Source organism: Pseudoalteromonas sp. CH_XMU1449-3 (assembly GCF_037027245.1).
Taxonomy (GTDB): Bacteria; Pseudomonadota; Gammaproteobacteria; order Enterobacterales; family Alteromonadaceae; genus Pseudoalteromonas; species Pseudoalteromonas shioyasakiensis.
The window spans coordinates 461,371-516,738 of record NZ_JAYMDY010000002.1; the positions used below are offsets into that span (position 1 = coordinate 461,371).

Consider the following 55,368-nt stretch of genomic DNA (forward strand, 5'->3'; position numbering starts at 1 on the left):
TGTTCGGTAAAAGTATATACGGTACTCGAGGCGGCCCTATTTCCCCGCAAGACTGGGGAGTGACCACTCATAATAATGAGAGTATTTTTATTCATATTCTCAACTGGCAAGCAGATACATTAAGTATAGAACTTGCAACCCCTATCAAGTCTGCAACTAATTTAAAAACCTCAGAACCAGTTAACTTTAAACAACTTGAGAGCGCAATTACACTAGAAAGTTTGAAGTTTGAAGTTTGATAATGAAGAGTACGTTCAAGTTATCAAGTTAAAGCTAAAATGATCAACGTCTAAAAGCAGTCAAAAAACTAATTTTAAAATTAAAGATGACTGTCCACATAAAATATATTTAACACTGACTGGGCTTAAAAAAGAGAGTCGCTGCCTCAGAAAATTTAACAGTGACTGTCCTTGTAAAATTCAGTGACTGTCCTTGTAAAATTTAGGTATTAAAAAAGCGCCTTTAGGCGCTTTTTTCTGTGGTTAAAGAATTTGATTCTCTTTCCAGGCTTGTTCTTTTGCCATGCGCTTTTTACGCTTGTCACATGGGTCGTCGCAGTCGCAGGCTTTGTCGATACCAACAGCGCCTAGGCCACCACAACTACTGGCCATAGATTTCTTTTGCACAATCATGCCGACAGCCATCGCTGCCACAATTAAAATGAGTAGACCAAATGTAAGAAGAAAAAGTGACATTGCTTTGCCCCTATCGTCAGCAATTAAATCGAGCCCAACTAATTAGGCTGCATGTATTATATACCCAAACCACCTCAAGGTGCGAGTTTCAGTTGGAATTAAAAGCGATTTAGGCAAGGCATTGATTGCAAGCAATAGTGGTTCTATTGTTAAAATCAATAACGCAGTATAAATCGCTTTTAAACCAACCCTTTGGGCGCTTCACAGGCGCTTACTCTCATCGTTGTTACTTCTTAAAAGGGACTGCCATTGTTGCAAAGTAACGCCTTGATATTAAGCACCTGTGAAGCGCTGAATTCTGCATCTTGAGATGGCTTGGGTATGCACTGCTTCTTGCCCTGCTACAAATATGGTTTAAATGCAGGGCTTGAATAAGTTACTAAGCCATTGCCTGACTTACCAATTAAGTACACCGGCAAATCGTGCTCTTCGGCGTATTTCTGCGCCTTTTCCATGCCCATCACTGTGATTGCCGTCGCTAAGCCATCTGCAGTCATCGCTGATGGGTGTAAAACAGTAACTGATACCAAATCATGACGGCTCGGCATACCTGTTACAGGGTCAATTAAGTGGCTATAGGTAACACCATCCATTTCGTAAAAAATTCGGTAATCACCTGATGTCGCAATACCATTAGTGCCCGGCTCAATTACTTTATGCACTTTACGCACGCCAGGCTCAGCATCAGGCTGTTCAATTGCAATTTTCCAGGAGATGTTGTTTGGCTTAATACCCGACACACGAAGCTCACCACCTATCTCAACCATATAATTAGTGAAACCATGGCTTTCTATCACTTGTGCTACTTTATCAATACCATAGCCTTTTGCTGTAGCAGAAAACGACAGCTCTAAGCCATCAATTGTTTTCATCAGACCAGCATCTGTAAGTTCAAGCTTATCAACACCAATTTTGGCAACCATTGCAGCCAAGTCTTCATCGCTTGGGCGTTTAGTCGGCTTTTTATCTGGACCAAAGCCCCACAAGTCAATAAGTGGCCCCATAGTCACATCTAACGTTTTTGTTGATTCGCCAAGGCGAATTGATTCAGCTACCACGTTTCTAAAATCAGCGCTTATTGGCATTACCTGCCCTGCTGGTAACTGGTTGAACTGGTTAATTTCTGAATCAGGAATGTAAGTCGACATAGATTGGTTTACATCTTTAAGTACTTGCTTAATTTCAGGATGTAAATCAACATCTGCAACCTTTGAAGACTCTGCAAACACCTTAATATGATAAGTGGTGCCCATCGTCTTACCTTCAAAATAAAGCTCTTCAGCCTTATCAGCTTGGCTGCAGCCAGCCATGAGTAAAGTCATAGTTAATAGAAAAAAGGCCATCAAGCCTTGGCGATAAAACACTCTATTCATAGCATTCACCTTTTAGATACCACAGGGTTCGGTATAGAAATAAAAAAGCCTCGTAACACTATGTGCTACGAGGCCTGTATTCTAACCAAAACTTATTGTTTTGTGTATGGTGTTAGCCACCGAAGTCATCTAATAAGATGTTTTCGTCTTCTACACCAAGATCTTTAAGCATGTTGATAACAGCCGCGTTCATCATTGGAGGACCACACATGTAGAACTCACAATCTTCTGGCGCTTCATGATCTTTCAAGTAGTTTTCATAAAGTACGTTATGGATGAAGCCTGTGTAACCTTCCCAATTATCTTCTGGTTGTGGATCAGACAGTGCTGTGTGCCATACAAAGTTATCGTTTTCTGCTGCTAAGCCATCGAAATCTTCTACGTAGAACATTTCACGCTTAGAACGCGCACCATACCAGAAGCTCATCTTACGCTTAGATTTTAAACGCTTAAGTTGGTCAAAGATATGTGAACGCATTGGTGCCATACCTGCACCACCACCTACGAATACCATTTCTGCATCAGTGTCTTTCGCGAAGAACTCACCGAATGGGCCAGAGATAGTTACTTTATCACCTTCTTTTAATGACCAAATGTACGAAGACATTTTACCACATGGAAGGCTTAGGTCTCTTGGCGGCGGCGTAGCGATACGCACGTTAAGCATGATGATGCCTTCTTCTTCTGGATAGTTAGCCATTGAGTATGCACGAATTGTTTCGTCGTCTACTTTAGACTCCAGATCGAAGAAACCGAAGTGGTTCCAGTCGCCACGATACTCTTCTGGAATATCGAAATCAGCGTATTTAACGTGGTGAGCAGGTGCTTCAATTTGAATATAACCACCGGCACGGAAAGGTACTGACTCGCCATCAGGAATTTGTAACTTAAGTTCCTTGATGAACGTTGCCTTGTTATCGTTAGAGATAACAGTACAGTCCCACTTCTTAACACCGAAAATTGACTCTTCAAGTTCAATTTCCATGTCGTTCTTAACATTTACCTGACACGCTAAACGGCAGCCTTCACGAGCTTCACCTTTAGAGATGTGATCAAGTTCTGTTGGTAAGATATCGCCGCCACCTTCTTTGATGTGTACACGACACTGACCACAAGAGCCACCGCCACCACATGCAGATGAAACGAAGATACCTGAATCAGCTAGCGCGCCTAATAGCTTGCTACCTGCAGATGTTTTAATAGCTTTTTCTGGGTCGCCATTAATTCCGATGATGATATCGCCGCTTGCTACTAATTTAGATTTAGCACCAATGATAACTAAAACTAAAATAACAACGATAGCGATGAAAACACCAACGCCTAAGAAAATCTCATTCATGATTTATCCTCGCTACCTATTAAAGTGAAATACCAGAGAATGACATAAAGCCAAGACCCATAAGACCAACAGTGATGAAAGTAATACCTAAACCACGTAAGCCATCAGGAACGTCTGAGTACTTCATTTTTTCACGGATACCAGCAAGTAAAGTAATTGCTAGTGCCCAGCCCACACCTGAACCGATACCATAAACAACAGACTCGCCGAAGTTATAGTTACGCTCAACCATGAAAGATACCGCACCGAAGATCGCACAGTTAACTGTGATCAGTGGTAAGAAGATACCTAACGCGTTGTAAAGTGCAGGGAAGAACTTATCTAATGCCATTTCAAGAATTTGTACAAGTGCTGCAATAACACCGATGAAAGTCAAGAAACGTAAGAAGCTAAGGTCTGCTTCTGGGTAGCCAAGCCACTCTAATGCACCAGGTGCAAGAACAGCGTGATAAACCAAGTTATTTACAGGTACTGAGATACCTAGTACCACGATAACTGCCACACCTAGGCCAATTGACGTTGTTACTTTCTTTGATACAGCAAGGAAAGTACACATACCTAGGAAGAAGGCTAAAGCTAAGTTTTCAATGAAAACCGCTTTTACAAATAAACTAATATAATGTTCCACTGCTCGCCCCTTACGCTTTTGCTTCTACTTGGTCTTTCTTGAAGGTACGAAGTACCCAGATGAATAAACCAATAATGAAGAATGCACTCGGTGGTAAAATCAATAGACCCATTGGTTGATACCAGCCACCATTTTGTACTAATGGAATAATATCAACACCGAATAGTGAACCTTTACCGAATAACTCACGGATGAAACCAACAGTTAGTAGTACTACTGAGTAGCCTAAACCGTTACCGATACCATCTAAGAAAGACATTAACGGTGGTGACTTCATTGCGTATGCTTCAGCACGACCCATTACGATACAGTTTGTAATGATTAGACCAACGAATACTGAAAGCTCTTTAGCTGTTGCATAAGAGAATGCTTGCAGTACTTGGTCAACAACGATTACAAGTGATGCGATGATCGTCATTTGCACGATGATACGTACAGATGATGGGATGTGGTTACGAATTGACGAAATAAACAAGCTAGAAAACGCAGTTACTAGTGTCAATGCGATTGACATGATTAGTGCATTTTTTAAGCTTGATGTTACCGCTAGCGCAGAACAAATACCTAGTACTTGTAATGCGATCGGGTTATTTGCGAATACCGGGCCAAATAGGACCGACTTCATTTCTTTAGTATCAGCCATTATTTCAACGCTCCTTCACGTACTTTCGCAAGGAATGGACCAAAGCCATGCTCGCCAGTCCAGAAGTCAACTGTGTGATCAACACCGTTTGAAGTTAATGTTGCACCAGAAAGACCATCGATTTGATGTTCGTTCTTCGCACCGCTCTTCATGATATTGATTGGTAACTCTTTACCTTGCCATTTAGCAGTCCATTGTGGATTTTGAATTTCACCACCTAGACCTGGCGTTTCGTTGTGCTTGAAGAAGTTGATGTTTTTAACTGTTTCACCATCGCTTTCAAGCGCTAAGAAGCCGTACATTACACCCCAAAGGCCGTAACCTTGGATTGGTAGAATGATTGCGTCTGTAGAACCATCAGGTTTCTTCGAAATATATACAGGTGAATTTTTTGTCATACGCTGGATACCAGCGATGTCTTTAATTCCTTCTGCTTTCAACGCAAAGCTACGAGCCTGGTCGAATTTTGTTTTCTCGAAGTCAAATGAGTTAGGATCAGCACCTTCAACAAACTCACCTGTGTTCATGTCTACAACACGTGCTTCAATTTTTGAGTTAAAGGTATCTGACACAGTACCTGATACTTCAATGCCTGCAGCCGCTAAGATATTACGTTGAATATCTTGTGTTTTGTTAGCTTGCTGTAAAGGACGAAGCTGAACTGAAGCAAACGATACGATGATTGCACACACTAAACATAGTGCAACAACAACGGTTAGCGTTTTGCCGATTGATTCGTTATTACTAGACATTACGTGCCAACCTCCGCTTGATATTAGCTTGCACTACAAAGTGATCGAATAATGGTGCAAATAAGTTAGCAAATAAGATTGCTAGCATCATACCTTCTGGGAATGCCGGGTTAACAACACGGATCATTACAACCATAAAGCCGATTAACGCACCGTAAGCGAACTTACCTTTGTCTGTGAATGATGCAGATACAGGGTCTGTTGCCATGAAGAACATACCAAATGCAAAACCACCAAGAACTAAGTGCCAGTGCCAAGGCATTGCAAATACAGCGTTAGTTTCTGAACCAATTGTATTTAGTAAGAATGCCGTTGCAACCATACCTAGGAATACACCTAGTACGATACGCCATGAAGCGATACGCACGTAAATTAGGAATAAACCACCGATTAATAGTGCTAGTGTTGACGTCTCACCCATAGAACCTTGAATGAAACCGTAGAACGCATTCCACCATAGCTCCATGTTGCTGTAATCAAGTGAACCAACAACAGCTTGGCCAAGCATAGTTGCACCAGAGAATGAATCTACTGCTGTCCATACTGTGTCACCTGAAATTTGCGCTGGGTATGCGAAGAATAAGAACGCACGACCGGCAAGAGCAGGGTTAAGGAAGTTACGACCTGTACCACCAAAGATTTCTTTAGCGATTACAACACCAAACGTAATACCTAATGCAACTTGCCATAAAGGAATCGTCGCAGGCAGGATTAGTGCGAATAATACAGATGTTACAAAGAAACCTTCATTTACTTCGTGCTTACGCACTGAAGCAAATAGTACTTCCCAGAAACCACCCACAGCAAACGTTACTGCGTATATTGGTAGGAAGAAGCAGGCACCGTAAAACATTTTCGCGCCCCAACCAGAATCAGCAGTTAATTCACCACCGAATAATTGGAACAGACCAACTTGCCATGTGTTTGCTAGTTCAAAACCTTGCGCTAAAGCACCAGCGGCCTGATGACCGATGTTGAACATACCAAAGAACATTGCAGGGAACGTCGCCATCCACACTAAAATCATCATACGTTTTAGGTCGATGTTATCGCGAACGTGTGTTTTGCCTTTATTTACATAACCAGGCGTGTAGAAAATAGTCGCTGCAGCTTCGTAAAGCGCATACCATTTTTCGTGTTTACCACCCGGTTCAAAATGCGGCTCAATATCTTCTAGAAATTTCTTTAAACCCATCTCTCTAGCCTTCCTTCTCGATCGTAGTCAAGCAATCGCGTAGGATTGAACCGTACTCGTATTTACCTGGACAAACGAAGGTACATAATGCTAAATCTTCTTCATCAAGCTCTAGCGCACCTAACGAAATAGCACCATCAAGATCACGTGCGATTAAATCACGTAATAATAGTGTAGGTAGGATGTCTAAAGGCATAACACGCTCATAGCTACCAATTGGAACCATGGCACGCTTCGAACCACCTGTTGAAGTCGTCATGTTAAATAGACGGCTAGGAGCAAGGTGAGATAAGAAGGTACGTGTTACTGAGAACTTGTTAGCACCTGGTGCGATCCAACCGAATAGCTCTTTTTCGCGACCTTCAAGTAATACAGATACTTGAACATGGTAACGACCTAAGAACGCGTGTGGACCTTGAGAAATAGCGCCTGATAATACAGAACCAGAAATTACACGGTTATCACCGTCTTCTAATTCACCAGCAACTAAATCATCTAAAGATGCACCTAGCTGAGTTTTCACTAAGCGTGGGTTTTTAACACGAGGACCTGCAAGAGAAACAACACGGTCTGTGAAGATTTCACCTGTTAGGAATAAATTACCAAACGCGATTACGTCTTGGTAACCTAAGTGCCAAACCTGCTTGCTTGCAGAAACTGGGTCTAAGTTATGAATGTGTGTACCAACAAGACCTGCCGGATGCTTGCCACCAAACTCATGTACTTCTACTTGAGGGATTGATGAACTAGGCACTTGGCTACCAGCTTGTTTACAAACAAATACTTTGCCGTCAGTCAAACGAGATACCACAGCTAAACCTGCTTCAAATGCTGCAGTGTTTTCAGCAATGATTACTGCAGGATCTGCAGCTAGCGGGTTAGTGTCGATAGCCGTTACAAAGATAGAGCTAGGATTTGCATCCAAAGCAGCTACTCTGCTGAATGGGCGAGCACGTAGTGCTGTCCATTGACCTGACTGAACTAGTACTTCTTTAACTTTTTCACGGTCTAAGCCCGAAAGCTCGTCGGCCTTGAAAGAGTCAAAGGTGATTTGCTCACTGCCATTAACTTCAATAACAACAGATTGCAGCACACGTTTAGCACCACGATTGATTTCTTTAACTACCCCAGAAGCTGGTGCAGTAAATAAGACGCCTGGGTTCTTTTTGTCTTCAAAAAGTACCTGGCCTTTTTTGACTTGGTCATCCACGCGAACATGCATGGTTGGACGCATACCAATATATTCTTCACCTAGCACAGCTACACGTTTGACGGCAGAACCATCGTGAATAACTTGCTGAGGTGCGCCCTCTATCGGTAAATCCAGACCTTTTTTTATGTTGATCATACGCACTTGCATTACATTAACGGAAAGAAACTGAAAAATCGTACCAACCACGTCGCCATTTGATATGCTCAAGTTAAACTCTAAGTATCAAAGAATAGCCTGTTTAACACCCCAAACAAGCAACGCAGTAAACTCCTCACATATATTGCCCGAATTTTAACATCAATCAGGGTGACTATGCGAGAGCAAATATGAAATTTATACGACAGATACGGTTATTTAGACTACAAAAACCTTTTGAATAAAATTCAATATAGACCAAAGTGCTATTGATGATGTTTTATTTTCACCCATAAACAAAAAAGTCGCTTAAAAAAGCGACTTTACAAAATCAAGTTTGTTCAGTGATTAATCGATCAGCTGTGAAATCGCAACATCAGGATTCACATCTTGCTCGTAATCTACACTGTCGATACCAAAACCGAATAAACGTAAAAATTCATTGTGGTAACCCACGTAATCCGTTAATTCGTCAATCGTATCTGTATCTACTGTATCCCAAACATGTTGTACACGAGCTTGAACATCATCTTCTAACTCTTTGTAGTTTTGGAATAAATGACCACCTTCGTCAAAACGTGGGGTTTCACCGTAAAGGTTTTCAGTAAATAGTGAGTGAATTTGCTCAATGGTACCTTCGTAAGTCCCGTCTGCTTTCATTACTTTGAATAAAGCAGAGATATATAAAGGCATAATTGGAATTGCCGAGCTTGCTTGTGTCACAACCGCATTTAATGAAGAAACATACGCTTCACCATTTAAGCCTTTTGTAGACTCTTTGATTGCTTGAGTTGCACGGTCAAGATCTTCTTTCGCTTTACCAATTGTCGCATGACCGTAAATTGGCCATGTTAATTCTTTACCGATGTAAGTGTAAGCAGTCGTTTTGAAGTTATCAGCTAGCACATCCGCTTCTTTTAATGCGTCAATCCACATTTCCCAATCTTCACCGCCCATTACTTTAATTGTATTGTCGATGTCTTCTTGACTTGCTGCTTCAACCGTTACTTCATCAATCACACGCTTTGAAGTGTTTAGGTTCTTCGTTGTGATATCTGAGCCAATAGGCTTAAGTGTTGATGAGTAAGTTTCGCCTGTATTTGGATCAGTACGACGAGGTGACGCTAGGCTGTAGATAACTAAATCAATTTTACCTAGATCAGCTTTGATAGTATCAATTGCTTTTTGCTTGATTTCGTTAGAAAACGCATCGCCATTGATATTTTTAGACCATAAACCTGCTTCTTCAGCGGCTGTTTGGAATGCAGCAGTGTTGTACCAACCTGCAGAACCTGTTTTACGTTCGCTACCTTCTTTTTCAAAGAAAATACCTAACGTTTTAGCACCGCCACCAAATGCAGCTGTGATACGTGATGCTAGGCCGTAACCTGTAGACGCACCAATCACTAATACATTCTTAGGTGCATTGCTCAGTGGTCCTTGCGCTTTCACATAATTAATTTGTTCTTGTACGTGCTCAGCACACCCTACTGGGTGCGCGTTAGTGCAGATAAATCCACGAATTTTCGGCTTAATGACCATTGATCATCCTATATCTATCACAATAAAAATTAGCGCTAGTTTAAAGGCTAATAGTTAAAATACAGGTCTGATCAGTAAAACTTTTCAGACCCACTTAAATCTTTCGGGCTTAAAACCCCAAGTAACAAGCAGTTTAGAGTGACTGTCCTTCTAACTTTGAGTGACTGTCCTGCTAACTTTGAGTGACTGTCCTGCTAACTTTGAGTGACTGTCCTGCTAACTTTGAGTGACTGTCCTGCTAACTTTGAGTGACTGTCCTGCTAACTTTAGGTGGCTGTCCTGCTAAATTAGTCGAACTTTGAGCCGCCTAAGCATTTTGGTGATTCAGGTGCCTGTCCATGTTGTTCACTAAACTCTTCGGGAGTAAATGTGTGAATCGCTAATGCATGAATATGGTTTGCTAATTCATCTTTTAATAGCTCATTAATTTGACGGTGACGTGCAAGTAAACGTTTACCTGCAAATTCTTCACTCACAACCACCACTTTAAAATGCGATTCAGTTCCACGGCTATGCATATGGCTTTCATTGACAACATTCAGGTGTTTACATTCGATACCCGCAGCAAGCTTTTGCTCAATTTGTTGTTGCATTGACATGTGTCATAGACCTTTAATAAGAAAATAATTGGCAGCTACTATATCAAGGGCATGACTCATTTTGCCAATGATTTTATATGATTGAACGAAAGGTGAGGTTAATTCGAGGGTGTTTGAGTCTTTGCTGCTTTGGCAAACTATGCTGGTAATCGCGCTGGCTAAAACCATTCATGATTAAACAGCTGCCACTTTGCAGCACAATGCTATGTTGTTCATTATTATGTTTGTGCTTTATTTTAAATATCCGTTCGGCCCCTAGTGATACAGAAGCGATTGTCGGTTGCTCCCCAAGTTCTTTCTCATCGTCACTATGCCAGCCCATACAATCATGACCATCTCGATACAAATTAACTAAAAGCGCATTGAATGGTATCTGCAAAGTTCTTGATAAGCGTACACGCATGGCATCAAGCACCTCTGGCCATGGCTCAACGATTAACTGTGAACCCGAGTAACCATAACTTACGTTCTGATCAGCAATAAAGCATTGCAAACGTGGGATCACATGGCTTTTTCCGTACACTTTTATAGTTGGTTGCTGCCAATTGAGCTGTTGCTGAAGAAAGTAAAATAACTCGAGGCTTTTTTGTGCACTCAATGCATTAGCTTGGTAAGAAAACCCATCTGGTAAATGATTAGGGTTGGCGTTTGGCTGTTGCATGTTAGAATTTACCTATACATTAATACATTCGTAAAATCATGATGACCACCCAAGCACAGCTCGGTGATAACACCTATACCCTAGAACGCTTTCCGTTAGATCAAAAAAATCGCAGTCTTCAAGCGTGGGACTCAGGCGATGAGTACCTTGTCAATTATGTACAAGAGCACTATCCAGATGCAAATTCAATCCTGATACTCAATGACAGTTTTGGCGCTTTAGCCTGTGCCTTTAATACGTTAACAGTTTATTCAGTTAACGACTCGTATATTGGTCATCAAGCTACCCGTTATAATTTACAAGCCAATGAGTTATCAACAGATTCTTCAACGCAACTGGACTCATTAGCTGCGTTACCTAGTCAGGTTGATTTAGTGATATTAAAAGTGCCACGCAATTTAGGCTACCTTCAGCATCAACTTGCCGCAATCAGTGCAGCTTTACCTGCCGACATTGATGTTATTGCAGCTGGAAAAACGAAAGACATTCACAACTCAACTATAAAGGCTTTTAGTCAGTATATCGGTGAAACATCAACCAGCTTAGCGGTTAAAAAGTCCCGCTTAATCATCAGTAAAACCAGCGGCCTTAATAAAGTTGCCCCCTTCCCTGTTAACTGGCCACTTGAAGGAAGTGAGTTTGAAATTCAAAATCATGCCAATGTATTTTCTCGAGACTCATTAGACATTGGCGCGCGCTTTTTCTTTAACTATTTGCCACAAACAAGTAAAGCTCGCAGCATCATTGATTTAGGCTGTGGTAATGGTGTTGTTGGCTTAATGACTTTAAAGCGTTGCCCTAAAGCCCATGTGACCTTCGTTGATGAGTCGTTTATGGCCGTTGAATCAGCTAAATTAAACGTCGCTCACAATCTACCAGAGCAATTAGAGCAGTGTGAGTTTGTCCAAAACGATTGCTTAACCGATTTTCAACCTAACAGTGTTGACCTCGTTTTATGTAATCCGCCATTCCACCAAGCGCAAGCGGTTACTGATCATATTGCTTGGCAAATGTTCAAACAGGCAAAACACACATTAAAGCACGGTGGTGAATTAAGAATTATTGGTAATCGTCATCTAGACTATCATGAAAAGTTAAAACGCATGTTCGGCAATTGTAAGTTGTTAGGGTCTAACAAAAAGTTTGTCGTACTAAGTGCAACAAAGAATAATTAATGGAGCTAACTAAATGAAAAAAATACTTCCTTTATGTGCGGTGCTTGCGCTTGCGGCATGTAGCAACCAACCCAATCAATTAATTTTAAACCCCGTTTATCAAGGCGGCAAAATTTCAAACCTTAGCACTAGCGTTAGTACTAGCGTAATTGATTTACGCGGCGACAACGTGACCCTAAAAATTATTGAATCAGATAAAACTAAAACCCTTGCCAGCCCAGGTATTACTGATTCAGTGAAAAGCGCTCTAGACAGTGCATTAAGCCGTAATGGGGCGAGTATCTCAAACTTGGCGACAACACGCTTTGAATTAGATATTCATAAGCTACAAGCAGTTGTTACTGAAAAGATGATGACTCATACAAGTGACGCAACTATTGAATTAGGCTTAAGAGTAATCAGAAACTCAAGCACTTTCAGCAAGATATACCGTGGAAATGCAAACCTAGAAGGGCCACTCAGCCATGACCGTGCAAAAGTAGAAGGTCAGCTTAATAAGTTGACTGAGCAAATAATTACCCGCATTGTATCTGACCCAGAATTAATCGCCTATTTAGAAGGTTAACTATGAAGCGTATTTTATTACTTAGTTTTATATTGTTTTTTGCTCACAGTTCATTCGCAGCGACTGAGGGTAAATTTATTCAAAAAGATAATATGTTTCCACGCGTAGAAATTGTCACTACGCTTGGCAGTATTGTGGTCGAAATGGATCGTTCACGCGCACCAATAACCGTAAATAACTTTCTAACTTACGTTGCCGACGGTAGCTATCAAGGTAGTGTGTTTCACCGTGTAGAACGTGATGAAGACAACGAACGTGATTTTGTTATTCAAGGCGGTGGTTACGATAAAGACTATGATGGTCTGTACGAAGGTGACCCTATTTTTAATGAAAGTGGCAACGGGTTAAAAAACGATATGTATAGCATCGCAATGGCATATCAAGACCGTAAACCTCACTCAGGTACTCGTCAGTTTTTCTTTAACATGGACGATAACGATCATCTTAATCCTGGTCGCGACTGGGGCTTTGCCGTATTCGGTATGGTCATGGATGGCTATGACACACTAGACAAAATCATGCGTGTCGAAACCGCTTTTAACGAAAAAATAGGTTACAGCTTTGTACCCAAAGATCCTGTTGTTATCTTAAATGTAAAAGTGCTTGACGCTAATCAATAATAAATAGGGGCGCATGCCCCTTAAACTGGCAACACTATGACAAAACCCCTTTCTATTTCAGAGTATTTCTCGTACTTCAAAGATAAACGTTTAATCAATATATTCATCTTTGGTATCAGTAGTGGCTTTCCTTGGGTATTGATTGGCTCTGTCATGTCGGCTTGGCTAAAAGACGAAGGCTTAAGCCGCAGTATGATCGGGCTATTTGGCATCGTGTTTGGTGCGTATAGCATTAACTTTTTATGGTCACCGCTCGTTGACCGTGTAAAGTTACCTGTTTTATTTAACTGGCTAGGCCAGCGCCGTAGCTGGATTTTACTTTGCCAGTCAGTGATTTTTATTGGCACCTTTTCACTTGCTGGGCTCGATATCAAGGCCAACCTCTGGTTTGCTGCCGCGCTGTGTTTAGTTATTGCTATCGCTTCTGCGACTCAAGATATTGCTATTGATGCGTTTCGTATCGACACTTTAGCCGAAAACGAAAGCCACAAAGCCACCGCAGCAGCTGCAATGGCCACTTCAGGTTGGTGGAGCGGTTACGCCCTATTAGGCGCCCTGCCATTTTATATGGCCGACATCCCTTCAATTGATTGGCCACAAGTTTACTTTTTCTTATCTGTGGTAATGCTGCTATTAATGAGCAGCGTATTGTGGGCAAAAGAACCCGAATCAAACCGTGACGCTGTTCAAGCTGAGCTTGAACAAACCTATCAACAAAAGCTGGCTGGTAGTACGCAGACTCGCTTTGCTAAAGTTATTGCATGGCTTGCTGTAACCGTTTTTGACCCTTTCAGAACCTTCTTTGCCCGTAATGGCGTAAAAACAGCATTGGCATTATTGGCCTTTATTTTCTTATTTAAAATCGGTGAAGCCTTTTTAGGGCGAATGTCTATCGTGTTTTATAAAGAAGTGGGCTTTTCAAATAGTGACATAGCGACCTTCTCAAAAGTGGGTACTGCAGTGCTCACCATTGCTTTTACTTTTTTAGGAAGCTTATTCAATCAACGCTATGGCATTGTAAAAGGCTTGTTTATTAGTGGTATTGCGATGGCAGCCTCAAACCTTGCCTTTGCTTGGATTGCGATTGCAGGTCCTAAACTAAGCCTGTACGCGTTTGCTATTATTATTGATGGTTTTACCCAAGCTTGGTCACTCGTTGCCATGGTGGCGTTTATATCAATGTTATGTGATAGAGCATTTAGTGCGACCCACTATGCACTACTTGCTTCATTGGGTAATTTAGGCAGAACCTTACTGTCGAGCTACAGCGGCGTGGTTATTGATGACTGGTTGGGGGGAAACTGGGCGATGTTCTTTGTACTAACTGCATTGATGGTGATCCCATCTCTGGTATTTTTATTCTTAATTCGCCATAAGCTTTATGCGTTAGAAAACAACTATCATCAAAACAATTAACAAATTTGATACGCATGTGATTAGTATGATGAAAATGCAAGGGAGGGGCTTTAAATAGCGCTTCCTTGCACTATTTGTATTACTTTAAAAGCGGCGTTTCGCTTTTAGTAATGAATAATTAAGCGTCTTTAAGTAAGTTAAGACCTTCGTACGGGTCAACTTCTAAAGCATCGCAATAACGCATGAATTCAATTACATCTAAACGACGTTCTTGGTTTTCAATTTTACCAATGAAAGAATGTGGTGTACCTAAAACCTGTGCAAGGCTACGCATTGTGTGACCTTTCTCATGACGCTTAGTTTTAAGCCATTTCGTTAGTTTCGAGTTTTCTTCAGAAGAAACTGTTTTACCCATCATAAAATACATCTCCTACTAGATGATTCAAGTTAATAATTTAAGAGTGAAATTTGCCCGTCTCACTCTTGGACACATTATATACTAATAATTTTCAGTTTGAATGATTAATTATACAAATGTCCACCTTTTAGGTATGGACCGTTTTAGTATACAAGCTTAAGTGTAGCTAAAATTAAAGCATGTGCTCTATAGTTAACTGGTTAACTGTACCAAAAAATTGATCAATTGGAAGTGTAACAAGATGAAAGTATCACTTTAAATTCTGCATATTTATGCTTAAAGTGTATGTAAATACTGAAAAAGGCTAGGAAATGTTTCGTATATTATTTTTGTTGCCAATTGTACTGTGTGTGGCGTGGTACCTGTTTTTAAAACAAAATCGTGTACCAATTAAGCAAGGTAAGAAAGGGTTTGTGTATATTTTAATCGCCTCTGCGTTAGTTTTAGGCTTCTTTTTACTGATGATTAAAGTGACCCAACACTAGGGTCACTCATTTTTAATTAATCAGTAACGAATTTACCGATTACCGACGACGATCTCGCAGCATTAACAAGCAAGGCGTAAGTACCAGTGTTAATACAGTAGCAAATGTTAATCCACCCGCAACAGCCGTGGCCAATTGCACCCACCACTGAGTAGATGGCGCACCAAAATCAATATGACGGTTAAATAAGTCAATATTCACTTGCAGTACCATCGGCATTAATCCCAATATGGTGGTTACGGTAGTTAATAGTACAGGACGTAAACGCTGAGCACCAGTTCGTAAAATCGCATCTTTTGCAGCAAGACCTTGGCTACGTAAAACATTATAGGTATCAATCAATACAATATTGTTATTAACCACAATACCTGCAAGCGAGATAACCCCGATGCCTGACATCACGATACCAAACGGTTGCTGTAATACGATTAAACCTAAGAACACACCCACAGTTGAAAACAGTACAGCACTTAAAATCAAAAATGCCTGATAAAAGCTATTAAATTGCGTTACCAGAATGATCCCCATCACAAACAGGGCAACCACAAAAGCCTGCTCAAGGAAGGCTTCTGATTCATCTTGATCTTCGGTTTCACCACGCACTTTAATTTTCACGCGCGGATCTAACCCTTGCTCCTCTAGTTGCGCTTGTAAACGCGGCAACGCTTTAGCAAGTTGTTCACCCGGTTTCATGTCTGCATTAACGGTAACAACGCGCTGAGAATCAACACGGCGAATTGTATCGACCTTAGGAGCTGCTTGACGCTCAACAAAGTGACTAATTGGCACTTGCCCATGCATAGTTTTTACACGTAATGTTTCAAGACGTCCTAAATCTCGCTTGTCATGAGGAAAGCGTACGCGTATATCAATCTCGTCATCAACATCATCAGGGCGGTATTCACCTAGTTTTAAACCATTGGTAATAAGCTGAACATTCGCCCCTAGCATACTGGCATCCGCACCAAAACGAGCCGCATCCGAACGATTCAATTTAAGTTGCCACTCAATGCCCGGTTTTGAAGCACTGTCATCAACATTTCGAAACGCGCCATCATTTTCGATAGCTTGTCTTACTCGTTTTGCTTCACTGTTAAGCACATCAACAAATCGAGAGCTCAGCTCAATACTTAGCGCTTTACCACCACCGGGGCCGTTTTCATCTTTACGAAGTTCAATTTCGACACCAGCATAACTTGCCGTAATTTCGTTAACTTGACTGATTATATCTTCGGCAGGTGGACGCTCATCCCAGTCTTTGAGATTCATTCTAAACGTGCCTACCTGATCTTTACCGCCAGTACGAGCATACAAGGTTTTAATACCTTCCACTTTTAAAATGCGTGACTCAATGTCTTTCATGATCACGTCTTTTTCAAATATAGATAAGTCACTGTAAGAGCGTACTTTGATATTGACGCCATTTGGCTCAACATCAGGAAAGAACTCAACGCCTAGCTTAGAGACAGCAAATGCAAAGAATACCAAAATAGAAAACACGATTGCAGCAGCTAGGCTCCACCAAGGGCGCTCTGTTGCATAATCAAGCACTCGAATATAACGCCCAAGCATCCCTTTAATTTGTGTTAAGTCACCAGACTCAGCTAACTCTAAATCCTGTTTTTGCTGATCAGAAAGCGGCCTTGATTTTCCTATTAATCCACCAATGGTTGGCACAAAAACCAATGCCATAAGTAATGACGCAGTCAAGGTGGCAATAAGCGTAATCGGCAAGTATTTCATAAACTCGCCCATCATTCCCGGCCAAAATATTAGCGGTGCAAAGGCCGCTAAGGTCGTTGCCGTAGAAGCTATAATAGGCCACGCCATTCGCTCAGCAGCTAGTTTATAAGCAACCTTGCGCGGTTTACCTTCACTCATTGCTCTGTCAGCAAACTCACTGACAACGATTGCACCGTCCACCAGCATACCGACAGCCATGATGAGTGCAAAAAGCACCACGATATTCACCGTTAAACCAAACACAGAGATCACTAAAATCCCGGTTAAGAATGAACCTGGAATGGCAATACCTACTAAGAAGGCGGTGCGCGCGCCAAGTACCGCCACAATAACGATAACCACCAACAATACAGCAGACAGCACATTATTTTGCAGGTCAGAAAGCATCATCTTCACGTCTTTTGACATGTCGCCGGTGTAATCAACTCGTATATGCTCAGGCCAAATTGTCTTGGCCTCATTAACCACTTTTTTAACTTGATCGACCGTATCAATAATATTTTCGCCAGCACGTTTTTTCACTTCCAGCGAAACCGCATGACGGCCATTAATACGTGCGATTGAGGTTGGGTCTTTATATGCTCGGCGAATTTTTGCTACGTCCATAAAACGCACCACCCTATCGCCAACAACTTTCACAGGTTGCTCCATCACATCCTGAATCGTCTCAAATACCGACGGAATTTTTACAGCAAAGCGGCCTTTACCAGTATCAAGGGTACCGGCAGCAACTAAGCGGTTGTTATTTGATAGCAGTTGAATAATGTCATTCGGTTCAAGGCCATAAGAAATCATCGCCAGTGGATCGACCTCAATTTCGACCATATCCTCGCGGTCACCACCTACATCAACTTCTAATACGCTAGAAATGCTTTCTAGCTCATCTTTAAGATTACGGGCAAGGGTTAGCAAACCTCGCTCTGGCGCATAACCTGACAAGGTTAATGTAATTGTTGGCTGCTGATCTTCCATCAAGATTTCATGAACTTCTGGCTCTTCTGATTCAGAAGGCAGCTTTGCCTTGGCTAAACTAACTTTATCTCGTACATCTGCTAAGGCTTCTTTGGGATCCATACCCGCGATAAACTCAAGGGTCACAGAAGCATGCCCTTCACTAGCTACCGCTGACATTTCTTTTACGCCTTCAATTGAGCGAAGCTCAATCTCCATTGGCCTTACTAACAGTCGCTCAGCATCTTCAGGGGAAATACCATCATGAATAATCGACACATAAATAAAAGGAATGGTGACATCAGGATTCGCTTCTTTAGGGATAGTTTGATATGTCACCCATCCCGAGATCAGCAATAAGATGAAAATAGATAAAACTGTACGCGTGTGAGTCAACGACGCTTCGATTAAGTTTTTCATACTTAGTTGCTCGTTGCTTCAGTAAACACAGGCTCAACTTTGTCACCGGCACGCACAAAACCTTGACCAAGGGTAATAACATTCGCTTGCTCGCCTAAACCCCAAAGCCAAACGCCCTGCTCGGTGCTTTTAGCTAGATTTACCGACTTAAACTCTACAATATTGTCGTCATTCACGACTTTTACGCCGATATTACCTTGTTCATCTAGGGCCATAAAAGCCGGGCTTAATAACATGGCTGGCTCAGTTGGCAACTCAATATTAAGCTGAGTCGAAAAACCTGCTTTATATTTCATACCTGGGTTTTCAAACGCCGCTTCGATGCGAAATGTATTGGTGCTGTCATCAGCAACAGAAGCAATATAACGAATTCGACCCGGATAGGTTTTGTCATTTAACACATGAGCAAAGGTAGCTTGCCCAACTTCTAAGCCTTGCACTTCTTTTTGAGTCGCATCGGCTCTGACAATTAACGGGTCTAAATCAGCGAGCTGCAAAATAGGGTCGCCTATGCCAACATAATCACCAATTTCGACTAAACGTTTGTTGATAACGCCATCAAAAGCAGCACGTACTTCAGTGCGCTCTAGCTTTAATTCAAGGCTTACCAAAGTTGCTTTTGCTTGTTGCAACATAGCTTGTGCTTGCATGGTCAATACTTTGTTTTGTAAACCTTGCTGATTAAGTTTAAGCGCGCCTTTGTATTCAGTTTGGTACTGTGCCACTAAGGCTTCTGCTGATGTGATTTGGGCGGCTAAATCAGATTTATCGAGACGTAAAATAACCTGATCTTGTTTTACAAACTGACCTTCTTCAACCAAAATTTCGAGTACTTGCCCTGCTTGCCTAGCGCTAATGTTCGCGATTTTGTCAGGCTCTGACTTTCCATAAAAAGTTAGGTTTTTATTAATATTCTTAGCGACCAAAGGCATCACTTGCACTTTAGGCAAGCGCTCTTGAACTTGCTGATCAGTTTGCTGTGCTTTTTGATCTGCTTTGCTATCCCCAGATAGCATCCACAGTACAATCACCAAAACAATGGCGATAGCTAAAATATAGGGTTTCTTTTCTATTGTTGTAGTTATATTTGGCAACGCAAAATTCCTTCTAATAATGCGTAAAATTTAGCAGAGGCAAGATATTATGAGAAATTAAAGCAATAAAAAAGCCACATAAAGTGGCTTTTTTAAATAATTCGTTAAACGCTGAAGCTGGCTCCGCAACCACAGGTTGTTGTTGCATTCGGGTTATTAACAAAAAAGCGTGCGCCTTCAAGCCCTTCGGTGTAATCCACGGTACCATCAACTAAATATTGAATACTCATAGGGTCGACAACAAGCGTTACACCATTTTTAACAATTTCTAAATCGCCAGGGTTAGCTTTTTCATCAAAAGTAAAACCATATTGGAAACCTGAGCAACCACCACCTGTTACATAAACACGTAGTTTAAGATCTGGATTCTCTTCTTCTTCGATTAACTGTTTAACACGAACAGCTGCTGCATCGCTGAACTTGATTGGCAACTCATCTGACATACCAAAACCCTCAAAACCTATATTGGCCGCAATTATCTAATACCCGAGTGTTTTAATCAAGTATCACCAGAAGAGCATCTCAATTATGGTGAGGGTAACTGGCTAACCCATTCGCCTTGGACTAAAGTTTATTTGTACTACATTTGGGCTGGCATGAGTTTGCACTGAGGGAAGATAATTGTGATAGAGCATTTCAAGCTGCATTTTATAACTGATAATTTAAGCAGTGCGCAGGTCATTCCAGCTGAATACGATTTGCTCCTTGTGTTTGCTTCTATTCTCACAGCCGTATTTGCTTCGTATATCTCTTTTTTATTATCTGCTCGTATAAAACATTCTTATCTAAAAAATGAAAGTCAGATATGGACCATCATGGCTTCGTGTTTTTTAGGTATAGGAATTTGGGGTATGCACTTTGTAGGTATGCTTGCTTATACCTTACCCATCCCTATTGAATACAACATTAGCATTACTTTGATATCAATATTGCCAAGTGTGTTTGCCAGTTACATCGTACTCTCACCAGCACTACAAACCAACAAAGGGCTACTTTTTAGAAGTGTGCTAATGGGTGCTGGAATTGGCTCGATGCATTTTGTTGGCATGATGGCGATGGTGATGCCCGCAAAAATGGCTTATGATCCTTGGTTGTTCTCTTTATCTATTATCGTCGCTATTGTGCTGTCAGGTATTGCATTAAAAATTAATGATTTTCGACTTGCCAAAGGAGTTCATCAAACACGGATGAACTTAGTGGTGGCCTTGATAATGGGCAGTGCAATTTCGGGAATGCATTACATTGGCATGATTTCGATGTCGGTTTTTGAAACTGAATACACCACCTATGTTACAACCCACGACTACTCGACGTTAGCACAACTTATTATTTTTATTCTGGTGGCATTAAGTCTGTTTGTATTGGGTGCTGTTGAACTCAGAGCAAGGAGCTTATTATCAGCAAAACTGAAAGCAGTACTTAATACCGTACAAGATGTGGTAATTAGCTTTAATAATGAAGGAAAAATTGAATTTGCAAACCCGACTGTTATCCATGTTTTTGGCTATCAGCCGCATGATTTAATAGGCAAACATATTCGCACCCTGATCCCTGAAAGATCGTTAGAACTTGATGAAATCCTCAGAGATTCACAACTCAGCAAAAGAACGGCGGGTAAAAGTAGCAGTCGGCTCTTAAAAGGACAACGAGCGAATAAAAAACGTTTTCCTATTACGTTAACCATCAGCTCTATTGGTAAAAAAGAGTCAGGCCCTTATGTGGCGACAATAAAAGATTTGTCTGATATTCGAAACCAAGAGGCCTTTACGCAAACTATTTTCGATAATTTACCCATCATGTTATTTGTAAAAGAAGCAGAGCATCTAACTTTTAGCCATGTGAATAAAGCGGGTGAGCAACTCCTCGGTAAAAATAAAGACCAACTAATCGGTTTAAATGACTTTGATATTTTCAGTAATGAACAGGCAGTCAGTTTCGTGCAAACCGATCGCGATGTATTGAAAAGTGATGACACTCTCACTATAGAGGAAAAGCCAGTTACCATTGATGGTAATACTCATTACTTAAGGACACGGAAGCTCACTATTAAAGACAGTAATGGTAAAGCGCAATATTTATTGGACGTTTCTGAAGATGTAACTGAATTAAAACAAGCAAAAACCGAGCTTGAAAGCTTACACCAACGCATGTCTATGGCTGCAGATGCGGCTCATATTGGTATATGGGAGTGGAATTTTGACACTAATGAACTGATTTGGGATGACTGGATGCATACCTTATTTGAAATTCCAAAATCAGAATTTAAAGGGGACTATTCAGCATGGGCTAATAGCTTACACCCTGATGAATATGAAGACGTGACTAACAAGTTGAAACTCGCAATTTTAAATGGTGAAGAATTCCATGCAGAGTTTCAAATTGTTCTGCCTTCTGGAAAAACCCGCTATATCAATGCTGATGGGCGAATATACGGCAACCGGATGATTGGTGTTAATTTCGATATCACGAAGCGTGTTATAGCAGAGAAGAAAATTAGGCAATTGGCACAAACAGATCATTTAACAGGTTTAGCGAATCGTAGCGCGCTTGAGCGATTCATCAAGCAAGAGTTTGCCCGAGTTGAGCGCACAGGCTCTAAGGTAGGTTGTCTGTATTTTGATCTTGATAAGTTTAAGCCAATCAACGATACCCATGGCCATGCAGTGGGAGATAAAGTACTGATAGAAGTTGCTAAACGCTTACAAGACACCGCTCGAAAAACCGATTGCGTTGCTCGCATTGGTGGTGATGAGTTTGTAGTTATTGTTACCGACATAGAAAACCAAGTACAAATAAACCGTGCATTATCACGATTGATCTGTGCGATTAAGGCGCCAATAAAATCAGAATATGGTGACTTGCATGTAGAAGCGAGTGTTGGCTTTGCCTTATATCCAGATGATGCGCAATCATTTGATGAATTACTTAGCATGGCCGATAAGCGTATGTATGACCAAAAACATCACTGCTTTAGTTGTAATGTTATGAACTGCAAATAAGCAAATTAATAATGCTAAAAAGTCTAATTTAGACGTATACTTATTAAACAATTAATAATGATTCTTTTTCCATGCTTACTCGCTTTTATTATTTTATGGTACTTGTTTTCAGCTCGCTTGCAGCTGCTGATAGCACGTACCAAGAAACATGGAAAATCACCTCTTTAGAAGCCCCGCCATACGCCAGTAGTAAAATGGAAAATGGCGGTGATGCTATTGCTCTATTAAGAGACACGCTTGCCAAAAAATCGATACACCTCGAAGTTGAATATTTACCTTGGCAAGATGCAATAAAAAAAGCCCAGTTAACCGGCTACCTGGGTTATTACCCGGCTTGGCCCTCTGAAATGATACCTGGCTTTATAGCTTCACCCACTATTTTAAATTCTCAATTAGCTGTCATTACCACTCAGTCTAATTCACAAGATTTTGAAAATCTTGAACAGCTTTTTAATGAGAACAAAGTTGGCGTTGTTGAGCCTTATATTTACCCGGGTGTGGTCGAAAAAGTGATTCAATCCTATGCTGGCAGCATTGTGCAAACAGCAAACGATGAAGAGCTATTCCACTTAATGCAAACTAAGCAGATTAATTTTGCGATTACTGCGCCAAAAGTACTTAACTATTTTGCTGAGCAACAAAACCTACCTGAGCCAAAAATAGTAACTCAGTTTACCGACTCCCCATTAGTGATTGGTATACGGAATGACCCTGAAAACCGAGCTAAAATAGCCTTACTTAATGATTTATTTACTGGCGCAAAGCTATCTGCAACAAATTACTCTCGGCCAAAAAAGCTGTTGTTAACCTATATAGATATTCCGCGTGTAGCACCATTTAAAGCGTTAATGAGTGATGTTTATAATGATTTAAATATCAAAGTCCAGATGCAAGCAACACCATCTCGGAGAGGCGTATTGTTATTAAATGCAGGCATCGTTGACGGCGATATAGTGCGCTCACAAAGTAATATGCGTAAATTCGAGAATATTATCGTCGTAGAACCTAGCCTTGGCGTTATTAACTTAGTGCTCCTATGTCGAAAGTCGCTGCCATGCGATAGAGATAATTTATACAACCCTAACAACCTAATTATGAGCTCGATTGGTGATATAGAAATGCTTAATGAGTTTGATATTAAAGCCGAGATCATTCATAACGAAGATTTAAGTCACACGCTTACCATGCTAAAAAAAGGACGTGTCGATTACGCGCTTTATCCTGCGCTCAATAACGATATAACTACCTTTAAAAAAGACTTTTCAGTGGTGGTACTAAGGCAAATGGCTATCAACACGGTTATTCATAAAAAACATGCCCCACTGGTAGATGAAATATCTAAAGCTATTTCAGCTCGCTTGCCTGAATTAACGCAGCAAATTAATAATGGCAGCAAAGATTAGCTAGATTTACCCAAAATGCAGATAAAATTATAAAATCCCAACGACTTAGTTAATTTGATTTGCTAAACTGCGGCTCAAAAGTGCTGTGAGGAAATATGCATGTGGCTTGAGAGACTAAGACGTCGCCTAGCAAAGCCTAAAACATCTGTGCAATTGTGCTTACTTGGTGTAAGTGCAGGGTTAATTGCGGCAGTGTTGATCATACTTTTTCGCCTCACAATCATGTTTTTTCAAAGCTTATTTTTAGATAAGCCTGATGACTTCACCACTTTACCAACCTATGAGCGAATGATACTGCCAGTTGGTGCAGCCCTATTAATTGCCTTATTCGCCGCCCTAACAGGCTTTAAGCATTATCGTCTTGGCATTCCATTTGTAATTCACCGTATAAAAAAACACTATGGTCATATGCCGCTTTATAACACGGTGAACCAATTTGTTGGTGGCGCATTAGCCCTTATTAGTGGTTTTTCGGTCGGTCGAGAAGGCCCCTCTGTACATATGGGTGCAACAGGTGCCAGTTTACTGGCCGATAAATTACATCTTCCGCACAATGCAATGCGTACCCTCACCGGTTGTGGTGTTGCAGCCGGTATTGCTGCCTCATTTAACACCCCACTGGCAGCCGTCATCTTTGTTATGGAGGTGGTACTTAGGGAATATAAAGTGCATATTTTCGTGCCCATTATGCTCGCAGCGGTTACCGGCGCATTAGCCACTCAATTTGTATTTGGTGACGCTTCAGAGCTTGCCCTTATTACCATGAACCCGTTAAGTGGTTGGCATTACCCATTTTTAATCATTTTTGGTATGGCACTTGGCGCTGTTGCCTATGCATTTAACCAAAACTTGATGCTTATAATCCGTACTTTTAAACCACTAAGTATGTTCCCTCGTCTATTACTCGCAGGGTTAATAGCAGGCCTAATTGCATATATGGTTCCTCATGCAATGGGCTCAGGTATGAGTGCTATCACTATTGCTATTGAATCGCCAGATGATGTGCAGTTTTTAACAACCATCTTGATTGCCAAATTACTCGCCACCTTATTTGCCATTGGTTTAGGTATTCCAGGTGGGATCATCGGCCCTGTTATTGGGCTTGGGGTATTAATGGGCACCTTGATGGCCTTTTTCGCACAGTTCATTAGTCCGGGTGTTGATATCACAGGGACTTATAGCATGCTTGGCATGGCGGGGTTATTGGCTGCAACATTACACGCACCACTGGCTGCGCTTACTACAGTTATGGAATTGACCTCAAGCCCCGAGATTATTGTGCCAGCCATGCTGGTGATCTCAACGGCTTATGTTACAGCACTACAGTTTTTTGGTAACCGCTCTATTTTCATGCAACAACTCGATTTCCAAGGGCTTGAGTATCAAATATCGCCTGCTACCGAAGCATTACAAAAAGTAGGTGTGATGGATGAAATGGATGAGCAGTTCAAGCTGCTTTACAGTGACGACAAACAACAAATTAAAGAGTCGCTCGATGCCCTTGATAGCCAAACCCCGCTGATTGTTCATGATGAAGAGAATGGCTATCGTCTTGCGGAATATGATTTAAGCCTTATGTCTGATCAAGAAAGTAATATCAAATATGTCAGCCTTGCCGGCCTTAGTAGCCAAGCAACATTAGCCGATGCTTTTGACTTATTGAAAGATAAACGCAGCGGTGCGGTATATATTTACAACCTGCTTGATAACCAACAGATTATGGGCCTTTTGCGTTGGGACCAAATCAGACATATCCTTACCATACGCAACAGTTTGTTATAACAATTAAAATGGATGCTTAAATGACTGCGCTATTAGTTTATAAAACCTTCCACGTATTTTTTATGATTGCTTGGTTTGCCGGTATTTTTTACCTGCCACGTCTTTTTGTTTACCACGCAATGAGTGAAGAAAAAGCCTGTAACTCAATGCTGAAAGTAATGGAACGCCGCTTACTGTTTTTTGTGACGCCGTTTGCCATTTTAACATTGGTGTTTGGCGTACTGACCATTTTTGAATATGGTCGAGACTGGTTTAGATACAGCATGTGGCTGCACTACAAACTGGTGCTAGTGATTATTCTCTATATCTACCACGGCTATTGCTTTAAATTACTGGCTGACTTTAAGCATGACCGCAATACACGTAGCGATCGCTTTTACCGTATTTTTAATGAAGTTCCGGTACTCATCCTTTTAGCTATAGTGGCACTGGCAATTATTAAACCTAACTTATAATTTGCTGCTGTGAACGCTAAAAATTTGCTATAGTACTGCGCAAATTTATGCGGCCTCCCATACCGAGTGCCAGCGCCCTATAAATGTGATTAGGAACAAACCCCATGCTAAGTTTCCAAGGTGAAAATATCCTGTCGGTCAATCAGCTTGATCGAGATTGTATTGAACGTATTTTTGCAGTTGCTAAGAAAATGGAGCCTTATGCTAAAAAGCAAAAGCGCACCAATGTTTTAGAGGGCGCAATTTTAGCGAACTTGTTCTTTGAACCAAGCACGCGTACTCGCGTAAGTTTTGGTACTGCATTTAACTTACTAGGTGGTTTGGTTCGTGAAACAACGGGCATGCAAAGCTCAGCGCTTGCAAAAGGTGAATCTTTGTATGATACCGCACGCGTGATCTCAGCGTATGCAGATGCAGTCGCAATGCGCCACCCTGACGCAGGCTCTGTTGCTGAGTTTGCCACCGGGTGTGACGTGCCAGTGATTAATGGCGGTGACGGCCCGAATGAGCACCCAACACAAGCCTTACTAGACTTACTAACGATTGAACGTGAGCTAGGTCGTTTCAACCAAAGTATCGACGGTATGCATATTGCCCTAGTAGGTGATTTAAAATACGGCCGTACTGTGCACTCTTTATCTAAATTACTTTGCCATTATAAAGACGTTAAATTCTCTATGGTGGCACCTGATGGCTTACAAATGCCAGACTACATTTTAGATGCTGTTGATAACGCAGGTCATAAAATTCAAGTAGTAGATAAAATGGAAGGCAACTTGGCCGCCGATATTGTTTATCAAACCCGTATCCAAGAAGAGCGCTTCCCTTCTCAAGAAGAAGCTAACAAATACCGTGGTGGTTTCCGTATCAGTCAGGCTATTTACAACGCACACTGTAAGCCTAACTCAGTACTGATGCACCCACTTCCTCGTGATAGCCGTTTAGAAGCAAACGAGCTAGATAACGATTTAAATAGCAACGACAACCTAGCGATTTTCCGCCAAGTGCAAAATGGCGTGTTAATTCGCATGGCGTTGTTTGCTCTAACCTTAGATGTTGCCGACAAAGTTGAGCAATATGAAGTCGACGTGCCTTGGTTTAGCCGTAAACGTAATAGCTAACTTGCATCGTTTTGGGCTCTTTGAGCCCTTGCGAACCAACTCATTTAACGTGACAACCCAATAGGACTATTCATGACAATTAGCCAAGATCTTTTTAATCGCGCGCAAGAATCAATCCCAGGCGGTGTTAACTCACCAGTTCGTGCCTTCAATGGCGTTGGCGGTACTCCTTTATTTATCACTAAAGCAGAAGGTCCTTTTACCTTTGATGCTGATGGTAACCGTTTTATCGATTACGTTGGTTCATGGGGACCAATGATCATGGGTCACAACCACCCAGCTATTAAGCAAGCGGTATTAGAAGCCGTAGAAAATGGCTTAAGCTATGGTGCGCCAACCGAAACTGAAATCTTAATGGCCGAAAAAGTAAAAGAGCTAGTACCATCAATCGAAAAAGTACGTATGGTAAGCTCAGGTACTGAGGCAACAATGAGTGCAATTCGCTTAGCACGTGGTTTCACTGGCCGTGATAAAATCTTAAAGTTTGAAGGCTGTTACCACGGTCATGCTGACTCACTACTAGTAAAAGCAGGCTCAGGCGCACTGACGATGGGTGTACCTAACTCGCCGGGTATTCCTGAAGATTTTGCTAAGCACACATTAACTGTGTCGTTTAACAACCTTGATGAAGTAAAAGCAATTTTCGCAAAATACGCTGACGAAATCGCTTGTATCATCGTTGAGCCAGTTGCTGGCAACATGAACTGTATTCCACCTGTACCTGGCTTCTTAGAAGGTTTACGTGAGGTGTGTGATGAATACAAATCTGTACTTATTTTTGATGAAGTAATGACAGGTTTCCGTGTTGCTTTAGGCGGCGCACAAGCTTACTACAACATCAAGCCAGACCTAACGTGTTTAGGTAAAGTGATCGGTGGCGGTATGCCAGTAGGTGCTTTTGGTGGTAAGAAAGAAATCATGGATTACATCGCACCTGTTGGTCCAGTTTATCAAGCGGGTACATTATCAGGTAACCCAATTGCTATGGCTGCCGGCTTAAAATCTTTAGAGCTATTAAGTGCTGAAGGCCTGCACGATGAACTTGAAGCAAAGAGCAAAGCAATTTGTGAAGGCTTTGAAGCCGCAGCTAAAAAAGCAGGCATTGCACTTACAACAAACTACGCAGGTGGTATGTACGGTTTCTTCTTTACTGATAAAGAAAAAGTAACTAGCTACCAACAAGCGACTGAGTGTGATTTAGAGCGCTTCAAAAAGTTCTTCCATTTAATGCTAGAAGAAGGTGTTTACTTAGCTCCTTCGGCGTTTGAAGCAGGCTTTGTGTGCGCTGAGCACTCTGAAAAAGAGATCAACGACACCATTGCAGCAGCAGAGCGCGCATTCGCGAAGCTTTAATAAGCGTTAAGCAAGTTAATAAAAAGCCCCAGCATTTTTCAATGCTGGGGCTTTTTTTATTCTTTGCCAATTCGTTTATTTAAGTATTAATGCGAGTTAGTGTTGTTAATCTCTAACGCAAGTTGGTCTAGGCTCAAACTCACTGGCACGTATAGGTAGCTGCACCACTTTACCGCAACCAGGAGGCGCTTGCAGACCAGTCTCTTCGTTAATAAATGCCCAACGAATAGAAGCAGGGCGAGTGTCTGCTATGGCTTCAGGGTTGAGTGGTTTAAGGTAACGAATGTAAGCTTCTAGTGCGCCAACACTGCCTGTTAAACCTGTACTCTTGTTATCGTCACGACCAATCCATGCAACAGTCACGGTGTTTTGATCAAAACCTGCAAACCAACTATCGCGTAAGTCATTACTGGTGCCTGTTTTACCAGCAAGCTGAATTGATGGGAAGTGGGCATTTAAACGCTTTGCTGTACCATCTTTTGTCACGCGCTTCATTGCGTACTTAGTCATGTAAATTGATGCATCATCAAAACGTTTTTGTGAGCTGACATCATGCTTATAAAGCACCTTACCTACTGAGTCAGTCAGTGCTGAAATAGACGTTAATTCGCGGTACTGACCATCAGCAGCAAGGGTTGTATATAGCTGCGCTACTTCAAAGCTTGAAAGCTCAAGTGCACCTAAAAGTAATGACGGGTATTGATCAATACGCCCTTCTACACCTAAACGCTTTAAGGTATCAGCTACTTTATCAACTCCAACATCAAGGCCAGTGTTAACCGCAGGAATATTAATACTGTTACTAAATGCTTTGTATAGTGGCATAGGGCCGCGGAACTGCTTGTCGAAGTTCTCTGGTTGCCAAACTTTCCCCTGCTCATTAGTCACTTGTAGCGGTGAGTCATCCACCAAGGTGGCAACATTAAACTGACCACTTTCAAATGCCGTTAAATAAACGGCAGGCTTAACGAGTGAGCCTATATTACGTTTGGTATCAAGTACACGGTTAAAACCAAAATAACGTACGTCACGGCCTGCTACCAACGCCGACACCCCACCCTTTTCAACGTTGACAGAGATCATCGCCGCTTCAAGCTCTTGTGTTTTAGGGCGTCTTTCTAGATAAGGTAAACTTGCCTCAACCGACTCTTCCATGGCCGTTTGCTTTTGTAAGTCAAAATAGGTGAATACACGCACCCCGGCATCTAACACTTGCTGATCAGGTAGCAGGCGCTTTAATTCTCGATTAACTAATTCTAAGTAACCCGGATACGACTTTTGCAGACTGTCTTTCATTGGTGCAATATCAATTGGACGCTTTAATGCCGCACGGTATTCACGGGTATCAATCAATTTATTTTCAACCATTAAGCGCAGTACTAGATCACGACGCTCCATTGCACGCTCACTATAACGGCGTGGGTTGTAATATGAAGGACCTTTAACCATAGCCACTAATAGCGCAATTTGGTCGTATTCAAGCTCATCCACAGGCTTTGAAAAATAAAACTCAGCGGCAAGACCCATACCGTGAACGCCTTGATTGTAAGACTGACCTAAATACACTTCATTGAGGTAAGCTTCTAAAATGTCATCTTTGCTGTAGCGGTAATCTAATATCAGAGCGATAAGCGCTTCATTAAACTTACGCACCAGAGAACGCTCACGGGTAAGGTATATATTCTTTGCTAATTGCTGGGTTAAGGTACTGCCCCCTTGCACTGTACGTCCGGCTTTAATATTGCTGTATAAAGCGCGCATAATTGACCACACAGATACGCCATGGTGTTGATAGAAATTACGATCTTCAACCACCAGTAAAGTGTCTTTTAGCATCGGCGGAAATTTATCTAACGGCACAAACTCGCGGTCTTGTTTTGAATCATTACCAATGCGAGCTATTTGAACCGGCTCTAATCGAGCGCTGTTTAAACGACGACCAAATTTATCTTTGATAGTTGCTAATTTCTGCCCTGAAAAACGCAGCTCAACCACTTGTGAATCTTCAAGGCCATCATAAAATTCAAATTCACGGCGGTACACTTTAATACTGTTAGCTGATTTAACATACTGGCCTGTACGGCTTAGCTTATTTACAGATGAATAATTTAAACGGTTTAACTCCCAAATAACCTCTTGCTGAGACAAATATTGCCCAGGATAAAAGCTCATTGCACGAGCATACACTTGTGCAGGTAACTGCCATTTATTGCCTTCAAATTGGCGAGTAATTTTTGCATCTAAATAAATTAGATACAGCACCATGGCAACAATCACAGCAAGTGAAAGCTTCCAAAAAATTGACCAAAGTTTTCTTAATACACTAGCTTTAGCTGGCCCTTGAGGTGCGCGTGAGCGCTTAGCGGTAGTTTTTTTTGATGTCGCCTTCGGTTTACTAGACGATTTTTTTGCAGGAGTTTTTTTATCAGCCATTGAGTTCGCTATTGGTCAGTTAATTTTACAGGATTACGCCTTGAACAGCGCAATATTAACACCTGTAAAATTAACAGTCACTTAAACTCGTTTAGCGTGTACACAACCAGAGTGAGTGGATCACAGCAGGTATAAAGAAGATAAAGCATAGAATAATGTTAATCACTAAGTCTTTACCTGCGCCCGCTTTTAAAAATACCGCAACAGGCGGTAAAAACAGCGAAATAATTATAAGCAAGAGTTTGTTATCCATCGTTTTTCCTTGTTAGAAATGAACATTAAGCATAGTCAAAAAATAGCGATTTCGCCTATCAGAAAAGACTTATTTAAACGCAAAAAAGCCCTACCTAAGTAGAGCTTTGATTTGAACACACAATGATATTGTTATGGGCGTGCTATTTGCACGCACCAAGATTAGTTACTGCGAACTGATACAAACTCAGGGTAAGCATCAATACCACAGTCATGTTGATCCATACCGTTTAGTTCTTCTTCTTCGGTAACACGGATACCCATGGTATTTTTCAGGATTGCCCATACGATTGATGACGCGATGAACACAAATCCTAAGATACATACTAAGCCAATTAATTGATTAACAAAGGTTGCATCAGAGTTTGAAAGTGGTACTAACATGATACCTAATGCACCACACACACCATGTACAGAGATAGCACCTACAGGGTCATCGATTTTCGCTTTATCAAGAGCAACGATGCTAAATACAACCAGTGAACCACCTAATAGACCAAGTAAACAAGCAAGTAATGGCGTTGGAGATGCAGGCTCTGCAGTAATCGTTACTAGACCTGCTAGTGCACCATTAAGAACCATAGTTAAATCAGCTTTACCCCATAACACTTTACATACGAATAGTGCTGCAATTGCGCCACACGCTGCTGCTGCGTTAGTGTTTAAGAAGATTTTACCAACCGCTGTTGCGTTTTCAGCGTCAGAAACAAGTAGCTGTGAACCACCGTTAAAGCCGAACCAACCCATCCAAAGGATTAATGTACCTAGCGTTGCTAACGGTAAGTTAGAACCAGGAATTGGGTAGATTTCACCGTTTTTACCATATTTACCCTTACGAGCACCTAGGAAAAGCACACCAGCTAGCGCTGCCGCAGCACCTGCACCGTGAACGATTGCAGAACCAGCGAAGTCAACAAAGCCCATTTCAGATAAGAAACCTGCGCCCCAAGTCCAGTAACCTTCGATTGGGTAGATGAAACCAGTTAAAACAACAGTGAAAATTAAGAATGCCCATAACTTCATACGCTCAGCAACCGCACCAGATACGATTGACATAGCTGTTGCTACGAACACAACTTGGAAGAAGAAATCAGACTCTAAAGAGTGATCCGCATCAGCAGCTTGAGTACCGATTAATGCGCCAAATGAAGGGATGAAACCACCTTCTGCGTTATCAACATACATGATGTTGTAACCCACTAATAAGAACATAGTGCAGGCAATAGAAAATAGTGCAACGTTTTTAGTTAGGATTTCTGTTGTATTTTTTGCACGAACTAAACCTGCTTCAAGCATAGCGAAACCAGCCGCCATCCACATTACTAAAACACCCGACATTAAAAAGTAAAAAGTGTCGAGTGAGAACTTCAACTCTACGATAGTGTTTTCCATAATTCCCCCTTAAATTGCTTCTTCATCAAGTTCGCCCGTACGGATACGAACGATTTGGTCTAAGTCGTAAACAAAAATTTTGCCGTCACCAATTTTGCCTGTTGAAGCAATTTTTGTGATGGTTTCAACAACGCGTTGACAATTTTCGCTACGAGTTGCAATTTCAAGTTTGATTTTTGGAATAAAATCGACTTGGTATTCAGCTCCACGATATAGCTCAGTATGACCACGTTGACGGCCAAAGCCTTTAACGTCGACAACTGTCATCCCCTCAATGCCTAAATCAGCCAATGCTTCACGTACATCATCAAGTTTGAATGGCTTTATTATTGCACTAATCATTTTCATAGTGGCCCCCTTCGGACGCTTATTGTTATCCTGTTGGCTTATACAATCCAACCTTTGTGCCACTATTTTTTATTACTTATTTTCAATAACTTAAAAATAAAAATTGGTTTTTGCACAAAAAAAATGCACCCTATTGGTGCATTTTTTTAACAATTAACCAGCGCTGGTGCAATTAGCACAACTATAGTTTAACTAAGCAGTTCCGATCTTGCTGTTTGGCTTGATATAAGGCCTTGTCAGCAATGCGCATCGCAGCTGTAAGCGATACTTTTTGGAATTGGGTCATACCAATACTCATGGTTAATGAGTATGGCTCACCGTTAATTGAAAAGGCATGGCTTGCTAACTGCTCTCTGAAGGTATTGAGCCTTGATTCGGCCTTAGCTAAGTCCATATTATGCAGTACCACGGCAAATTCTTCGCCGCCGATTCTCGCGATAGTGAAGTCATCAAACTTAGTCTTTAAAAATGAAGACACTTGTTTTAGCGCCTGATCACCGGCTTCGTGACCAAACTGGTCGTTCACATTTTTAAAGAAGTCGATATCAAGCAAAGCCAATACGTTTTCTTGCTCAACATTTTTAAGCAGTTTTTCTGCGTATTGATAAAAATAACGACGATTATGCAAGCCAGTTAAATGGTCGCGGTATGCGCTTTCTTTTATATCGGCTATTAAAGCAAGCTGCTCCATTGTTTGCATAACACGACAATGAAACTCTTCATTCATAAACGGCTTAGTTAAAAAGTCGTTAGCGCCGTATTTAATAAAACGCGCCGATAAACCATGCTTACCGGCACCTGATAAACCGATAATAGCTAAGTCATCTCGGCCGCGGAAATTACGTACCGCCTTAACGAGCTCAAAACCATCCATTGTTGGCATAGCATAGTCAGTGAGTAGCAGCTTGATTTCAGGATCGTCTTTCAGCATTTGTAGTGCTTGTTCACCATCTTGCGCATCGCGTACATCAAACAACTGCTTTTCGAGCATTTGCTTCATTAAAGTGCGACTTAGTACTGAGTCATCAGCCACCAGCGCTTTGCTACCATCGTTTCTAAGTAATTGTGCAACAAGTTTGATCGCATAATGGTATGAGTCGCGGTTATCTTTAACCACGTAATCAACCACACCAAGCTCTAACATTTGCTGGCGAATGTATTCATCAATCTTTGATGTTAGAACAACGGTCGGGATGTTTTTTGATAAGGTGTATTTAGCTACTTCGCCATTCATCGCATCAGGTAGCGTTAAATCGACTAAAGCTAAAGTGTAATCGTGCTCTGAAATTAAAGAGACGCCCTCTTTTAAAGACCACGCAAAGTCGACAGCCACATCTAAATAGTGAGCAGCGAGGTGACGTAACACTTGCTGTACTACTTTACTGTCTTCAACTACTAATACTCTTTGCATTGCAACTTCTCTTTCTTAAGCACGTGTACACAGATTATAAACACGCTAAATATACGCCATTTTTTAATCTAGCTAAATAATTAAGCAAAATATCTTTGCTAAAAAAATGCACTTTTTTGTAACCAGCTCAGTATTTTCGGTTATTTTTCTGTTTAACAGCTAATATTGGTCACTAGTCTCATTAGTTTGTCATCGAGTTTGCTTTACTTTTTAATAGCTGCAATTCGAATAATAAGGAATCAACATGAAACTAGTTAGTTTTATTGGCTTGTCAGTGACAGCACTAACACTGACCTTCAGTACTCCAAGCTTTGCTGATAACGGACGTCGTATTGACGTTGACAGCAAAGTGGTAACAGAGCACAAAGCCCGCATTAATGGTGAGCGCTTTTCATATACCGCAACCACAGGCACGCAACCAGTTTGGAATGAGCAAGGCGATGCCGTTGCAACGCTACAATATACTTATTATACCCGCGATAAAGTAGACGATAGAACAAAACGTCCTTTAGTCTTTTCGTTTAATGGTGGCCCAGGTTCTGCGTCAGTATGGATGCACCTTGCCTATACTGGACCACGTGTATTAAAAATTGATGACGAAGGTTACCCTGTTCAACCTTATGGCGTAAAAGATAACCCTTACTCAATTTTAGACGTGGCTGATATTGTTTATATCAACCCAGTTAACACCGGTTACTCGCGCGTTCTTGAAAACGAAAAAGGTGAGTTGCCAAGTAAGTCAGATCAACAAAAAATGTTCTTTGGTGTTAACGCTGACATCAAATACTTAGCTGAATGGTTAAATACCTTTGTTTCTCGCAACGAGCGCTGGCGTTCACCTAAGTTCTTAATTGGTGAGAGCTATGGTACGACTCGTGTTTCTGGTCTTGCTCACGAATTACAAAATCGCCAATGGATGTATATCAACGGCGTTATCTTAGTATCACCAACTGAAATTGGTATTAAACGTGAAGGCCCGGTAGAAGCTGCTAACCGCCTACCTTACTTTGCAGCAACCGCTTGGTACCACAAAGCCCTTAGCGCAGACTTACAGGCAAAAGACTTAGACGAATTATTACCTGAAGTTGAACAGTTCACTGTGAACAAGTTCTTACCTGCAATTGCTAAAGGTGGTTTTTTACCTGCTGATGAAAAACGTGCCATCATCAAGCAAGCAGCAAAATACGCAGGTTTATCTGAAAAGTTTGTTGAGCAAAATAACCTTGATATTCCAAATAACTTCTTCTGGAAAGAGCTATTACGCGAGCGCGGCCAAACTGTGGGCCGTTTAGATTCTCGTTACCTAGGAATCGACAAGCGTGATGCAGGTGAGTCACCTGATTACTGGGCTGAGCTTACTTCATGGTTACACTCATTCACGCCAGCGATTAACTATTACCTACGTGAAGAGCTTAATTACAAAACCGATATCAAATATAACCTATTTGGTAATGTTCACCCTTGGGATCGCTCAGGCAACAACACAGGTGAAAACTTACGTTTAGCAATGGCACAAAACCCATACTTAAACGTGATGATTCAATCTGGCTACTACGATGGTGCTACAAACTACTTTGATGCTAAATACACAATGTGGCAGTTAGATCCAAGTGGCAAAATGAAAGATCGCTTAAGCTTTAAAGGCTATCGCAGTGGTCACATGATGTATTTACGTCATGCTGATCTTGAGTCATCAAATAATGACTTACGTGATTTTATCCTTAAATCACTGCCTGCCGAAGGTAAAGCTGCAAAATACTAAACAGCGTATTTGCAAAACCATAACAGAAAAAGCCCGTTTTATACGGGCTTTTGTTTTTACGCTAATCTTTTTGGGTATATACTCAAGTCATTGATTTAAGGATTTGGATAATCAGCAAATGGCAGAAAAATTTCGCGTTATGTTTGCAGGGCTTGAAGCCGGTGTCGACCAAGCACAAGCAACAGAGCAACTAGCTGCAAAACTAAAAACAACAACAGACAAAGTTGCGACCCTGTTTGAGCATAAGCCATTATTTGCACCAAGCGAGCAAGATAAAGCACTAAAACAAGCAAAGTTACTCGCCAGTGTTGGCATTAAAGCCAAGCTCCAACCGATTACCAAAGCAGCCACCAGCAGCCAATCAGACAATACAGCCGCACAGGCCAAAGAGCGTGAAGAACGTATTTTTGATGCCCTCGATTACATCACCAGTAGTCTTATTCGCCTAGAAGAAAAACTGGATGACTTAGAGCAACGTTTACCTGAGCTTGAAAATAACAGCGTTGCTGATAGCGACGATAGCTGGCAAGAAGATGACTTGCTACTTGAAGACGAATTAACAGAGCCTGTTAAAAAACGCTCAAACACCCTACTTTATTCGCTTATTGCAATGGTCATTGTGTTATTGATCATTTTGGGTGTAGTGGAGCTTTTTCCTGAACTTTTCTCCTTTTTAGAAAGTTAACACTAATATTGACATGAGCAACACACGAGCAGAAATCAGACAATCTATTCGAAAAAAGCGCAATTCACTGACTGTTGAACAACAAAAAAATGCAGCAATTGCGCTAAAAGTGAATTTTACTCAACACCTAAAATCGCTAAAAACACCTAAAAATGCCCATATTGGCATTTATTTCAGCAATGATGGCGAATTAGATACTTCTTTGTTAATTAAAGAATTATGGATGCAAGAGCAGCATTTATATCTGCCTATCATCCACCCTTTCAATGGCACAACTTTATACTTTCAGAGGTATGAAGAAAATTCACCCATGACTGCAAACCGCTATGGTATCTTGGAGCCCAAGTTGAATTGCAGTCAAATATGTCCTTTAGACAAGCTTGATATTTTACTTATGCCATTAGTGGCATTTGATGATCAAGGTAACCGTTTAGGAATGGGCGGTGGGTTTTATGACAAAACGTTGGCTCGGTATTACCAAGAAAACTGGCAAAAACCGATTTTGATAGGCCTTGCCCATCAATGTCAGCATGTTTCAGCATTGCCAATTGAATCATGGGATGTACCGTTAAAACACATTATAACCCCAGAGAAAATCTACCAATGGTAAGCAAACTGTTTGTATACTATAGGCCCTCTCTGACAGCTAACTGAGCACATAATTATGACGCAAGATGAATTAAAAAAAGCCGCTGCCTGGGCAGCCCTAGAGTTTGTAAACGAAAATACCATTGTTGGTGTAGGTACAGGCTCTACAGTGAATCACTTTATTGATGCACTTGATACAGTAAAAGACACCATTACTGGTGCGGTTTCAAGCTCTGAGGCTTCAACTGAAAAGTTAAAAGCACTGGGTATTGAAGTATTCGAACTAAACGATGTATCAAGCCTTGATGTGTATGTTGATGGCGCAGACGAAATCAACCCACATAATGAGATGATCAAAGGCGGTGGTGCAGCGCTGACACGCGAGAAAATCGTTTCAGCGGTAGCAAAACAATTTGTTTGTATTGTTGATGAATCTAAAGAAGTTACAACATTAGGCGCATTTCCACTGCCGGTTGAAGTGATCCCAATGGCACGCAGCTATGTAGCGCGTGAACTAGTAAAACTAGGCGGTGACCCTGTTTACCGTGAAGGAGTTGTAACAGATAACGGTAACGTTATTTTAGACGTGCACAATTTAGACATCAGCAACGCCAAAGAATTAGAACTAACAATCAACCAGATTGTTGGTGTAGTAACAAACGGCTTATTTGCCCATCGCGGCGCAGATAAAGTCATTATCGGCACCAAAAATGGGCCGCAAATAAAGTAAATAGGAATGAGGATATGAGTAAGGTATCGTTAGCAAAAGACAAAATTAAAATTCTCTTGCTGGAAGGCGTGCACCAAAGTGCTGTAGAAACGCTTAAGCGTAATGGCTACAGTAATATTGATTACGTAAAAACATCCTTACCTGAAGACGAGCTCATTGAGCGCATTAAAGATGTGCACTTTGTAGGCCTTCGTTCTCGCACTCATATTAATGAAGCGGTATTAGAAGCAGCTGAAAAGCTAGTCGCAATCGGCTGCTTCTGTATCGGTACTAACCAAGTCGACCTGCAAGGTGCTCGTGAGCGTGGTATTGCTGTATTTAACGCGCCATTCTCAAACACACGCTCTGTAGCAGAATTAGTACTTGGTGAAATCTTATTATTACTTCGTGGTATTCCAGAGCGTAATGCCCTAGCACACCGCGGTGGTTGGTTAAAATCAGCCAACGGTTCATTTGAAGCACGTGGTAAAACGTTAGGTATTATTGGTTACGGCCATATTGGTACACAGCTAGGTATCATGGCTGAAAATATCGGTATGAACGTTGAGTTTTACGATATCGAAGACAAGCTAACACTAGGTAATGCAACGCAAGTTCATAACCTAACTCAGTTACTACAACGTGCTGACGTTATTAGCTTACACGTACCAGAAACACCGCAAACGAAGAACCTAATTGGTATGGCTGAGCTTGAAGTAATGAAGCAAGGCGCGATCTTGATCAATGCTTCTCGCGGCACTGTTGTTGATATCGATGCATTAGCAGAATCACTGCGTGATAAAAAGCTGAGCGGCGCTGCAATCGACGTGTTCCCTGTAGAACCAAAATCAAATGATGAAGAGTTCGTATCACCGCTGCGCGAGTTCGATAACGTAATTCTGACTCCGCATATTGGTGGTTCAACACAAGAAGCACAAGAAAATATCGGTATTGAAGTAGCAGGAAAACTTGCTAAGTACTCAGATAATGGTTCAACCATTACGGCGGTTAACTTCCCTGAAGTATCACTGCCTGAGCTTGCAAACCGCAGCCGCTTATTACACGTGCACCACAACCGCCCTGGTGTTCTAACGCAAATTAACCAAGCATTTGCACAGCACGGCATTAATATCGCAGCCCAGTACTTACAAACTGACGAATCAATTGGCTACGTAGTAATTGATGTAGATACAGACCAATCAGAAGTCGCTCTTAAAGAGCTAAGTGCTGTTGAAGGTACAATCAGAGCACGTATCCTTCACTAATCGTTGGCATATCGAATAGATAAAAAGCGCAACCAGTTAAACTGCTTGCGCTTTTTTGTAGGATAAAACTTTAAGGTAGGTTGGTTTGAGCGCAGCGAAACCCAACACGGGAACCCAGCTTTAAACCGTAAATTTCAAGCTCTAAGCCATAAATAGCTTACCGTAGACGTGACGTTTATTTCGCGCGATAGATTATTTCTTATAAATAACACACAAGAAATTTCAGATGAACAGCCAAAGTAGCAGCAAGCTTGTGATTATTCTCATTACGCTACTGCAAAACTAATAGGGTGTACCTTGGTTAGGTTAACATTTTGTTTAGCTTGCCAAAGATTGTAATTATCTTGCATCGATAGCCAACTTTCAGGGCTTCTACCCAAAGCCTTAGATAATCTTAATGCCATTTCAGGAGTAATAGAGCTCTGCCCCTTAAGGACTCTGTTAAGAGTTGAAGGTGAGACATCCAATTGTTTCGCAACAAATCTACAGCTGTAACCGAAAGGCTCCATATATACATCGGAAATAAATTCACCCGGATGCGGTGGATTATGCATAGTCATTAGTGATAATCCTCGTAGTTTAATATGTAGGCGTTACCATCTTTGAATTCAAATGTTACTCGCCAATTACCATTTACAGTTATTGACCAAACACCATCACGATTGCCTTTTAATGGATGCAACTTAAACCCAGGTAAATCGATATCTTCAATAATCGAAGCGGTATCTATAGCGGCTAGTTGCATTCTCAAACGACGCTCGTGTTTGGCTTGAATCCCTGCTTTGCTTCCAGTCTCGAAGAACTTTTTCAAGCCTTTATGTTTGAATGTCTTGATCATTGCCAAAGTGTAGCGCGTTGCGCAACAGGTGTCCACTTAAAATGTAACCCCCTTACTTAGGGGGAATAGCCCGTGGGTTAAAATTTGAAGCAAAGCAAAAACCAACACGTTAATTAAAAGCATTAAGCCTAAATTTTAAACGCTAAGTCAGATACGGCTCACCGTAGGCGTAAAATTGATTTCGCGTTAACACATAAGAAACTACATCTCATTCCATAAACTTTCATTCAAAATTTAGATGTTAAATCAGATTAAAATCCGTATTTTCCATCTTATAAAACCAGCATTTGATTCTCAATATATTCGAGCACACCTTGTCAATAACTAAAACCATAAAGATTAACAAGATTTAAAAAATTAAAACCTGAGATTACAAAAAGTCATTTCTCAAGTTAATTTCCTCTTTACTCCCATCAACTTTAAATTTATAAATAATAAAAGGAATTAAATCATCAATGGAACCTGAGATTGTTATTCTTTTATACATTGTTTTCTCTATCAATAATAATTCCTTATGGGCTAGCATTAAAAGTCGCAATAAAATATGCGAAATTGAAAAGGTTCAGGAAAGGCCTAATGGTATTATCCCTACATCTACTCTGGTCTAGTTGGTGTATGGTAGTCATTGGAGGCCATGGCGCTTTAATCTTTCCTTCTCCAACTTTTATCGCATTGCTTTTAACTCATATAGAAAATGGGATTGAAATTGCACCAAACATATGGTTTAACACAGCTATACCTATCGCAATATATTTAGTAACCTTTGCTATCCTTGTTGAAGTAGACAACGGAGAAATCCCACCAAGTTAATAAAAAATAAATTAAAGTATAAAAATAGTAACTCTATAGGATTTATAATTTAAGCTCTAAGTCAAAATAGCTCACCGTAGGCGTAAAATTCATTTCGCGCGAATTTACATTCCCAACCTCCTTTAAATTATTTAACAGGTTCAGGTTATTTATGTTAATTCTCAGATATCGACATAATGCATCACTATGCTCAAATCAGCCTCGGCTTGAATATTAAGTTTATAATTTCCCATCCTTACTCGCTTCTTCCTTTAAACTAGCTAACATTTGACTTGATGATTTATCTGAGAGCCCTCCTTTCTCTCCTTCTCACAACCACACTTCCCTGTGTAAATCACGCCGATGGGTCAGTAAATTTTACTCATCGGTTTGCGGTGCCTCAGCGTCTTTATCTTGCTGTTTTTCGCTTATCATGGCATTTAATTTCTCGCCGCCTTTGATACCAAAATCTAACGTGCGGATTGGGAATGGGATGGTCATATCAGCTTCGCTTAGGGCGTTTCTAACTGCCACAACAGCCTTGTGGCGAACGGTCATAAAGTCCGCTTCGCCGGGGTATTTAATCCAAAACCAAACCAGTAAGTTAACGCTGCTATCACCAAAGCTTTCGGCGTAAACGGCGGTTTCTTCTTGTTTAATCACAAAATCAAACTCATTGATTTTTTTAACAATCACCTCAGCGGCTTGCTCTGGATCGTCAGCATACGAAATTCCCACTGGCACTTCGATACGACGCACACCTAAGGTACTGTAGTTACTGAGTATATTTCTAAATAGAATCTTGTTAGGCACTAATATAAGTTGCCCATAAAAGTTCTCAATGAGGGTATTTCTAAGGTTAATCGCCCGTACAGTACCAAACACGCTCTCGGTGCGAATTACATCACCTGTTTTAAATGGTTTGCGAATACCCATAGCAATACCCGCTATAAGGTTCTCTGTCATGTCCTGAAAGGCAAAACCAATAGCAAGACCGACGATACCAGCACCAGCAAGTAATGAGGTGACCGTGCCTCTGAGGCCCAAGAAATCAAGGGCTACAAATAAGCCTACACATAATACGATGACTTTTACTATCGATGACATTAAGTCTGCTATTTGCGAAGACTCTAACGAACGACGTAATAGCTTTCTAAGCATTGAACCAACGATACGTGCCAGCAGTGAAAACACGATAGTAATGATTACTGCAACTATAAAGTTAGGGATATGGCTTATGATGATATCAACCCAGCCACCGAGCTTTTCTTCTATAAGTTTTTCGGCTTCACCGACGGTTGGTATTTTTAACATGCGACTACCTGATACATTAAGAAACATAAAAGGTGTTTTGCAAAATAAGCGCCAGTTTCATACAAGCACAAAAAAGCCGTGCTTAGCACGGCTGTTCTAAATCATTTTACTAAAAATTTAGTTCTGCTCTTCTCGTAAGAAAACAGGCTCTAATTCTTTTGCTGTTGCATCGCTGCTAAAGTAATAACCAGCAACAGTAAAATCTTTTAAATCACTTAATTGGGTGATTTTATTTTCAATGATGTAACGCGCCATCATGCCGCGAGCTTTTTTCGCATAAAAGCTGATCACTTTATATTGGCCGTTTTTACAGTCTTTAAAATGTGGGGTGATGATTTGTGCATTTAATGCTTTTTTATCAACCGCTTTAAAATACTCATTCGAAGCAAGGTTTACCAAGTATTTGCTATCTTGCTCAGCAAGCACTGTATTAAGCTTTTCGGCGATAACACTGCCCCAAAACTCATATAAGTTTTTACCACGTGGGTTTTCTAACTTAGTGCCCATTTCAAGGCGGTAAGCTTGCATTAAATCTAATGGTTTAAGCACACCATAAAGACCAGACAAAATACGTAAGTGCGACTGTGCGTAATCAAGATCAGCATCGCTTAGAGTTTGCGCATCTAAGCCACCGTATACATCACCATTAAAGGCTAGCACGGCTTGTTTTGCGTTATCTTGAGTAAATGGCTGTGACCACTCGGCGAAGCGTGCCGCATTCAAACCAGCTAGTTTATCGCTGATTTTCATTAGGCTACCAATTTGCGCTGGTGTTAAATCACGGCAAACTGACATTAACTCTTCGCTGTGCTCGAGTAATTCAGGTTGAGTGAATTTATCGGTCGTGGCTGGTGTTTCGTAATCTAAATTTTTTGCAGGTGAAATAACAGTGATCATACTTAGCTATTGACTTGTAATTTGTTTGATGTCAATTTCAACATTAATTGAATCAAAATGCACGTTTTGTTTCGTCCTGCCTTTATCCGCTGTTCTTTTCATACATAATGTTCTAGTTTTCTGTATTAAGGACATTTGACCTATTAAACACTGTCATAGTGTTGCAGCATAAAGGCCGCTATAATGGATTTTCTTTTAACTTGCTTGGAATGAGGAAAGCAAATGACTTCAGCACTACAAAGGCTTAAACAGCATTCATCTATTGTTGCAGATACAGGTGATATCGAAGCTATCAAAAAGCACCAACCAGAAGATGCAACAACAAACCCATCTCTACTTTTAAAAGCCAGTGAAATTGAAGCGTATAAGCCTTATTTAGATAAAGCGTGGCAATATGCCAAAGAAACCGAGCAAGATGCAGCTAAACAACTTGAGTTAGCATGTGATTACTTTGCTGTATTAATTGGTAAAGAAATTAGCGAAATCGTACCGGGCTATATCTCTACAGAGGTAGACGCACGTTTATCATTTGATACCCAAGCGACTATCGACAAAGCCCACACTTTACTGAGCCTTTACGAAAAAGAAGGTGTTAGCAAAGATAAAATCCTAATCAAAGTTGCATCAACTTGGGAAGGTATCAAAGCCGCTGAGCAGCTTGAAAAAGAAGGCACTAAGTGTAACTTAACGCTGTTATTCTCTGAAGCACAAGCACGCGCATGTGCCGATGCAAATGTATTTTTAATTTCACCATTCGTTGGCCGTATCTTAGACTGGCACGTTGCTAACGGTATGGAAAAACCAACTGATCCGCTAAACGATCCAGGTGTGCAATCTGTACGTAGCATTTACGAATTCTACAAACGCCACGACTACAAAACAGTTGTTATGGGCGCAAGCTTCCGTAACACAGGCGAGATCATCGCACTTACTGGCTGTGATAAGTTAACGATTAGCCCAGGTCTTTTAGAAGAGTTAGGCCAATTAACGGATGCACAAGAGTACCTACTAGAGAGCGACTTTACTGTTGAAGAAAAACCAGCACCACTAACTGAAAGTCAGTTCCGTTGGTTACATAACCAAGATGCTATGGCGACAGAAAAACTTGCTGAGGGTATTCGCTCTTTTGCACAAGCACAGCTTGAATTAGAAGCACGCTTTAAAGCAATGTAATTCAAATTACAGCATTTTTTAAACGCCACCGCTAGGTGGCGTTTTTGTTTCTAAAATAACTAAACCTTTGATCTATTCATCTATCAATCACACTTCTGTAACAGTATTGTCACTTTTTTATTCTATTTTTGAGCAGCCTGTGGTATAGGTATTTCCGAGGTTCAAAAAATCAATAGGAGAAGTTCATGGATAGCCTAGACGATATTTTAGAAATATTAGAAGGTCCTAGTAAAACAAAAAAGACCTCTACAAAAAATAAAAAGAGAAAATGGCGCGAAATCGAAGCTTTGAAAGACAAGCATAGACTTCGCAAAGAACTACAGGAGTTAGACTATTTCACAGACAGCATTGAGCTTGATGAATTAGACTTTTAATTAAAGGCCCGCAAGGGCCTTTTGCATTTGTGCTATAGAATTTGTGGCAACGACCAATTTACTGGCGCTTTATTTTGATCAGTAAGAAGCTGGTTTGTCTTTGAAAAATGCTGACAACCAAAAAAGCCACGATGTGCAGAAAGCGGTGATGGATGCGGGCCTTGGATCACATGATGACGCGAGGTATCAATGTGTTTGCCTTTTTTCTGAGCATGTGCGCCCCATAACACAAACACCACACCATCACAGTGCTGATTAATAAGCGCAATTACTGCATCGGTAAATTGCTCCCAACCAAGGTGCTTATGAGAATGAGCTTGCCCTTGCTCAACCGTTAATACCGTGTTGAGTAAGAACACGCCTTGCTCAGCCCAGCTTTGCAAATAGCCATGGTGAGGAATCTCAAAACCTTCTATATCAGTAGCCAACTCTTTGTACATATTCTTCAAAGACGGTGGTAATTTTTTAACTTCTGGTAATACCGAAAAGCATAAACCATGGGCTTGCCCTTCTCCGTGGTAAGGATCTTGCCCTAAAATAACCACCTTAACTTCATTTAAAGGTGTAGCATCAAAAGCTGAGAATACCTGTTCGTCTTTCGGATAAACGGTAACGCCTGCTGCGCGTCTATCGGCCACATATTGTAAGGTTTCTTGCATGTAGGGCTTAGCAAGTTCGGTATCTAGAAATGTTTGCCAATCGTTCATTTTGAAGCCTGTATTTGCTGACGAGAAACGTCTATTTTACCACACATGTCGGTCAAACCATCAAGCATACGGGTTGTAAAACGGTGCAATAAGTCTGCGTTTACACTAATAAACTGGTTATGTTGCACCGCTGGCAATTCAGGCCATTGTCGCCAATCAATTTTAGGCTGAGGCTTTTTCGATTTTTCATCTGGAATAATCACTACCTCTGGATTGGCAACCAATACATTTTCAATACTAATGCGCGGGTAGTCGGTATCGCTATTAGCAAACACATTATCCGCATGACAAATAGTTAATAGCTGATTGATCCAAGTGTTTCCACCAACTGTCATCATTGGCTCAGGCCATAATTGATAAAACACCGACACTTTCGGTTTGCCTTCTTGCGCTGTACGAATAGCGTTGAGTTTAGCTTCAAACTGTTTGGCTACTTTATTTGCCTTGGTTTGCAAATGCGTAAGCGTGCCTAGTTTACGTAGTTCATCAGCCACATTATCAACTTGATTTGGGTTACTGTACGCTACCGGAATACCTAATTTTTCAATGTAAGCGAGATCTTCGGCTTTGTTACCCGTTTTCCAAGCCAGAACTAGGTCTGGTTTTAAAGACAACAGTTTTTCCATGTTAATGCCGTAATAGCCACCTACTCGTTCGATATCATTCGCTTGCTGAGGAAAGTCTGCATAGTCAACGGTACCGACAATGCGCTCTCCTGCTCCAATCGCAAATAGGTTTTCAACAATGTGCGGTGCTAAGGCAACGATACGCTGCGGCTCTTTAATTTCATGAGCGTGAGCCAATGCAGGTAAATAAAATAAAACCCCTAAAAGTGCAAACTTGATGGTTCTCATGTTAAAAATCGAACCCTTTTTGCGCTTTTATTCCTGCATCAAAAGCGTGTTTTACGTTTCTGACTTCACTGACTGTATCAGCTAAGTCGGTCAGTTTACGGTGCGCACCACGACCTGTAATTATCACCGATTGCATGGCTGGGCGAGAGCTAATGGCTTCTAGCACTTCGTCTAAATCAATATAGCCGTAGGTGATCATATAGGTTATTTCATCTAGCATAACGAGGTTAATCGACTCATCCTTCAGCATTCTTTTCGCTTCTTGCCATGTCACTTGCGCAGCAGCTGTATCTGACTCTTTATTTTGTGTTTCCCAAGTAAAACCGGTGTTCATAATAACAAATTCAACCCCTGCTTTTTCCAGTAGGTTGCGTTCACCGCACTCCCATGTGCCTTTAATAAACTGACACACAGCTGCTTTCATTCCGTGACCTACCGCACGTGCAACAGTACCAAAACCAGAAGTCGATTTACCCTTACCGTTGCCAGTTATAACCTGAAAAATACCCTGCTCTTTTTGTGCAGCAGCAATCCGTTCGTCGACTTTTTGTTTTACTTTTTGTTGGCGTTGTTGGTGCTTATCTTGATTCTGTTCGCTCATTGTTGTTCCTTATGTCTCTAAATTGAAGTTCTCATAAATATTGATGATTTGTTCAATATCGAGATTCTCTGCTACTACACTAGCTAAACGGCTTAACTGCTGTTCACGGTTTAAGTTAATATCAATTGGCTTAATTTGGCTATTTGTTGCAAGCCAAGTTATTAGCTCAGATACGCCCTCAGGGGTATCGAACAAGCCATGTAAGTAAGTACCTGCTATTTGGTTATCATCACTAATAAAACCATCTAATTTGAATCCACTTGGGTGATCATTAAAGCTCAAAAATGGCTTTTCAAATGCTGGACCTTGACTAATCCCGACGTGAATTTCATAACCTGAAATTACTTTATCGCTATTGTTTAAATGAAGAATGCCGGAGACTTGGCTTAGTACTTTTTGTTGCCCTAATTGCGTTTCAAAGTCAGCAAGCCCTAGCCCTGCTGCGCTGCCTAAATTAGACTCCACAGCATGTGGATCTGCAAGGTAGTTGCCTAACATCTGCAGCCCACCACACACTCCAAGCACTTTACCGCCATAACGCAGGTGACGTGTTATTTGTTTATGCCAACCTTCATTTTTTAAAAACGCTAAATCGCTGAGTACATTTTTACTGCCCGGTATAATAATCAGATCAACACTTGGAATAGCCTGAGTATGACGTACATACTGTAAATCGATTTCTGGTTGTAATCGCAGTGCATCAAAGTCTGTGTGATTACTGATATGAGGAAGTAGCAGCACTACTATGCGTAATTGCGGTTTATCGACCTGATTATTTATAGCAACGGCATCTTCAGCATCTAGTGCTAAGTCATGTAAATAAGGTAATACCCCAAGCACTGGCTTATTGGTGTATTGCTCTAACCAATCAAGGCCACCTTGCAATAACGCAATATCACCCCGAAAACGGTTAATCACAAAGCCTTTAACGCGAGCCTGCTCTGACTCAGACAACAAGGCTAACGTTCCGACTAAATGAGCAAACACACCACCTTTGTCAATATCGGCAATAATGATCACCGGGCAATCTACCGCCTCAGCGTAACCCATATTGGCAATGTCGTTTTCGCGCAGGTTAATTTCTGCAGGGCTCCCAGCACCTTCAACAACCAGTAATTCAAAACGCTCACTTAAGCGCTGCTGCGAAGTAAGAACAGCATCCATCGCCACTTTTTTGTAGTCGTGATAACTGCCCGCTTCCATATTCGACAGCGCTTTACCATGAACGATTACCTGCGCTCCGGTATCGCTGTTAGGTTTTAATAAGATAGGGTTAAAATCGACTTCTGCGGGGACTTTTGCCGCTACAGCTTGCAAAGCTTGTGCTCGGCCTATTTCGCCACCATCTGCGGTTACAGCGCTATTTAACGCCATATTTTGTGGCTTAAAGGGCGCAACCTTTATGCCTCGCTCAGCAAAGATCCGGCAAAGTGCTGCTACAAGAGTACTTTTACCTGCATCTGAGGTCGTGCCTTGCACCATTAATGTTTTCATCATTGTTCTCTTTTTAAGGTTTGTGCAAGACCTGCAATCACAAACTCAACACGTGCAACTTGCTGTGCTAAGGCTTGATGCAACCAACCTGAATGATCAACAAACTGACGGCTTAATTCACCGAGCGGCACAATGCCATGACCCACTTCATTGCTGACAAAAATCACCTCACCCGGCAATTGCGATAGCACATCAAGTAAGGCCGCTTTTTGCTCAAGCCAAAATGCTTCCCCCTGCTGGCATAAGCAATTACTCAACCATAGGGTTAAACAGTCCACTAAAATACAGTTTTCAGCATGGCTATATTGTTGTAGTGCTTTAGCCAAATACAAAGGCTCTTCAACAAGCTGCCAATGCTTAGCGCGCTCTGCTTGATGCCTATTAATTCTGGCTGTCATTTCTTCATCACCCGCATTGGCTGTGGCAATGTAGATAAGCGGCTTGTTTGAACTTATTGCCTGCTGCTCTGCAAAACGGCTTTTACCGCTGCGAGCACCGCCTAAAATTAAAGTATGTTGCTGGCTCATAATAAGCTCACCAAGCAAAGGTAGGTAGTAAGCTCTGACACTTGCTGGGCTGCTCCTAAGCAATCGCCGGTGTAGCCAGATAACTGCTTTTCAAACCAGCGCTTCAATAGTAAACGAGTAACAAAAAGCACACTGATGAGTATTAATAATTGCCCTAGAGTGAAGCCAAAAAACAACCATGCAATTGCTAATACCGCACCGCCAGTTGCTAACAGTATTTGATAACTTTGCGTGCTTAAATGCATCGCAATGGGTTTTACTTTAGATGTGGCGTCGTGACTTACATAGTCCATGTCTGCAATTAAACTTGTTGCTACAACCCGACTTAAGCTTTGCCCTAAAACAAGTGCAATAATCACAGTACTGGTTACTTCACTAAGTGCGACGAGTGTTTGGTACTTAATTAATAAGGCCATCACTAACGCCGCAGCACCATAGGTACCTAAACGACTGTCTTTCATAATGCTCAGCTTATCTGCAACGTGCCAACCACCACCAAAGCCATCCCAGACATCAGCAAGGCCATCTTCATGAAATGCCCCTGTGATTATCAAGCTAAACGCCATAACTAACGCGACTGCAATGGCTGCAGGGAATAACCAACTTAACAGTAAAAAACTCAGCGCTAAAAGTACACCTAATATCACACCGACCAATGAAAAATAACGGCTGGCCTGATTGAGTGCCTGACTCGATACTGCAAAGTTTAACTTAACGGGGATACGCGTTAAAAAACTAAGCGCCAGTAAAAATAGTTGAAGCTGACTTGGGGTAGAGTCAGAAGTGTGTTGTTCATCGCTCATATCAGACAACTTGCTCAACATTAGCATCGGCAAAACTTGCCATGTCATTATAAAACGCCAAAGATGCTTGCAGTAAAGGTAAAGCAAGCGCAGCCCCGGTGCCCTCTCCTAAACGTAAATCAAGCTGCAATAAAGGTGCTGCATGCAAGGCATTGAGCATTGCTTTGTGCCCTTGTTCATCAGAGGCATGAGCAAATATCATGTAATCGCGAGCGTTTGCATTAATGCGAGTTGCAACAAGCGCTGCTGCAGTACAAATAAAGCCATCCACGATCACCGCCATGCCGAGCTCCGCAGCAGCTAAAATGGCACCGGTGATCTGAACAATTTCAAAACCGCCTAATGCAGCGAGTGTCATTAGTGGGTCATCAAAGTGAGCTTGATGCAATTGGAGGGCTTGCTCGACAACCTTGATTTTTTTAGTAACAACCTCGTCGCTCACACCTGTGCCTTTACCAACACATTGGCTGACTGGTAACGACAACAAGGCAGCCATTAATGCCGCAGCACTTGTGGTATTGCCAATGCCCATCTCGCCAAAGGCGATGGTATTACAACCTTGCTCATAGAGTGAATGAACTCGCTGTCTGGCTAATGCAAACCCTTTTTCAACCTGGCTAAGTGACATGGCCATTTCAGTATTCAGTGGTGCAGTGATGTCACCTAAACGCTGGTTATGCACACTTTTATCGTGTGAAGTACTGAGTGTTCCGGCATCAACAACTTCTAGCTGCCAGCCAAACTGGCGACAAAATACATTAATCGCTGCACCTCCTGCTGCAAAGTTTGCCACCATTTGAGATGTAACGCTGCTAGGAGCAATCGACACACCTTGGCTTGCCACACCATGATCACCTGCAAATACAACCAGAGAAGGGTTTGAAATAACCGGTTTAAAGGCAACTAGCGCCTGCTCACTATCAAGTTGCTTTGAAAAAATAAGCGTTAATTGTTTAGCACAACTTTCAAGCTGACCCAAAGCGCCTAACGGCTTTGTTTTGAGGTCTATTTTTTGTTGAATTACAGCTGAAAATTGCTGATTAATAGGCATGATATTAAACATTCGCTACCTGCTCTGTTTACGAAAATAAAGTAAGAATAAAAAGAACACGCTACCAATAGCGGCTGTGATCACACCAACAGGTAGTTCTTGGTTATTCAATAGGGTTCGGCATAACACATCTACCCACACCATAAAAATGCCACCGACCAAGGATGTCATAACTAAGTTATGGCTGCTGCCTTGCGGTGAAAAGTAGCGCACAATATGTGGGATCATCAGGCCGACAAAACCAACGCCACCGCACATAGCAACAAGCACCGCTGTGATTAGTGAACTTAGCAGCAGCATCATGATCCGAAAGCGCTGCACATGAATCCCCAAGGTCGCTGCACTTTCGTCACCAAGCAGCATTGCATTAAGTTGACGACGAAATGCAATCATCAGTGTCATGCAGGCAATAATAACGGTAAATGGCAGCCAAAGAGTGTCCCACTGGGCACGAGAAAAACTGCCCATCGTCCAAAACAAAATGGCGGTGATGGCTTGTGGATCGCTAAAATAAAGCAGCAGACTAGTCAGAGCACTAAATAAGAAAGATAGAGCAACACCTGCGAGTAACATGGCTTCAACTTGGCCAACATGACGACGCCCTGCAATAGCAATAAGCAACAGCATAGAAAGTAAGCTTCCGGCAAATGCTGCAACTGACATACTAAAGCCAAAACTCACACCGGTTAGGGCTATAAAGCACACCACACCAAATGAAGCCCCAGAAGAAATACCAAACAAGTATGGATCAGCAAGCGGGTTTCGGGTTACGGTCTGCAAAATTAATCCTGCAAGGGCAAGTCCAGAACCAGCTAAAAATGCCAGCACCGTTCTTGGCATACGCAACTGCCAGATAATACGCTGCACAAATTCATCGCTACCTTGGCTAAACAAACCATTAAAAACATCACTCAGTGGCGTATTTGCAGCACCAAAGCTCAATGCTAAAAAACAACTAATAAGCCCTACGACAACACAGATACTTAAACGCATTGCATCAGTCATTTTGATGCTCCTGTGTCTGATAGCCATAAAAATAAGTGATGTGCGGAATAAACTTATCAGAGCTTGATTGCGGGTGAGCAGATACCGCTGCGCAGACACCAAATACATCACTCAACAGCTGCTCAGTAAGCACCGCTTTTGGTTGCCCCTGACAAACCAAACGCCCTTCATCAATCACCAATAATTCATCACATAAACTCGCAGCAAGATTTAAGTCATGAAACGAGGCAAGCACAGTCACATCAAGGGACTTTGCTAATTCCATTATTTGAATTTGGTATTTAACATCAAGGTGACTGGTAGGCTCATCCATGATGAGCAACTTAGGTTGTTGTACGATAGAGCGTGCAATAAGCGCTCTTTGCTTTTCGCCACCTGAGAGCGAATCAAATGCTTGTTCACTGTGATGAGATAAACCAACCTGCTCTATAGCTTGATATATTCGCTGCTTATCATTAGTAGAAGTGCCGCTGAGAAGTCGCTTATGAGGTGTTAAGCCTAAACTCACTACATCGAACAAAGACAAATTAAACTGCGATGGAGACTCTTGTAAAACCACTGCAACCTGCTTTGCATATTCATCAGCACTGATTTGCCAAATATCTTGACCGCTTAGCAGCACACCCCCTTGCTGAGGTTTCAAGTAACGATAAAGGCAACGCAGCAAGCTTGATTTACCCGCACCATTAGGGCCGAGTAGACCGATAAATTGCCCTGCTTTTAACTCAAGGTTAATTGATTTAAGTATCGTTTTATTCGCAGTACCCCAACTTAAATCAGACACTGATATTAATGGCGCAGCGCTAAGGCTATTTTGTTGCAAGCTTATTCTCTCTTGGCGAGTAATCACAACGCACAAGAAAGCACTGGTAAGTACCAGAAAATAATGTGAGTTGACCCGCTCGATGATTAGTTGTTAATGCTAAGTATCTGGCTGACCATTATTTAGATGGATTACAGTTGCGGGAACAGCTGGAGAATTTCACTCCATTCCATAGCATATGAGTATTATGGCGGGCTAAGTAAATAATTCAATGAATATCGCTCTAGATGGCTAAAAAACAATTTTAGGCCAAGCCTGTCCTTGTTCATCTATATATACATCGAGTGTAATAAGCCCCGCATAAGGAAGGTGAAAAACATTTAAATGCGTGGCTGATTGTTTTGGCATCTGACAAACAATAGCGAGGATTTGTTTAATCACCCCAGCATGACTTATTACCAATGACTGTTCATGCTTAGATTCACATAGTGATTGTAAAAATGTTTGCCACCATGCCTCCACTCGTGCGTAAAAGTCTGCCATAGATTCACCATTGGGCACTTTTACTTGCCAAGGATGCTGCCAAAAATCACCAATATGAGGTTTACTCGTTTGCTGCCAAAGCTGTTGGTAGTCTTGGCCATCCCAATCACCAAAATTAAACTCTTTTAGCGCGTTATAATACTGTACATGCAGTGAGTGTTGATTTGCTAAATAATCAGCGTGGACTGAGCAACGCTTTAGCGGTGAACTATATATGGCATTTAAATTGATGAACTCAGCAGAGGCTTGGCGCATTTGTTCAAGGCCTTGCTCAGATAAACCGACATCGATTTGCCCAGAAAGAATTCCAGGCGTAGCGATTTCGCCATGGCGAAGAAAGTAAACTCGTGAAGTAATTGCGCCCATAATGTTCCTCAGTAAACCAATAGTGAACGTTAACGCGTTTTAAGTACTCTGTCGACTTATGCTAAGGGAACTATACTCAGAGAGTTAAGCTAAACGCATTAAACGAACGTCAAAATGTAGCACTGCATTTGCGCCAATCTTGCCACCGTTGCCTTTTTTACCCCAAGCAAGCTCTGGAGGGATCACAAATTCATAGCGAGAACCGATATTCATTAATAACAATCCTTCTCTTAACCCTTCTATAGCTTCAGATAAAGCGAACACTTCGGGCATACCCGCTTTATAACTGTCGGCAATCACATTACCATCAGCAAGCATAATACGTTGGTTAATAACCACTGTATCAAACTCTGTTACTCGCTCCCCTTCAACATCATCAATCACTTTATACATTAAACCAGACGGGCATAGATGCGTATCAGGGTGAGATGAGAACTTAGCGATAAATGCTTCACTATTTTTACGATTTAAACCTGAAGAACCTTTTGACTTGGTCGTTTTCTTACAAGACACAGTACACCTTAATTGTATTACAAATATAAAACGCTTTATCGCATAACAAGGTTAGGGAAGCAAGTTTGCTAGAGTAAAGTTGCAAGTTAGAAAGGGGAAAGATACGAGTTAGAAAGAGTAAAGCTTTAGGGTCTGGCGTAGGTTGGGTAGAGCGCAGCGAAACCCAACACAGAGATATCAGCTTTCAGCCGTCAGCGATCAGCCGCGCGGTGTGGGTGTTTGGGTCAGAGTCTCTTTAAGTAATAAAATTTTGTAGGAGGCACTTCAGTGCCGAAATAATAAAACAAAAATATTCATTGCTGAAGTCATTCTTACGCCAGACTTGACCTTGGAATTTAAACTTTACCCTTGCTAACTTGCAACTCGCTAACTCGTGTTGGGTTTCGCTACGCTCTACCCAACCTACTTAGAGAATGAATTGGGTGAATGCTGAGGGAGTCTCTGCACTAAACAACCCCACAGTTCAGCTGACGTCTGACGGCTGAAAGCTGACAGCTCCAGAAGCAAAAAAGCCCGACTCTTTCGAATCGGGCTTTCTTTAATAGGATCCTGGCGATGACCTACTTTCACATAGCAACTGCTACACTATCATCGGCGCTGTTTCGTTTCACTACTGAGTTCGGCATGGGGTCAGGTGGGTCCAAAACGCTATTGTCACCAAGAAAATTCTTTTCAATTTTCTTATTATTTTATTTATAGTCTTTCGACTTAATTTAAAGTCTTGCGACTGAATTTGGAGCCTGGATATGACCAAGTACCCACAGCGGTAGAGAGACACATAGCAGCTGCTATGGGAAACCTAACACTTTAATTAGGAGCCTGGCGATGACCTACTTTCACATAGCAACTGCTACACTATCATCGGCGCTGTTTCGTTTCACTACTGAGTTCGGCATGGGGTCAGGTGGGTCCAAAACGCTATTGTCACCAAGCAAATTTGGTTTTAATTCGCTAATCTGAGCAAATTAATAAATCTGGAAATCTGATATTTTCTTACAGCTTAAAGCTTATGGCTTACAGCTTCGTAAAATCTACTTTAGTAACTTAACTTCTGTTCGTTACGCTGTCATAAAACGCGTTTGGCGTTGTATGGTTAAGCCTCACGGGTAATTAGTACAGGTTAGCTTAATGGCTCACACCACTTCCACATCCTGCCTATCAACGTTGTAGTCTTCAACGGCCCTTCAGAGACTTTA

The 55,368-nt window shown here is 41.5% G+C and carries 54 protein-coding genes, 3 rRNA genes and 1 riboswitch (1 of these 58 only partly in view); of the genes, 19 read left to right on the top strand and 38 right to left on the bottom strand.

Annotated features, from left to right (window positions below):
• Nucleotides 1-239, top strand: the end of a protein-coding gene (locus WA256_RS04670) for an alpha-L-fucosidase (RefSeq protein ID WP_442961416.1). It extends 418 nt beyond the left edge of the window; the window shows 239 of its 657 coding nt (coding positions 419-657); its start codon lies beyond the left edge, outside the window; the stop codon is at nt 237-239.
• A gap of 243 nt (nt 240-482) precedes the next feature.
• On the opposite strand, the gene nqrM is transcribed toward WA256_RS04670, so the two are convergent.
• The 11 genes from nqrM to WA256_RS04725 all read right to left on the bottom strand — a co-directional run bounded on the left by nqrM (nt 483) and on the right by WA256_RS04725 (nt 10,775).
• The gene (nqrM, locus tag WA256_RS04675) at nt 483-695 is read right to left on the bottom strand and encodes a (Na+)-NQR maturation NqrM (protein WP_036966498.1); all 213 of its coding nucleotides are present in this window, start codon (nt 693-695) and stop codon (nt 483-485) included.
• 341 nt (nt 696-1,036) lie between these two features.
• Nucleotides 1,037-2,068 (bottom strand): FAD:protein FMN transferase, encoded by a 1,032-nt coding sequence (locus WA256_RS04680; protein WP_335989313.1) that lies wholly within the window; start codon nt 2,066-2,068, stop codon nt 1,037-1,039.
• Nucleotides 2,069-2,180: 112 nt separating this feature from the next.
• Entirely contained in the window at nt 2,181-3,407 is a 1,227-nt protein-coding gene (gene nqrF / locus WA256_RS04685) for an NADH:ubiquinone reductase (Na(+)-transporting) subunit F (RefSeq protein WP_054562303.1), read from the bottom strand.
• A gap of 19 nt (nt 3,408-3,426) precedes the next feature.
• On the bottom strand, nt 3,427-4,035 hold the full coding sequence (gene nqrE / locus WA256_RS04690; protein ID WP_016708692.1) for an NADH:ubiquinone reductase (Na(+)-transporting) subunit E: 609 nt from the start codon (nt 4,033-4,035) through the stop codon (nt 3,427-3,429).
• A 10-nt stretch (nt 4,036-4,045) separates the two neighbouring features.
• Nucleotides 4,046-4,678, bottom strand: a complete 633-nt coding sequence (locus WA256_RS04695; RefSeq protein ID WP_054554281.1) for an NADH:ubiquinone reductase (Na(+)-transporting) subunit D — start codon at nt 4,676-4,678, stop codon at nt 4,046-4,048.
• The gene (locus WA256_RS04700) at nt 4,678-5,430 is read right to left on the bottom strand and encodes a Na(+)-translocating NADH-quinone reductase subunit C (RefSeq protein ID WP_054562304.1); all 753 of its coding nucleotides are present in this window, start codon (nt 5,428-5,430) and stop codon (nt 4,678-4,680) included. Before WA256_RS04700 ends, WA256_RS04695 begins: the two co-directional genes overlap by 1 nt.
• Nucleotides 5,423-6,625 (bottom strand): NADH:ubiquinone reductase (Na(+)-transporting) subunit B, encoded by a 1,203-nt coding sequence (locus WA256_RS04705; RefSeq protein WP_054554279.1) that lies wholly within the window; start codon nt 6,623-6,625, stop codon nt 5,423-5,425. The genes WA256_RS04700 and WA256_RS04705 overlap by 8 nt, the downstream gene beginning before the upstream one ends.
• Nucleotides 6,626-6,629: 4 nt before the next feature.
• A complete protein-coding gene (locus WA256_RS04710; RefSeq protein ID WP_058586535.1) occupies nt 6,630-7,973 on the bottom strand; it encodes a Na(+)-translocating NADH-quinone reductase subunit A in 1,344 nt (447 codons plus the stop codon).
• A 348-nt stretch (nt 7,974-8,321) separates the two neighbouring features.
• The gene (gene fabV / locus WA256_RS04715; RefSeq protein ID WP_054562305.1) at nt 8,322-9,515 is read right to left on the bottom strand and encodes an enoyl-ACP reductase FabV; all 1,194 of its coding nucleotides are present in this window, start codon (nt 9,513-9,515) and stop codon (nt 8,322-8,324) included.
• A gap of 287 nt (nt 9,516-9,802) precedes the next feature.
• On the bottom strand, nt 9,803-10,114 hold the full coding sequence (locus WA256_RS04720; protein ID WP_054554277.1) for a BolA family protein: 312 nt from the start codon (nt 10,112-10,114) through the stop codon (nt 9,803-9,805).
• 73 nt (nt 10,115-10,187) lie between these two features.
• Complete coding sequence (locus WA256_RS04725) at nt 10,188-10,775, bottom strand: alpha-ketoglutarate-dependent dioxygenase AlkB family protein (RefSeq protein WP_062566710.1); 588 nt, start codon at nt 10,773-10,775, stop codon at nt 10,188-10,190.
• Between the two features lie 41 nt (nt 10,776-10,816).
• On the opposite strand from WA256_RS04725, the gene WA256_RS04730 reads away from it, so the two are divergent.
• The 4 genes from WA256_RS04730 to WA256_RS04745 are packed head-to-tail and all read left to right on the top strand — an operon-like array spanning nt 10,817 to nt 14,551.
• Complete coding sequence (locus WA256_RS04730; RefSeq protein ID WP_335989394.1) at nt 10,817-11,950, top strand: methyltransferase; 1,134 nt, start codon at nt 10,817-10,819, stop codon at nt 11,948-11,950.
• A gap of 13 nt (nt 11,951-11,963) precedes the next feature.
• Nucleotides 11,964-12,515: a YajG family lipoprotein gene (locus WA256_RS04735; RefSeq protein ID WP_054562307.1), complete on the top strand. Its 552-nt coding sequence runs from the start codon at nt 11,964-11,966 to the stop codon at nt 12,513-12,515.
• Nucleotides 12,516-12,517: 2 nt separating this feature from the next.
• On the top strand, nt 12,518-13,135 hold the full coding sequence (locus WA256_RS04740; RefSeq protein ID WP_054562308.1) for a peptidylprolyl isomerase: 618 nt from the start codon (nt 12,518-12,520) through the stop codon (nt 13,133-13,135).
• A 36-nt stretch (nt 13,136-13,171) separates the two neighbouring features.
• Nucleotides 13,172-14,551, top strand: coding sequence for an AmpG family muropeptide MFS transporter (locus tag WA256_RS04745; protein ID WP_054562309.1), 1,380 nt, complete (start codon nt 13,172-13,174; stop codon nt 14,549-14,551).
• Between the two features lie 118 nt (nt 14,552-14,669).
• On the opposite strand, the gene WA256_RS04750 is transcribed toward WA256_RS04745, so the two are convergent.
• Entirely contained in the window at nt 14,670-14,909 is a 240-nt protein-coding gene (locus tag WA256_RS04750) for a helix-turn-helix domain-containing protein (protein WP_054562310.1), read from the bottom strand.
• 311 nt (nt 14,910-15,220) lie between these two features.
• Here WA256_RS04750 and WA256_RS04755 point away from each other — a divergent pair, with 311 nt between their 5' ends.
• Nucleotides 15,221-15,394, top strand: a complete 174-nt coding sequence (locus tag WA256_RS04755; protein WP_165385093.1) for a hypothetical protein — start codon at nt 15,221-15,223, stop codon at nt 15,392-15,394.
• A 39-nt stretch (nt 15,395-15,433) separates the two neighbouring features.
• Here WA256_RS04755 and WA256_RS04760 read toward each other — a convergent pair whose 3' ends face one another.
• The 3 genes from WA256_RS04760 to erpA all read right to left on the bottom strand — a co-directional run bounded on the left by WA256_RS04760 (nt 15,434) and on the right by erpA (nt 20,045).
• The gene (locus WA256_RS04760) at nt 15,434-18,508 is read right to left on the bottom strand and encodes an efflux RND transporter permease subunit (RefSeq protein WP_335989323.1); all 3,075 of its coding nucleotides are present in this window, start codon (nt 18,506-18,508) and stop codon (nt 15,434-15,436) included.
• A gap of 2 nt (nt 18,509-18,510) precedes the next feature.
• Nucleotides 18,511-19,602, bottom strand: coding sequence for an efflux RND transporter periplasmic adaptor subunit (locus WA256_RS04765; RefSeq protein WP_335989325.1), 1,092 nt, complete (start codon nt 19,600-19,602; stop codon nt 18,511-18,513).
• A 104-nt stretch (nt 19,603-19,706) separates the two neighbouring features.
• On the bottom strand, nt 19,707-20,045 hold the full coding sequence (erpA, locus tag WA256_RS04770; protein WP_036966451.1) for an iron-sulfur cluster insertion protein ErpA: 339 nt from the start codon (nt 20,043-20,045) through the stop codon (nt 19,707-19,709).
• 372 nt (nt 20,046-20,417) lie between these two features.
• Between erpA and WA256_RS04775 the strand changes: the two genes are divergently transcribed.
• The 6 genes from WA256_RS04775 to hemL all read left to right on the top strand — a co-directional run bounded on the left by WA256_RS04775 (nt 20,418) and on the right by hemL (nt 28,715).
• A complete protein-coding gene (locus WA256_RS04775) occupies nt 20,418-22,601 on the top strand; it encodes a diguanylate cyclase domain-containing protein (RefSeq protein ID WP_335989328.1) in 2,184 nt (727 codons plus the stop codon).
• 71 nt (nt 22,602-22,672) lie between these two features.
• Nucleotides 22,673-24,004 (top strand): transporter substrate-binding domain-containing protein, encoded by a 1,332-nt coding sequence (locus WA256_RS04780; protein ID WP_335989330.1) that lies wholly within the window; start codon nt 22,673-22,675, stop codon nt 24,002-24,004.
• Between the two features lie 99 nt (nt 24,005-24,103).
• A complete protein-coding gene (locus tag WA256_RS04785) occupies nt 24,104-25,786 on the top strand; it encodes a chloride channel protein (protein WP_054562317.1) in 1,683 nt (560 codons plus the stop codon).
• A gap of 20 nt (nt 25,787-25,806) precedes the next feature.
• Entirely contained in the window at nt 25,807-26,241 is a 435-nt protein-coding gene (locus tag WA256_RS04790; RefSeq protein ID WP_063527350.1) for a CopD family protein, read from the top strand.
• Nucleotides 26,242-26,345: 104 nt separating this feature from the next.
• On the top strand, nt 26,346-27,362 hold the full coding sequence (locus WA256_RS04795; protein WP_054554265.1) for an aspartate carbamoyltransferase: 1,017 nt from the start codon (nt 26,346-26,348) through the stop codon (nt 27,360-27,362).
• Nucleotides 27,363-27,434: 72 nt separating this feature from the next.
• Nucleotides 27,435-28,715 carry a glutamate-1-semialdehyde 2,1-aminomutase gene (gene hemL, locus WA256_RS04800; RefSeq protein ID WP_063527351.1) on the top strand — a complete coding sequence of 427 codons (1,281 nt, stop codon included), beginning with the start codon at nt 27,435-27,437 and terminating at the stop codon, nt 28,713-28,715.
• A 105-nt stretch (nt 28,716-28,820) separates the two neighbouring features.
• On the opposite strand, the gene mrcB is transcribed toward hemL, so the two are convergent.
• The 5 genes from mrcB to WA256_RS04825 all read right to left on the bottom strand — a co-directional run bounded on the left by mrcB (nt 28,821) and on the right by WA256_RS04825 (nt 34,551).
• Entirely contained in the window at nt 28,821-31,148 is a 2,328-nt protein-coding gene (gene mrcB / locus WA256_RS04805; RefSeq protein ID WP_063527352.1) for a penicillin-binding protein 1B, read from the bottom strand.
• A 91-nt stretch (nt 31,149-31,239) separates the two neighbouring features.
• On the bottom strand, nt 31,240-31,401 hold the full coding sequence (locus WA256_RS04810) for a YqaE/Pmp3 family membrane protein (RefSeq protein WP_082401591.1): 162 nt from the start codon (nt 31,399-31,401) through the stop codon (nt 31,240-31,242).
• Between the two features lie 161 nt (nt 31,402-31,562).
• On the bottom strand, nt 31,563-32,792 hold the full coding sequence (locus tag WA256_RS04815) for an ammonium transporter (RefSeq protein WP_054562321.1): 1,230 nt from the start codon (nt 32,790-32,792) through the stop codon (nt 31,563-31,565).
• Nucleotides 32,793-32,801: 9 nt separating this feature from the next.
• Nucleotides 32,802-33,140 (bottom strand): P-II family nitrogen regulator, encoded by a 339-nt coding sequence (locus WA256_RS04820; RefSeq protein ID WP_054554260.1) that lies wholly within the window; start codon nt 33,138-33,140, stop codon nt 32,802-32,804.
• 181 nt (nt 33,141-33,321) lie between these two features.
• On the bottom strand, nt 33,322-34,551 hold the full coding sequence (locus WA256_RS04825) for a diguanylate cyclase (protein ID WP_062566702.1): 1,230 nt from the start codon (nt 34,549-34,551) through the stop codon (nt 33,322-33,324).
• A 244-nt stretch (nt 34,552-34,795) separates the two neighbouring features.
• On the opposite strand from WA256_RS04825, the gene WA256_RS04830 reads away from it, so the two are divergent.
• The 5 genes from WA256_RS04830 (at nt 34,796) to serA (ending at nt 39,560) form a co-directional block, all read left to right on the top strand.
• Entirely contained in the window at nt 34,796-36,313 is a 1,518-nt protein-coding gene (locus WA256_RS04830; RefSeq protein ID WP_054562323.1) for a S10 family peptidase, read from the top strand.
• A gap of 118 nt (nt 36,314-36,431) precedes the next feature.
• The gene (locus WA256_RS04835; RefSeq protein WP_130166865.1) at nt 36,432-36,998 is read left to right on the top strand and encodes a hypothetical protein; all 567 of its coding nucleotides are present in this window, start codon (nt 36,432-36,434) and stop codon (nt 36,996-36,998) included.
• A gap of 13 nt (nt 36,999-37,011) precedes the next feature.
• The gene (locus WA256_RS04840) at nt 37,012-37,608 is read left to right on the top strand and encodes a 5-formyltetrahydrofolate cyclo-ligase (RefSeq protein ID WP_054562325.1); all 597 of its coding nucleotides are present in this window, start codon (nt 37,012-37,014) and stop codon (nt 37,606-37,608) included.
• A gap of 54 nt (nt 37,609-37,662) precedes the next feature.
• A complete protein-coding gene (rpiA, locus tag WA256_RS04845; RefSeq protein ID WP_054554255.1) occupies nt 37,663-38,316 on the top strand; it encodes a ribose-5-phosphate isomerase RpiA in 654 nt (217 codons plus the stop codon).
• Nucleotides 38,317-38,330: 14 nt separating this feature from the next.
• The gene (gene serA / locus WA256_RS04850) at nt 38,331-39,560 is read left to right on the top strand and encodes a phosphoglycerate dehydrogenase (protein WP_054554254.1); all 1,230 of its coding nucleotides are present in this window, start codon (nt 38,331-38,333) and stop codon (nt 39,558-39,560) included.
• A 266-nt stretch (nt 39,561-39,826) separates the two neighbouring features.
• On the opposite strand, the gene WA256_RS04855 is transcribed toward serA, so the two are convergent.
• The 4 genes from WA256_RS04855 to yaaA form a co-directional block, all read right to left on the bottom strand.
• Nucleotides 39,827-40,120 carry a HigA family addiction module antitoxin gene (locus WA256_RS04855; protein ID WP_054554253.1) on the bottom strand — a complete coding sequence of 98 codons (294 nt, stop codon included), beginning with the start codon at nt 40,118-40,120 and terminating at the stop codon, nt 39,827-39,829.
• Nucleotides 40,120-40,398 carry a type II toxin-antitoxin system RelE/ParE family toxin gene (locus WA256_RS04860; protein ID WP_054554252.1) on the bottom strand — a complete coding sequence of 93 codons (279 nt, stop codon included), beginning with the start codon at nt 40,396-40,398 and terminating at the stop codon, nt 40,120-40,122. Before WA256_RS04860 ends, WA256_RS04855 begins: the two co-directional genes overlap by 1 nt.
• 1,167 nt (nt 40,399-41,565) lie before the next feature.
• A complete protein-coding gene (locus tag WA256_RS04865) occupies nt 41,566-42,501 on the bottom strand; it encodes a mechanosensitive ion channel family protein (protein ID WP_287205817.1) in 936 nt (311 codons plus the stop codon).
• 117 nt (nt 42,502-42,618) lie between these two features.
• On the bottom strand, nt 42,619-43,398 hold the full coding sequence (gene yaaA, locus WA256_RS04870; RefSeq protein WP_062566697.1) for a peroxide stress protein YaaA: 780 nt from the start codon (nt 43,396-43,398) through the stop codon (nt 42,619-42,621).
• A gap of 222 nt (nt 43,399-43,620) precedes the next feature.
• On the opposite strand from yaaA, the gene tal reads away from it, so the two are divergent.
• Together tal and WA256_RS04880 are read left to right on the top strand one after the other, a co-directional pair.
• Nucleotides 43,621-44,571, top strand: a complete 951-nt coding sequence (tal, locus tag WA256_RS04875; RefSeq protein ID WP_054562329.1) for a transaldolase — start codon at nt 43,621-43,623, stop codon at nt 44,569-44,571.
• Nucleotides 44,572-44,756: 185 nt separating this feature from the next.
• Nucleotides 44,757-44,945, top strand: a complete 189-nt coding sequence (locus WA256_RS04880) for a DUF3545 family protein (RefSeq protein ID WP_054562330.1) — start codon at nt 44,757-44,759, stop codon at nt 44,943-44,945.
• Nucleotides 44,946-44,977: 32 nt separating this feature from the next.
• Here WA256_RS04880 and ung read toward each other — a convergent pair whose 3' ends face one another.
• From ung to WA256_RS04950, 14 genes are all read right to left on the bottom strand, one after another.
• The gene (gene ung / locus WA256_RS04885) at nt 44,978-45,652 is read right to left on the bottom strand and encodes a uracil-DNA glycosylase (protein WP_269408698.1); all 675 of its coding nucleotides are present in this window, start codon (nt 45,650-45,652) and stop codon (nt 44,978-44,980) included.
• Entirely contained in the window at nt 45,649-46,506 is an 858-nt protein-coding gene (locus WA256_RS04890; RefSeq protein ID WP_442961415.1) for a cobalamin-binding protein, read from the bottom strand. Before WA256_RS04890 ends, ung begins: the two co-directional genes overlap by 4 nt.
• Before the next feature lies 1 nt (nt 46,507).
• Nucleotides 46,508-47,107: a cob(I)yrinic acid a,c-diamide adenosyltransferase gene (cobO, locus tag WA256_RS04895; RefSeq protein ID WP_062566694.1), complete on the bottom strand. Its 600-nt coding sequence runs from the start codon at nt 47,105-47,107 to the stop codon at nt 46,508-46,510.
• Nucleotides 47,108-47,116: 9 nt separating this feature from the next.
• The gene (locus tag WA256_RS04900) at nt 47,117-48,601 is read right to left on the bottom strand and encodes a cobyric acid synthase (RefSeq protein ID WP_335989399.1); all 1,485 of its coding nucleotides are present in this window, start codon (nt 48,599-48,601) and stop codon (nt 47,117-47,119) included.
• Complete coding sequence (cobU, locus tag WA256_RS04905; RefSeq protein ID WP_119853632.1) at nt 48,601-49,128, bottom strand: bifunctional adenosylcobinamide kinase/adenosylcobinamide-phosphate guanylyltransferase; 528 nt, start codon at nt 49,126-49,128, stop codon at nt 48,601-48,603. The genes WA256_RS04900 and cobU overlap by 1 nt, the downstream gene beginning before the upstream one ends.
• Nucleotides 49,125-49,979: an adenosylcobinamide-GDP ribazoletransferase gene (locus WA256_RS04910; RefSeq protein WP_335989356.1), complete on the bottom strand. Its 855-nt coding sequence runs from the start codon at nt 49,977-49,979 to the stop codon at nt 49,125-49,127. The genes cobU and WA256_RS04910 overlap by 4 nt, the downstream gene beginning before the upstream one ends.
• On the bottom strand, nt 49,933-50,994 hold the full coding sequence (gene cobT / locus WA256_RS04915; protein WP_335989360.1) for a nicotinate-nucleotide--dimethylbenzimidazole phosphoribosyltransferase: 1,062 nt from the start codon (nt 50,992-50,994) through the stop codon (nt 49,933-49,935). The genes WA256_RS04910 and cobT overlap by 47 nt, the downstream gene beginning before the upstream one ends.
• Nucleotides 50,995-50,997: 3 nt before the next feature.
• The gene (locus WA256_RS04920) at nt 50,998-51,987 is read right to left on the bottom strand and encodes a FecCD family ABC transporter permease (protein ID WP_062566691.1); all 990 of its coding nucleotides are present in this window, start codon (nt 51,985-51,987) and stop codon (nt 50,998-51,000) included.
• A complete protein-coding gene (locus tag WA256_RS04925; protein ID WP_335989366.1) occupies nt 51,980-52,810 on the bottom strand; it encodes an ABC transporter ATP-binding protein in 831 nt (276 codons plus the stop codon). Before WA256_RS04925 ends, WA256_RS04920 begins: the two co-directional genes overlap by 8 nt.
• 103 nt (nt 52,811-52,913) lie before the next feature.
• A riboswitch (cobalamin riboswitch) is annotated at nt 52,914-52,981 on the bottom strand.
• Nucleotides 52,982-53,041: 60 nt separating this feature from the next.
• Nucleotides 53,042-53,659 carry a histidine phosphatase family protein gene (locus WA256_RS04930; protein WP_063527783.1) on the bottom strand — a complete coding sequence of 206 codons (618 nt, stop codon included), beginning with the start codon at nt 53,657-53,659 and terminating at the stop codon, nt 53,042-53,044.
• An 84-nt stretch (nt 53,660-53,743) separates the two neighbouring features.
• Nucleotides 53,744-54,172, bottom strand: a complete 429-nt coding sequence (locus tag WA256_RS04935; RefSeq protein ID WP_335989370.1) for an FKBP-type peptidyl-prolyl cis-trans isomerase — start codon at nt 54,170-54,172, stop codon at nt 53,744-53,746.
• Between the two features lie 547 nt (nt 54,173-54,719).
• Nucleotides 54,720-54,834 (bottom strand): 5S ribosomal RNA (gene rrf, locus WA256_RS04940).
• Nucleotides 54,835-54,989: 155 nt separating this feature from the next.
• Nucleotides 54,990-55,104 (bottom strand): 5S ribosomal RNA (gene rrf / locus WA256_RS04945).
• Between the two features lie 157 nt (nt 55,105-55,261).
• Nucleotides 55,262-55,368 (bottom strand): 23S ribosomal RNA (locus tag WA256_RS04950); the annotation flags it as partial.

What these genes read in the sequence shown, in the direction of transcription:
- nqrM (WP_036966498.1), bottom strand. Translation starts at nt 695, where the DNA reads ATGTCACTTTTTCTTCTTACATTTGGTCTACTCATTTTAATTGTGGCA.
- WA256_RS04680 (WP_335989313.1), bottom strand. Translation starts at nt 2,068, where the DNA reads ATGAATAGAGTGTTTTATCGCCAAGGCTTGATGGCCTTTTTTCTATTA.
- nqrF (WP_054562303.1), bottom strand. Translation starts at nt 3,407, where the DNA reads ATGAATGAGATTTTCTTAGGCGTTGGTGTTTTCATCGCTATCGTTGTT.
- WA256_RS04695 (WP_054554281.1), bottom strand. Translation starts at nt 4,678, where the DNA reads ATGGCTGATACTAAAGAAATGAAGTCGGTCCTATTTGGCCCGGTATTC.
- WA256_RS04700 (WP_054562304.1), bottom strand. Translation starts at nt 5,430, where the DNA reads ATGTCTAGTAATAACGAATCAATCGGCAAAACGCTAACCGTTGTTGTT.
- WA256_RS04705 (WP_054554279.1), bottom strand. Translation starts at nt 6,625, where the DNA reads ATGGGTTTAAAGAAATTTCTAGAAGATATTGAGCCGCATTTTGAACCG.
- WA256_RS04710 (WP_058586535.1), bottom strand. Translation starts at nt 7,973, where the DNA reads ATGATCAACATAAAAAAAGGTCTGGATTTACCGATAGAGGGCGCACCT.
- fabV (WP_054562305.1), bottom strand. Translation starts at nt 9,515, where the DNA reads ATGGTCATTAAGCCGAAAATTCGTGGATTTATCTGCACTAACGCGCAC.
- WA256_RS04720 (WP_054554277.1), bottom strand. Translation starts at nt 10,114, where the DNA reads ATGTCAATGCAACAACAAATTGAGCAAAAGCTTGCTGCGGGTATCGAA.
- WA256_RS04725 (WP_062566710.1), bottom strand. Translation starts at nt 10,775, where the DNA reads ATGCAACAGCCAAACGCCAACCCTAATCATTTACCAGATGGGTTTTCT.
- WA256_RS04730 (WP_335989394.1), top strand. Translation starts at nt 10,817, where the DNA reads ATGACCACCCAAGCACAGCTCGGTGATAACACCTATACCCTAGAACGC.
- WA256_RS04735 (WP_054562307.1), top strand. Translation starts at nt 11,964, where the DNA reads ATGAAAAAAATACTTCCTTTATGTGCGGTGCTTGCGCTTGCGGCATGT.
- WA256_RS04740 (WP_054562308.1), top strand. Translation starts at nt 12,518, where the DNA reads ATGAAGCGTATTTTATTACTTAGTTTTATATTGTTTTTTGCTCACAGT.
- WA256_RS04745 (WP_054562309.1), top strand. Translation starts at nt 13,172, where the DNA reads ATGACAAAACCCCTTTCTATTTCAGAGTATTTCTCGTACTTCAAAGAT.
- WA256_RS04750 (WP_054562310.1), bottom strand. Translation starts at nt 14,909, where the DNA reads ATGATGGGTAAAACAGTTTCTTCTGAAGAAAACTCGAAACTAACGAAA.
- WA256_RS04755 (WP_165385093.1), top strand. Translation starts at nt 15,221, where the DNA reads ATGTTTCGTATATTATTTTTGTTGCCAATTGTACTGTGTGTGGCGTGG.
- WA256_RS04760 (WP_335989323.1), bottom strand. Translation starts at nt 18,508, where the DNA reads ATGAAAAACTTAATCGAAGCGTCGTTGACTCACACGCGTACAGTTTTA.
- erpA (WP_036966451.1), bottom strand. Translation starts at nt 20,045, where the DNA reads ATGTCAGATGAGTTGCCAATCAAGTTCAGCGATGCAGCAGCTGTTCGT.
- WA256_RS04775 (WP_335989328.1), top strand. Translation starts at nt 20,418, where the DNA reads ATGGCTTCGTGTTTTTTAGGTATAGGAATTTGGGGTATGCACTTTGTA.
- WA256_RS04780 (WP_335989330.1), top strand. Translation starts at nt 22,673, where the DNA reads ATGCTTACTCGCTTTTATTATTTTATGGTACTTGTTTTCAGCTCGCTT.
- WA256_RS04785 (WP_054562317.1), top strand. Translation starts at nt 24,104, where the DNA reads ATGTGGCTTGAGAGACTAAGACGTCGCCTAGCAAAGCCTAAAACATCT.
- WA256_RS04790 (WP_063527350.1), top strand. Translation starts at nt 25,807, where the DNA reads ATGACTGCGCTATTAGTTTATAAAACCTTCCACGTATTTTTTATGATT.
- WA256_RS04795 (WP_054554265.1), top strand. Translation starts at nt 26,346, where the DNA reads ATGCTAAGTTTCCAAGGTGAAAATATCCTGTCGGTCAATCAGCTTGAT.
- hemL (WP_063527351.1), top strand. Translation starts at nt 27,435, where the DNA reads ATGACAATTAGCCAAGATCTTTTTAATCGCGCGCAAGAATCAATCCCA.
- mrcB (WP_063527352.1), bottom strand. Translation starts at nt 31,148, where the DNA reads ATGGCTGATAAAAAAACTCCTGCAAAAAAATCGTCTAGTAAACCGAAG.
- WA256_RS04810 (WP_082401591.1), bottom strand. Translation starts at nt 31,401, where the DNA reads ATGGATAACAAACTCTTGCTTATAATTATTTCGCTGTTTTTACCGCCT.
- WA256_RS04815 (WP_054562321.1), bottom strand. Translation starts at nt 32,792, where the DNA reads ATGGAAAACACTATCGTAGAGTTGAAGTTCTCACTCGACACTTTTTAC.
- WA256_RS04820 (WP_054554260.1), bottom strand. Translation starts at nt 33,140, where the DNA reads ATGAAAATGATTAGTGCAATAATAAAGCCATTCAAACTTGATGATGTA.
- WA256_RS04825 (WP_062566702.1), bottom strand. Translation starts at nt 34,551, where the DNA reads ATGCAAAGAGTATTAGTAGTTGAAGACAGTAAAGTAGTACAGCAAGTG.
- WA256_RS04830 (WP_054562323.1), top strand. Translation starts at nt 34,796, where the DNA reads ATGAAACTAGTTAGTTTTATTGGCTTGTCAGTGACAGCACTAACACTG.
- WA256_RS04835 (WP_130166865.1), top strand. Translation starts at nt 36,432, where the DNA reads ATGGCAGAAAAATTTCGCGTTATGTTTGCAGGGCTTGAAGCCGGTGTC.
- WA256_RS04840 (WP_054562325.1), top strand. Translation starts at nt 37,012, where the DNA reads ATGAGCAACACACGAGCAGAAATCAGACAATCTATTCGAAAAAAGCGC.
- rpiA (WP_054554255.1), top strand. Translation starts at nt 37,663, where the DNA reads ATGACGCAAGATGAATTAAAAAAAGCCGCTGCCTGGGCAGCCCTAGAG.
- serA (WP_054554254.1), top strand. Translation starts at nt 38,331, where the DNA reads ATGAGTAAGGTATCGTTAGCAAAAGACAAAATTAAAATTCTCTTGCTG.
- WA256_RS04855 (WP_054554253.1), bottom strand. Translation starts at nt 40,120, where the DNA reads ATGACTATGCATAATCCACCGCATCCGGGTGAATTTATTTCCGATGTA.
- WA256_RS04860 (WP_054554252.1), bottom strand. Translation starts at nt 40,398, where the DNA reads ATGATCAAGACATTCAAACATAAAGGCTTGAAAAAGTTCTTCGAGACT.
- WA256_RS04865 (WP_287205817.1), bottom strand. Translation starts at nt 42,501, where the DNA reads ATGTTAAAAATACCAACCGTCGGTGAAGCCGAAAAACTTATAGAAGAA.
- yaaA (WP_062566697.1), bottom strand. Translation starts at nt 43,398, where the DNA reads ATGATCACTGTTATTTCACCTGCAAAAAATTTAGATTACGAAACACCA.
- tal (WP_054562329.1), top strand. Translation starts at nt 43,621, where the DNA reads ATGACTTCAGCACTACAAAGGCTTAAACAGCATTCATCTATTGTTGCA.
- WA256_RS04880 (WP_054562330.1), top strand. Translation starts at nt 44,757, where the DNA reads ATGGATAGCCTAGACGATATTTTAGAAATATTAGAAGGTCCTAGTAAA.
- ung (WP_269408698.1), bottom strand. Translation starts at nt 45,652, where the DNA reads ATGAACGATTGGCAAACATTTCTAGATACCGAACTTGCTAAGCCCTAC.
- WA256_RS04890 (WP_442961415.1), bottom strand. Translation starts at nt 46,506, where the DNA reads ATGAGAACCATCAAGTTTGCACTTTTAGGGGTTTTATTTTATTTACCT.
- cobO (WP_062566694.1), bottom strand. Translation starts at nt 47,107, where the DNA reads ATGAGCGAACAGAATCAAGATAAGCACCAACAACGCCAACAAAAAGTA.
- WA256_RS04900 (WP_335989399.1), bottom strand. Translation starts at nt 48,601, where the DNA reads ATGAAAACATTAATGGTGCAAGGCACGACCTCAGATGCAGGTAAAAGT.
- cobU (WP_119853632.1), bottom strand. Translation starts at nt 49,128, where the DNA reads ATGAGCCAGCAACATACTTTAATTTTAGGCGGTGCTCGCAGCGGTAAA.
- WA256_RS04910 (WP_335989356.1), bottom strand. Translation starts at nt 49,979, where the DNA reads ATGACATGGCAAGTTTTGCCGATGCTAATGTTGAGCAAGTTGTCTGAT.
- cobT (WP_335989360.1), bottom strand. Translation starts at nt 50,994, where the DNA reads ATGTTTAATATCATGCCTATTAATCAGCAATTTTCAGCTGTAATTCAA.
- WA256_RS04920 (WP_062566691.1), bottom strand. Translation starts at nt 51,987, where the DNA reads ATGACTGATGCAATGCGTTTAAGTATCTGTGTTGTCGTAGGGCTTATT.
- WA256_RS04930 (WP_063527783.1), bottom strand. Translation starts at nt 53,659, where the DNA reads ATGGGCGCAATTACTTCACGAGTTTACTTTCTTCGCCATGGCGAAATC.